This window comes from Mesorhizobium sp. SARCC-RB16n (genome assembly GCF_008520305.1).
Classification (GTDB): domain Bacteria; phylum Pseudomonadota; class Alphaproteobacteria; order Rhizobiales; family Rhizobiaceae; genus Mesorhizobium.
In genome coordinates, this window is sequence record NZ_ML703270.1 from 102291 (window position 1) to 159961 (window position 57671).

The 57671-nt window shown below is 63.5% G+C and carries 46 protein-coding genes and 1 tRNA gene (1 of these 47 only partly in view); 23 read left to right on the forward strand and 24 right to left on the reverse strand.

Annotated elements, in window-relative coordinates; translation table 11 throughout:
* Window positions 1–553 precede the first annotated feature (553 nt).
* Complete coding sequence (locus C7I87_RS36490) at window positions 554–7408, forward strand: hypothetical protein (RefSeq protein WP_149905613.1); 6855 nt, start codon at window positions 554–556, stop codon at window positions 7406–7408.
* A 123-nt stretch (window positions 7409–7531) separates the two neighbouring features.
* Here the strand turns inward: C7I87_RS36490 and C7I87_RS18830 are convergent, their stop codons facing one another.
* On the reverse strand, window positions 7532–8305 hold the full coding sequence (locus C7I87_RS18830; RefSeq protein ID WP_140810947.1) for a gamma-glutamyl-gamma-aminobutyrate hydrolase family protein: 774 nt from the start codon (window positions 8303–8305) through the stop codon (window positions 7532–7534).
* 262 nt (window positions 8306–8567) lie between these two features.
* Here C7I87_RS18830 and C7I87_RS18835 point away from each other — a divergent pair, with 262 nt between their 5' ends.
* Window positions 8568–9677, forward strand: coding sequence for a TRAP transporter substrate-binding protein (locus C7I87_RS18835; RefSeq protein ID WP_149905614.1), 1110 nt, complete (start codon window positions 8568–8570; stop codon window positions 9675–9677).
* A gap of 101 nt (window positions 9678–9778) precedes the next feature.
* Here the strand turns inward: C7I87_RS18835 and C7I87_RS18840 are convergent, their stop codons facing one another.
* The 4 genes from C7I87_RS18840 to C7I87_RS18855 form a co-directional block, all read right to left on the reverse strand.
* A complete protein-coding gene (locus C7I87_RS18840) occupies window positions 9779–10807 on the reverse strand; it encodes a zinc-dependent alcohol dehydrogenase family protein (protein ID WP_149905615.1) in 1029 nt (342 codons plus the stop codon).
* A gap of 18 nt (window positions 10808–10825) precedes the next feature.
* Window positions 10826–12613, reverse strand: coding sequence for a TRAP transporter large permease (locus C7I87_RS18845; protein ID WP_149905770.1), 1788 nt, complete (start codon window positions 12611–12613; stop codon window positions 10826–10828).
* On the reverse strand, window positions 12613–13197 hold the full coding sequence (locus C7I87_RS18850; RefSeq protein ID WP_149905616.1) for a TRAP transporter small permease subunit: 585 nt from the start codon (window positions 13195–13197) through the stop codon (window positions 12613–12615). Before C7I87_RS18850 ends, C7I87_RS18845 begins: the two co-directional genes overlap by 1 nt.
* 181 nt (window positions 13198–13378) lie before the next feature.
* Window positions 13379–14284 (reverse strand): branched-chain amino acid ABC transporter permease, encoded by a 906-nt coding sequence (locus tag C7I87_RS18855; protein ID WP_149905617.1) that lies wholly within the window; start codon window positions 14282–14284, stop codon window positions 13379–13381.
* Between the two features lie 127 nt (window positions 14285–14411).
* Between C7I87_RS18855 and C7I87_RS18860 the strand changes: the two genes are divergently transcribed.
* The 10 genes from C7I87_RS18860 (at window position 14412) to C7I87_RS18905 (ending at window position 26458) form a co-directional block, all read left to right on the forward strand.
* The gene (locus C7I87_RS18860) at window positions 14412–15020 is read left to right on the forward strand and encodes a CGNR zinc finger domain-containing protein (protein WP_149905618.1); all 609 of its coding nucleotides are present in this window, start codon (window positions 14412–14414) and stop codon (window positions 15018–15020) included.
* Window positions 15001–15543 (forward strand): hypothetical protein, encoded by a 543-nt coding sequence (locus C7I87_RS18865; RefSeq protein WP_149905619.1) that lies wholly within the window; start codon window positions 15001–15003, stop codon window positions 15541–15543. The genes C7I87_RS18860 and C7I87_RS18865 overlap by 20 nt, the downstream gene beginning before the upstream one ends.
* A gap of 217 nt (window positions 15544–15760) precedes the next feature.
* Complete coding sequence (locus C7I87_RS18870) at window positions 15761–19255, forward strand: indolepyruvate ferredoxin oxidoreductase family protein (protein ID WP_149905620.1); 3495 nt, start codon at window positions 15761–15763, stop codon at window positions 19253–19255.
* Window positions 19256–19346: 91 nt separating this feature from the next.
* On the forward strand, window positions 19347–21662 hold the full coding sequence (locus C7I87_RS18875) for a putative bifunctional diguanylate cyclase/phosphodiesterase (protein WP_149905621.1): 2316 nt from the start codon (window positions 19347–19349) through the stop codon (window positions 21660–21662).
* A gap of 242 nt (window positions 21663–21904) precedes the next feature.
* Window positions 21905–22591, forward strand: a complete 687-nt coding sequence (locus tag C7I87_RS18880) for an N-acyl amino acid synthase FeeM domain-containing protein (RefSeq protein ID WP_246696309.1) — start codon at window positions 21905–21907, stop codon at window positions 22589–22591.
* A 140-nt stretch (window positions 22592–22731) separates the two neighbouring features.
* Complete coding sequence (locus C7I87_RS18885; protein WP_149905623.1) at window positions 22732–22881, forward strand: DUF3096 domain-containing protein; 150 nt, start codon at window positions 22732–22734, stop codon at window positions 22879–22881.
* Between the two features lie 165 nt (window positions 22882–23046).
* Window positions 23047–23271, forward strand: coding sequence for an aa3-type cytochrome c oxidase subunit IV (locus C7I87_RS18890; protein WP_149905624.1), 225 nt, complete (start codon window positions 23047–23049; stop codon window positions 23269–23271).
* An 88-nt stretch (window positions 23272–23359) separates the two neighbouring features.
* Window positions 23360–24634, forward strand: coding sequence for a Re/Si-specific NAD(P)(+) transhydrogenase subunit alpha (locus C7I87_RS18895; RefSeq protein WP_149905625.1), 1275 nt, complete (start codon window positions 23360–23362; stop codon window positions 24632–24634).
* Window positions 24634–25059, forward strand: coding sequence for an NAD(P) transhydrogenase subunit alpha part 2 (locus C7I87_RS18900; protein WP_140757081.1), 426 nt, complete (start codon window positions 24634–24636; stop codon window positions 25057–25059). Before C7I87_RS18895 ends, C7I87_RS18900 begins: the two co-directional genes overlap by 1 nt.
* 1 nt (window position 25060) lies before the next feature.
* Window positions 25061–26458 carry an NAD(P)(+) transhydrogenase (Re/Si-specific) subunit beta gene (locus C7I87_RS18905; RefSeq protein WP_149905626.1) on the forward strand — a complete coding sequence of 466 codons (1398 nt, stop codon included), beginning with the start codon at window positions 25061–25063 and terminating at the stop codon, window positions 26456–26458.
* A gap of 76 nt (window positions 26459–26534) precedes the next feature.
* Here C7I87_RS18905 and C7I87_RS18910 read toward each other — a convergent pair whose 3' ends face one another.
* The 3 genes from C7I87_RS18910 to C7I87_RS18920 all read right to left on the reverse strand — a co-directional run bounded on the left by C7I87_RS18910 (window position 26535) and on the right by C7I87_RS18920 (window position 31036).
* The gene (locus C7I87_RS18910; RefSeq protein ID WP_149905627.1) at window positions 26535–27452 is read right to left on the reverse strand and encodes a hypothetical protein; all 918 of its coding nucleotides are present in this window, start codon (window positions 27450–27452) and stop codon (window positions 26535–26537) included.
* A 228-nt stretch (window positions 27453–27680) separates the two neighbouring features.
* Window positions 27681–30152, reverse strand: coding sequence for a DNA topoisomerase (ATP-hydrolyzing) subunit B (gyrB, locus tag C7I87_RS18915; RefSeq protein ID WP_149905628.1), 2472 nt, complete (start codon window positions 30150–30152; stop codon window positions 27681–27683).
* A gap of 314 nt (window positions 30153–30466) precedes the next feature.
* Window positions 30467–31036 (reverse strand): NADPH-dependent FMN reductase, encoded by a 570-nt coding sequence (locus C7I87_RS18920; protein WP_149905771.1) that lies wholly within the window; start codon window positions 31034–31036, stop codon window positions 30467–30469.
* A gap of 211 nt (window positions 31037–31247) precedes the next feature.
* On the opposite strand from C7I87_RS18920, the gene C7I87_RS18925 reads away from it, so the two are divergent.
* Window positions 31248–32621 carry a cytochrome P450 gene (locus C7I87_RS18925; RefSeq protein WP_149905629.1) on the forward strand — a complete coding sequence of 458 codons (1374 nt, stop codon included), beginning with the start codon at window positions 31248–31250 and terminating at the stop codon, window positions 32619–32621.
* 19 nt (window positions 32622–32640) lie between these two features.
* Here C7I87_RS18925 and C7I87_RS18930 read toward each other — a convergent pair whose 3' ends face one another.
* The 6 genes from C7I87_RS18930 to C7I87_RS18955 all read right to left on the reverse strand — a co-directional run bounded on the left by C7I87_RS18930 (window position 32641) and on the right by C7I87_RS18955 (window position 38464).
* Window positions 32641–33618, reverse strand: a complete 978-nt coding sequence (locus tag C7I87_RS18930; protein ID WP_149905630.1) for a complex I NDUFA9 subunit family protein — start codon at window positions 33616–33618, stop codon at window positions 32641–32643.
* A 406-nt stretch (window positions 33619–34024) separates the two neighbouring features.
* Window positions 34025–35026 carry an Ldh family oxidoreductase gene (locus C7I87_RS18935; RefSeq protein WP_188393896.1) on the reverse strand — a complete coding sequence of 334 codons (1002 nt, stop codon included), beginning with the start codon at window positions 35024–35026 and terminating at the stop codon, window positions 34025–34027.
* Between the two features lie 88 nt (window positions 35027–35114).
* A complete protein-coding gene (locus C7I87_RS18940) occupies window positions 35115–35924 on the reverse strand; it encodes an ABC transporter permease (RefSeq protein WP_149905632.1) in 810 nt (269 codons plus the stop codon).
* Entirely contained in the window at window positions 35924–36589 is a 666-nt protein-coding gene (locus tag C7I87_RS18945; RefSeq protein ID WP_149905633.1) for an ABC transporter permease, read from the reverse strand. The genes C7I87_RS18940 and C7I87_RS18945 overlap by 1 nt, the downstream gene beginning before the upstream one ends.
* Before the next feature lie 205 nt (window positions 36590–36794).
* Window positions 36795–37592, reverse strand: a complete 798-nt coding sequence (locus C7I87_RS18950; RefSeq protein ID WP_149905634.1) for a transporter substrate-binding domain-containing protein — start codon at window positions 37590–37592, stop codon at window positions 36795–36797.
* 56 nt (window positions 37593–37648) lie between these two features.
* On the reverse strand, window positions 37649–38464 hold the full coding sequence (locus tag C7I87_RS18955; RefSeq protein WP_149905635.1) for an ABC transporter ATP-binding protein: 816 nt from the start codon (window positions 38462–38464) through the stop codon (window positions 37649–37651).
* A 212-nt stretch (window positions 38465–38676) separates the two neighbouring features.
* Between C7I87_RS18955 and C7I87_RS18960 the strand changes: the two genes are divergently transcribed.
* The 4 genes from C7I87_RS18960 to C7I87_RS18975 all read left to right on the forward strand — a co-directional run bounded on the left by C7I87_RS18960 (window position 38677) and on the right by C7I87_RS18975 (window position 42803).
* Window positions 38677–39549, forward strand: a complete 873-nt coding sequence (locus tag C7I87_RS18960) for a dimethylarginine dimethylaminohydrolase family protein (RefSeq protein ID WP_149905636.1) — start codon at window positions 38677–38679, stop codon at window positions 39547–39549.
* Complete coding sequence (locus tag C7I87_RS18965) at window positions 39519–40190, forward strand: TetR family transcriptional regulator C-terminal domain-containing protein (protein ID WP_149905637.1); 672 nt, start codon at window positions 39519–39521, stop codon at window positions 40188–40190. The genes C7I87_RS18960 and C7I87_RS18965 overlap by 31 nt, the downstream gene beginning before the upstream one ends.
* An 82-nt stretch (window positions 40191–40272) precedes the next feature.
* On the forward strand, window positions 40273–41853 hold the full coding sequence (locus C7I87_RS18970; RefSeq protein WP_149905638.1) for a 5-guanidino-2-oxopentanoate decarboxylase: 1581 nt from the start codon (window positions 40273–40275) through the stop codon (window positions 41851–41853).
* A gap of 242 nt (window positions 41854–42095) precedes the next feature.
* Window positions 42096–42803 (forward strand): SDR family NAD(P)-dependent oxidoreductase, encoded by a 708-nt coding sequence (locus C7I87_RS18975; protein WP_149905639.1) that lies wholly within the window; start codon window positions 42096–42098, stop codon window positions 42801–42803.
* Between the two features lie 78 nt (window positions 42804–42881).
* Here the strand turns inward: C7I87_RS18975 and rpsA are convergent, their stop codons facing one another.
* The 3 genes from rpsA to aroA all read right to left on the reverse strand — a co-directional run bounded on the left by rpsA (window position 42882) and on the right by aroA (window position 47043).
* Window positions 42882–44579, reverse strand: coding sequence for a 30S ribosomal protein S1 (gene rpsA, locus C7I87_RS18980; RefSeq protein WP_127275816.1), 1698 nt, complete (start codon window positions 44577–44579; stop codon window positions 42882–42884).
* Window positions 44580–44785: 206 nt separating this feature from the next.
* Complete coding sequence (cmk, locus tag C7I87_RS18985) at window positions 44786–45436, reverse strand: (d)CMP kinase (protein WP_149905640.1); 651 nt, start codon at window positions 45434–45436, stop codon at window positions 44786–44788.
* A gap of 248 nt (window positions 45437–45684) precedes the next feature.
* Window positions 45685–47043: a 3-phosphoshikimate 1-carboxyvinyltransferase gene (gene aroA / locus C7I87_RS18990; protein WP_149905641.1), complete on the reverse strand. Its 1359-nt coding sequence runs from the start codon at window positions 47041–47043 to the stop codon at window positions 45685–45687.
* A gap of 206 nt (window positions 47044–47249) precedes the next feature.
* On the opposite strand from aroA, the gene C7I87_RS18995 reads away from it, so the two are divergent.
* Window positions 47250–47642, forward strand: coding sequence for a TIGR02300 family protein (locus C7I87_RS18995; RefSeq protein WP_149905642.1), 393 nt, complete (start codon window positions 47250–47252; stop codon window positions 47640–47642).
* A gap of 172 nt (window positions 47643–47814) precedes the next feature.
* Window positions 47815–47890 (forward strand) — tRNA-Ala (locus C7I87_RS19000).
* A gap of 795 nt (window positions 47891–48685) precedes the next feature.
* On the opposite strand, the gene C7I87_RS19005 is transcribed toward C7I87_RS19000, so the two are convergent.
* Window positions 48686–49426 carry an AAA family ATPase gene (locus C7I87_RS19005; protein WP_149905643.1) on the reverse strand — a complete coding sequence of 247 codons (741 nt, stop codon included), beginning with the start codon at window positions 49424–49426 and terminating at the stop codon, window positions 48686–48688.
* Between the two features lie 265 nt (window positions 49427–49691).
* Window positions 49692–49892: a hypothetical protein gene (locus C7I87_RS35290; protein ID WP_188393897.1), complete on the reverse strand. Its 201-nt coding sequence runs from the start codon at window positions 49890–49892 to the stop codon at window positions 49692–49694.
* A gap of 455 nt (window positions 49893–50347) precedes the next feature.
* Here C7I87_RS35290 and C7I87_RS36765 point away from each other — a divergent pair, with 455 nt between their 5' ends.
* Window positions 50348–50527, forward strand: coding sequence for a hypothetical protein (locus C7I87_RS36765; protein WP_149905772.1), 180 nt, complete (start codon window positions 50348–50350; stop codon window positions 50525–50527).
* A gap of 403 nt (window positions 50528–50930) precedes the next feature.
* Here the strand turns inward: C7I87_RS36765 and C7I87_RS19030 are convergent, their stop codons facing one another.
* The 5 genes from C7I87_RS19030 to C7I87_RS19050 all read right to left on the reverse strand — a co-directional run bounded on the left by C7I87_RS19030 (window position 50931) and on the right by C7I87_RS19050 (window position 54825).
* Window positions 50931–51224, reverse strand: coding sequence for a hypothetical protein (locus C7I87_RS19030; RefSeq protein ID WP_246696310.1), 294 nt, complete (start codon window positions 51222–51224; stop codon window positions 50931–50933).
* Between the two features lie 36 nt (window positions 51225–51260).
* Window positions 51261–52052, reverse strand: a complete 792-nt coding sequence (locus C7I87_RS19035; RefSeq protein WP_246696311.1) for a Crp/Fnr family transcriptional regulator — start codon at window positions 52050–52052, stop codon at window positions 51261–51263.
* 256 nt (window positions 52053–52308) lie between these two features.
* A complete protein-coding gene (locus tag C7I87_RS19040) occupies window positions 52309–52563 on the reverse strand; it encodes a DUF6894 family protein (RefSeq protein ID WP_149905645.1) in 255 nt (84 codons plus the stop codon).
* A gap of 415 nt (window positions 52564–52978) precedes the next feature.
* Complete coding sequence (gene dgoD / locus C7I87_RS19045) at window positions 52979–54127, reverse strand: galactonate dehydratase (RefSeq protein WP_149905646.1); 1149 nt, start codon at window positions 54125–54127, stop codon at window positions 52979–52981.
* Between the two features lie 8 nt (window positions 54128–54135).
* On the reverse strand, window positions 54136–54825 hold the full coding sequence (locus C7I87_RS19050; protein ID WP_246696319.1) for a FadR/GntR family transcriptional regulator: 690 nt from the start codon (window positions 54823–54825) through the stop codon (window positions 54136–54138).
* Window positions 54826–55083: 258 nt separating this feature from the next.
* Here C7I87_RS19050 and C7I87_RS19055 point away from each other — a divergent pair, with 258 nt between their 5' ends.
* From C7I87_RS19055 to araH, 3 genes are all read left to right on the forward strand, one after another.
* Window positions 55084–56073, forward strand: a complete 990-nt coding sequence (locus tag C7I87_RS19055) for an arabinose ABC transporter substrate-binding protein (protein ID WP_149905648.1) — start codon at window positions 55084–55086, stop codon at window positions 56071–56073.
* 68 nt (window positions 56074–56141) lie between these two features.
* Window positions 56142–57653, forward strand: a complete 1512-nt coding sequence (araG, locus tag C7I87_RS19060; protein WP_149905649.1) for an L-arabinose ABC transporter ATP-binding protein AraG — start codon at window positions 56142–56144, stop codon at window positions 57651–57653.
* A gap of 9 nt (window positions 57654–57662) precedes the next feature.
* Window positions 57663–57671 carry the 5' end (the start) of an L-arabinose ABC transporter permease AraH gene (araH, locus tag C7I87_RS19065; RefSeq protein WP_149905650.1) on the forward strand. The gene runs 942 nt beyond the window's last position, so the window shows 9 of its 951 coding nt (coding positions 1–9); its start codon is at window positions 57663–57665; the stop codon falls past the right edge of the window.

Below are 57671 nucleotides of genomic sequence, written 5' to 3' on the forward strand. Positions count from 1 at the left end.
CATGCATAAAATCAGAAGCTTACAGCAGGTCGGGCGAATCCTATTCGCCGCGACATGCTGTAGGAAGCGGGAAGCACCCAGAAAAAGTCAGGAGGAAAGTCGTCGGGTAAGGGTGCCTGGCCGGCGCACGCGGAATGCTGGATAAGACCCGCGTTTTGCTTCGCATGTGCCGGTAGATATCCGCAAAATGCGGCATTCTCGGCAGATCCAGTCGGATACGAGCTTCGATGGAAGGCGCGGGTTCATGAAGTGAACGCCACACAACAGAAGTCGTGAAAGTGCCTGCTTATTTAGATTGATCTCAACTGCGTCAAATATAACACAGTCAACCCGCATGCAAATCAAGTACGCATAGGGCGGGAAGAGTTCCGCCACGCGTGAAACCGCTCGATGCCTGCCATGGTGGGCCTCGCTTCTGGAATCTGCCGGACCGGAGCTCACCTGCGGTAGGGGGTTGACTGCGGCAATGAAGAACATTGGTGTGCCCGCCATCGGGCTGAAGGCTATGCGCCGGTCTGCCCGGTCAAGCGTGTTCGGAATCCTTACTGGCTCAATGCTGCTTCTGACCATGGGCAGCGCCTTAGCGTTGGCGGTCGGCGATCAGGTCTACAATCCCGGCACCGGCAATCTAGAGACGATAGTCCAGATCCCGTCGCCGCCCAATGGCTGGGTGGTGACCGCGGTTTCATCGGGCGGCGGCACTACGTTCAACGCCGTCATCGTCACGCCGCCTGCCGTCGGCACGACTTACGTCTCCGGCGGAAAGACCTACAAGGTGTTGTCCTACACCAAGACGACCGTGGGCACAGTCGACTATGTCACCGGCATCGTGGTTGAGAACGAGACCGATTCCGGCAACCCGCAATCCACGCTCAACGCCTATCAGCTCAATGTACCGATCGATGGCGGCGGGGCGGGAGGCTCCGGCAGCGGCGGCACGGTGACCCAGGGCAACAACGTGCGCTTCGTGGACCGCCAGACCGGTTCCAACGGTTCGGGCGGCTCCAATGCCTATGGCATCAAGATCGACTTCGGCATTCTCGGCAGCCTGACCATCGGCGTGAGCGGCTCCGACGGCCAGCCAGGCGGCAACGGGCCGACGATCAACGACACGCTGCACGCTGCCGACAGCTACAGTTCAAGCCAAGCCGGCAAGGCCGCGGTCGAGATCGTCAGCGTCGGCGGCGATGGCGGCAAGGGTGGCGATTCCTATGGCAACCAGGACGCGCGCCAGGGTGGCGCCGCCGGCCTGGGCGGCGACATCACGCTGAACTCGGCGGCGACGATCACCACCGATGCTGTCGGCGCCGACGGCATCTTCGTGATGAGCAAGGGCGGCCAGGGCGGCGCCGGCGGCAGTGGCTACATCTTCAGCCAGGGTGGCTCCGGCGGACCACCGACAACCGGCGGCACGGTCATCGTCAACAACAGTGGTCGGATCACCACCAACCAGGACAAGTCGACCGGCATCTTTGCCCAGTCGATCGGCGGCGGCGGCGGCGCGGGCGGAGACAGCTTCGGCATTGTCGGCCAGCCCGGCTCGGCTTCGGCCGGCGGCAATGGCGGCACCGTCACCGTGACCAATACCGGCGTCGTCGAGACCAAGGGCGCGCGATCCTACGGCATATGGGCGCAGTCACTCGGCGGCAGCGGCGGCAATGCCGGTGATTCAGGCGGCATCGTCGCGCTGGGCAACAAGCTCGGCTCCGGCGGCGGCACCGGCAACACGGTGACCGTCAACAACAATGCCGGCGGCAACATCACCACCTATGGCGTCGGCGCCTTCGGCATCCTGGCGCAGTCGATCGGCGGCGGTGGCGGCGATGCGGGCGGCGCCGGCGGCCTCGTCGCCATCGGCGGCGACGCCGGCTCCGGCGGCGACGGCAAGGCCGTCATCGTCACCAATGCCGCGGGCAACGTCATCAGGACCTTCGGGGGCTCGGACACCAGCGTCACCGATCTCGGTCCCACCATCCAGGATGTCGGCGCCGACGCGATCGTGGCGCAATCGATCGGCGGCGGCGGCGGCAATGGTTCGGGCAGTGGCGGCTTGGTCGCCATCGGCGGCGAAGGCAGCGCCGGCGGCATCGGCGGGACGGTCTCGGTCACCAATGACGGCACGCTCATCACGATCGGCCCCAAGGCGCGCGGCATCTTCGCCCAGTCGATCGGCGGCGGCGGCGGCAATGGCGGTGACAGCGGCGGCCTGGTCGCCATCGGCGGCAAGGGCTCCTCCACCAGCAATGGCGGCACGGTCACGGTCACCAATACGGGCACCATCACGACCGCGGGCACCGCCATCCAGGCGGAATCGATCGGCGGCGGCGGCGGCGATGGCGGCTCCGCTGGCGGCCTGTTCTCCATCGGCGGCTCGGGCGGCGGCGGCGGCGACGGACTCAAGGTCACCGTCAATTCCTCCGGCCACCTGACCACCAGCGGCGATGATGCCGTCGGCATCCTCGCCCAGTCGCTGGGCGGCGGCGGTGGCAACGGGGGCGGTTCGTATACGGTCGGCGAAGCCGTGGCGATCGCCATCGGCGGCTCTGGCGCAAAGGGCGGCAAGGGCGGATCGGTCGAGGTCAACCACGTGGCCACGCCGGGCAATCTCAGCGGCCTCGTCGCCTCCTCCATCAGTACCGGCACGCGCACCACCGACGGTCTGGGCCAAACCGTCGTCACCGGCGCCAAGGCCTACGGCGTTTTCGCACAGTCGGTCGGCGGCGGCGGCGGCCGGGGAGGTCTTGCGGTTGCCGTCTCGAGCGGAACCTCCGGCGCCGGCGCCAGCTTCGCGATCGGCGGCAAGGGCGGCCCTGGTGGCGACGGCAAGGACGTGACTGTCAATTACCTGGGCGACATCACCACGCAAGGCGACAGCGCCTACGGCATCTTCGCGCAGAGCGTCGGCGGCGGCGGCGGCGATGGCGGCGGCGCCGTTGCGGTCAGCGGCGGTGGCGCGTTCAGTTTCGGCCTGGCCATGGGGGGCGCGGCCGGCGTCGGAGGCATAGGCGACATCGTCAACGTCAACACCGCGGGCGGCACGATCGAGACCTACGGCCAGCAGGCCTACGGCATCTTCGCGCAGTCGGTCGGCGGTGGCGGCGGCAATGGCGGCTTTGCTGGCGGCGGCACGATCGGCGCCGTTGCGCTGACTGTCACCCTTGGCGGCAAAGGGGCCGCGGGCGGCCTCGCCAAGGCCGTCACCGTCAACAATGCCTCGACCATCATCACCCACGCGGACGGGTCGATCGGCATCAACGCGCAGAGTATTGGCGGCGGCGGCGGCAATGGCGGCTTCTCCATCGCCGGCGCGCTCGCGGTCGGCGCGATATCGGCCGCCGTCGGCGGCGATGCCGGCGACGGCAGCAGCGGCGGCACCGTCACGGTCAACAACCAGGGCGACATCAACACCACGGGCATCAAGGCTTACGGCATCTTCGCGCAGTCGGTCGGCGGTGGCGGTGGCAACGGCGGCGGAGCGATCGCCTTCTCGCTCGCGGTTTCGCCCGATCCGGAAGAGATTCCGGCGGTCGCCGTTTCGGTCGCGGTCGGCGGCAGTGGCGGTGTAGGCAGTATCGGCGACACGGTGCATGTCACCAATGGGGGCGACATCGCCACCCATGGCACAGCGGCTCACGGCATCTGGGCGCAATCCGTCGGCGGCGGCGGTGGCACCGGCGGCTACGCCGGAGCGGGCTCCGGCTCAATGGGGCCGGGTGCCAACATATCGGTCGCCGTCGGCGGCACGGGCGGGACGGGCGGGAACGGCGGCGCCGTCATCGTCGATGCGGGCAAGGACGCGCTCGGCGCGATCGTCGCCGGCTCGACCATCACCACCTGGGGCCTTGGCGCCGATGGCGTCCGGGCGCAGTCGATCGGCGGCGGCGGCGGCGATGGCGGCTTCGCGATCGGAGTCAACCTCGGCATCAACAACAGCGACCTGCCGCTGGCGTCGATCGGCGTCACCGTTGGCGGCCAGGGCGCGCTTGGCGGCGACGGTTCGAGCGCGACGGTCAACAACTGGTCGGTCATCCGAACCTATGGCGACAATTCGGCCGGCATCTTCGCGCAGAGCGCGGGCGGTGGCGGCGGCGATGGCGGCAACGCGATCACGGCGGTCGGAAGCTGGGCAAACGCAACCAGTTCGAGCGCGCAAAACACCAATATCTCGGTGGCGATCGGCGGCAATGGCGCGCTCGCCGGCGACGGCAAGGACGTCAACGTCAACAACCACGGCAACATCGAGACCGGCCTCGTCACCACCGACAAGGACATCGCCGGCGATACGGTGATCACCGGCAACAGCGGCTATGGCATCTTCGCCCAGTCGGTCGGTGGTGGCGGCGGCATAGGCGGCCGCGCCAACTCCATCAACGTCCTTGTCGGCAAGGGCGAGGCGCCCGAGGATGCTCTCATCAACGTCGCCATGTCGGTCGCGGTCGGCGGCAAGGGCGGCGCGGCCGGTGATGGCGGGCATGTGACCGTCACCAATGACGGCAGCATCACGACCAATGGTTCCCTTGCCGACGGCATCTTCGCGGAGAGCGTGGGCGGCGGCGGTGGCGCGGGCGGCAACGGCATCCTTGGCACCGACGAATTGATCCCGGTTCCGGCGGCGCTGATCGCCAACGTCCTTTTCGGCAAGACCAAGATCTACAGCGCGCTTGGCGCCGCCGTGGGCGGCGATGGCGGCGGGTCGGGCATTGGCGGCCTTGTCGAGGTCACCAACACCGGCAACATCACCACGAAGGGCAGCAATTCCAATGGCATCTTCGCGCAGTCGGTGGGCGGTGGCGGCGGCGTTGGCGGCAAGGCCAATATCGGCGCCACCGGCACGATCGGTGTCGGCGGCAAGGGCACCAGCGGCGGTGACGGCGGCATCGTCCACGTCATTAACAACGGCAACGGCAAGATCGAGACGTTCGGAGCGGCATCCAACGGCATCTTCGCGCAGTCGATCGGCGGCGGCGGGGGGGTCGCCGGCAATGTCGATCGCGTGCTGGCGAACGGGCTGGGTCCGGTACCGGCGCTCAATCTCGGCATCGGCCTTGCTTTCGGCCAAGGCGGCGGCAATGGCGGCTCGGGCAAGGACGTCACCGTGGAGGGCGATGGCGCGATCGTCACCCATGGCTCGTCCTCGGCCGGCATCTTCGCCCAGTCGGTGGGCGGCGGCGGCGGCATCCTCGGCACGCTCGGCAACGAGCTGATCCCGGGTATCCACACCGTTACGAACTGGGCCGTCGGCAGCAATGGGGATGCTGGCGACTCCGGCATCGTGCATGTCGATTATGCCGGTACGATCGACACCTATGGCGACGGCTCCATCGGCATCTTCGCCCAGAGCAACGGCGGCAAGAAGGATGCGACACAGAACTATCTCGGCACGGCCGGCGACGTCACCGTGGATTTGACCGGCTCGGTCGTCACTCATGCCGCCGGCACCGGCGCCATCGTCGCGCAGAGCAAGGCGGTCGACGGCAACGGCAACATCACCATCAACCTCGCCGATTCGAAAGGCCTGGTTGAGGGTGGCGCTACGGTTATGGTGCCGACCGCGACCCCCGATGTCGCCACCCCTCTTGTCGGCGTTGGTGTCTGGTTGCTCGACGGCAAGAACAACACGATCAGCAACAAGGGCACGATCACGACCGCGAGCGGCACGGCCGGCGGCTGGGCGATCCTATCTGGCGATGCCAAGGAGGCGGTCACCAATTACGGCACCGTCACCGGCTCCTTCGATCTCGGCGCCGGCGTCAACAGCTTCACCAACATGGCCGGTGCTACCTTCAACGCCGGCCTCGACGCTAAGCTGGGCACCGGCAATCTCTTCTCCGACAGCGGCTATTTCTCGCCCGGCGGCGACGGCAATGTGATGACGACCAATCTCGTCGGCAATTGGAACCAGGCCTCGACCGGCGCCTACAAGCTCGACGTCGACCTCGATCCAGGGGCCGACCTCATCAATGTCGCCGGTACCGCGGATCTCGGTGGCGCGATAGATCTCAACATCATGGATCCGGCCGCGGCGAAACCAGGGAGCCAAACGTTCCACATCCTGCATGCCGATGGCGGTGTCTCGCACACCGGATTGGAGCTCAGTTCGATTGCAAGCGCGGTCGCGCAATATCAGTTGCAATATCAAGGCTCTGACGATGTCTATCTCGGTGTCGACATCACATTCGCGCCCACCGGCCTGACCGGGAACCAGATTCCGGTCGCGAACGCGGTCAACGCCATTCAGAGCGGCCCGACCTCGCCGGATTTCCAGAAGATCGCCGAGGCGTTGTTCTATATTCCGACCGTCAGCCAGCTTGGCGCGGTCTACGATTCGATCTCGGGCGAGGGGGTTGCCGTTGTCGAGCAACCGCAGTTCGGTGCCTATGAAAGCTTCTTTGCCTCGATGGGCCGCCAGGCCGATTTCTGGCGCACCGGCCTTGGCACCGATCCGACTGATCAGACCGTTGCGCCACAAGCCTATGACGAGCCGACAAAGGCCAAGAAGGATCCGTTCAAGGCCATGCAGCCCGACCCGCGGCGCTGGAGCTATTGGGCCAGCGCCGGCGGCAATGGCGGTGAGATCAGCGGCGATGCGGCCTTAGGCAGTGCCGGCACCACCTACAGGGGCGGCAATCTCGCGGCGGGCATGGAGTCCGCTGGCGATCCCAACATGCTGGTGGGCTTTGCGCTGGGTGGCTCCGCGGGTTCATTTGCCGTTGACGACCGCCAGACTTCGGGCAACATCGTCGGCGCCCAGGCCGGCGCCTATGTCGCGCGCAAATGGGATCAGTTCTATATCGACGGCGCGCTCGCCTTCGGCCTCTACAACAACAACGTCCACCGCGCCGCGACCGTGCCGGGCTCAAGCACGCCGCTCGATCCGGTGGCCGGTGTCTCGACCGAGAACTGGCGCAGCAATTTCCTCAGCGCCGGCTTCGGCACCAACATCGAAGCCGGCTGGCGTCAGCAGATGGGCGATGGCGCAATCACGCCTTTCGCCGGGTTGCAGTTCGCCGTCCTGTCGATGGATGCTTTCGACGAGACTTCGCCCGACGGTGGCGCACTGGGCCTGAGCTTCGATCACCGCGTCATCACCTCGCTGCCTACCTCGCTCGGCCTGCAACTCGACACCACGATCGGGGTCGGCAATGGCCAGTCGCTGCAGGTCTGGGGCCGTGCGGCCTGGGTCCATGAGTTCGAGCCGGACCGCTCGGTGAAGCCAAGCTTCCAGGCGGCGCCCGGCACCTCCTTCGTCATCCAGGGCGCCTCGGCAGCCGAGGACGCGGTCGCCGTGAATGCCGGCTTGAAGATGAACTGGAGCTCAAGCACCTCGATGTTCGCCGCCTTCGACGGCAAATTCGGCGACGGCGTGCAGGCCTATGGCGGCAATGTCGGGTTCAGGGTGAACTGGTAGCTCGCACCGACCGGATCGGCTCCGATCGAATTTGGCGGTTCCGCTAAATCCGAAGGCGTCTGGCGCGTGCCTGTCAGGAAAGACGGGTTTTCCCGTCTCGAACATCCGGCACCGCCGAAGATCCTACTCCGCCGCGGCCCGTGCGCCGGCTTTCGCGGCGGCGTGCAAACGCACGGCATCGCCGAAGGCGCGAAAAATCTTGGCGGAATTGCTGTCCGACTTGACCCAGTATTCGGGATGCCACTGGACGCCGACGGCAAAGGCGCGAGCGCCCTTGACCGAAACCGCTTCGACCGTGCCGTCAGTGGCGACAGCCTCGATCTCGAGCTTCGACCCCAGCCGGTCGATCGCCTGGCGGTGCAAGGAATTGACCTTGATGTCGCCCGCGCCGAACACGCCGGCGAGGCAACTGCCTGGCTTGATCGAAATGGTCTGGTGAATGGCGAAGCGCTCATCCTGTTTGTCGCTCACCGCCGCACGGTGGTCCAGCGACCCCTCGCGCTCCTGGATCTCGGTGCCCAGTGTACCGCCAAGCGCCACGTTCAGCTCCTGGATGCCGCGGCAGATGGCAAGCAGCGGCACGCCGCGCTCGATCGCCTTGCGGATAAGCGGCAGCGTCGTGGAGTCGCGCGCGGTGTCATAAGGGCCATTGGCTTCGCTCGCATCGCCGCCATAGAGCGAGGGATCGACGTTGGATTTCGAGCCGGTGAGCATGACGCCGTCGACCGACGACAGGAGTTCGTCGAAGTCCAGCCGGTCGCCGAACGAAGGCACGAGCAGGGGGAAAACGCCGGCACCTACGATTGCTGCTTCCAGATATTGTTGGGGGGCGGCATGCCAGGTGTAATTGTCGAATTGACGGACGTCGGTCGATATGGCGACGAGCGGCTGCTGCATTTTGGGTCTGTTTTCCATCTGGCAAGGGATGTCCTGCCTCTAAAATAAGCGATCCCCGGGCATTTTTCCAGCCAAGTTTCAGCGTGTCGCATGGGCCACGAAATCCCACGTTAGACTATAGTTGCAGGTCGCATGGCTTCGCCACCAAATCCCGCAGCCGTGCTGGACTCGACTCCTTGCCCGTGTATTGTTTCGAGCGACCCGACGCGGGAGCGAGGACTCCCCGAAAGTCGGTCTGTTGATCCAGAAAGGGAGGAACTGCATGGATCGTCGTTCATTCATTCGCAAGGCCGGCGTGACCGGCGTCGGTGCCGCAGCGGCGGCGGCCACGCTCGCCGCACCGGCAATAGCCCAGTCCAACCCCAAGGTGACATGGCGGCTGGCATCATCCTTTCCGAAGTCGCTCGACACCATCTATGGCGGCGCCGAAGTGTTCTCCAAGATGCTGTCTGAAGCCACCGACGGCAATTTCCAGATCCAGGTCTTTCCCGCCGGCGAGCTCGTCCCCGGCCTGCAGGCCGCCGACGCCACAACGGCCGGCACGGTCGAGGCCTGCCACACGGTGGCATATTATTACTGGGGCAAGGACCCGACATGGGCGCTGGGTGCGGCGGTTCCCTTTTCGCTCAACGCGCGCGGCATGAACGCCTGGCATTACCATGGCGGCGGTATCGACCTGTTCAACGAGTTCCTTGCCACGCAAGGTCTGTTCGGCCTGCCGGGTGGCAATACCGGCGTGCAGATGGGTGGCTGGTTCCGCAAGGAGATCAACACCGTCGCCGACCTCTCCGGCCTCAAGATGCGCATCGGCGGCTTTGCCGGCAAAGTGATGCAGAAGCTCGGCGTCGTGCCGCAGCAGATCGCCGGCGGCGACATCTACCCGGCGCTGGAAAAAGGCACCATCGACGCCGCCGAATGGGTCGGCCCCTATGACGACGAGAAGCTCGGCTTCTACAAGGTCGCGCCCTATTATTACTATCCCGGCTGGTGGGAAGGCGGCCCGACGGTCCATCTGATGTTCAACAAGGCCAAATATGAAGAGCTTTCACCGACCTACAAGTCGCTGCTTCGCACGTGCGCCCAAGCTGCCGACGCCGACATGCTGCAGAAATATGACTATGTGAACCCTCCGGCGGTGAAGCGACTGGTGGCCGGCGGCGCGAAACTGCGCCCCTTCACCCAGGACATCATGGCCGCCTGTTTCGAGAAAGCCAATGAGGTCTATGCCGAGATGGAGGCCACCAACGCGCCCTTCAAGAAAATCTGGGAATCGATCAAGGGCTTCCGCAAGGAGCACTACCTCTGGGCGCAGGTTGCCGAATACAACTACGATACTTTCATGATGGTCCAGCAGCGCAACGGCAAGCTGTAAGCGATCGGACTTTGCTTGTTCGAAAGCCCCGGGGCCCTCCGTCCCGGGGCTTTTCTCTGCTCAATGACGACGGCAATTGCCAACGCCCGAAGCTCGAAGCCTCAGCCCAAACCTGGCACCACCAGCACCTTGACCTCGCCCGGCGCCGGCGGATTGGCGATCAAGCCAGACGCCTCTTCAAGCGACACCTGCCTGGAGATCAGCCGGTCGATCTCGATCGCGCCTGACGCGATAAGCTCGGCGGCGCGGCGGTGAGTGTAGGGATTGAGAAACGAGCCCAGCACCTTCAGTTCCCGGAACAGCAGGTCGAAGGGCTCGAATTCAGCTTTCGTGCCTTGCGGCGTCACGCCGACGATGACGACGGTGCCGCCGGCCCTTGCCAGCCGCACCGACTGCTCGACGGTGTCGCGCACACCAGCGCATTCGAACACCACGTCGACGCCTCCGGGCGACAGACCCGCCGGCCCGGCGATCACATCGATCACATCGGCGGCGGAGGGATCGACCGTCACTGTCGCGCCGAGTTCCCTGGCAAGCGCGCGCCGCGACGCTTGCCTTGTCGACAGGATGATGGTGGTGGCCCCGGCAAGCCGCGCCAGTTGAACGGTGAGCAGGCCGATGACGCCGCCGCCGAGCACGACAACCGAACCGCCCGGCTTGATCTCGGCAAGGTCGACACCATGCAGGCAGCAGCCAAGCGGCTCGCAGAACGCGCCATGCGTCGGTGGCAAGTCGGCGGGCAGGATGAAAGCCTGCTTCTGCGGCAACGCGACATACTCGGCAAAACCGCCGTCGCGATGGATGCCGATGGCATTGAGATTGCGGCACAGATTGACGCGGCCGGCATGGCAGTGGGCGCAGCGTCCGCAGGCGATGTTGGGATCGCCCGTGACCCGGTCGCCGACCACAAAGCCGGAGACGGCGGTGCCGATTGCCTCGACGATGCCGGAGAATTCGTGCCCGGGCGTTACCGGCGGCCTGCAAGGGAACTCGCCATGGAAAAGATGCCGGTCGGTGCCGCAGACGCCACAGGCCTCGATCCGTACCAGGAGGTCGTCCGGACCGGGGGCCGGCTTGGCGACCTCGCGTATGGCGATGCTGCCCACTGCTTCCAGCCGCACGGCTTTCATGGCGTCTTCCCTCCGACCTCAATTGAAATTCGGCGGCTGCGACAGGTCCGGCGCCGGTGCCGCCGGTTTGGCCGGCGGCGCATCGCCAAAGCTCGGCGGTTGCGACAGGTCCGGCGTGCCGGGCGAGGCCGGTGCACCGCCGCCATTGGCGGGCGCGCCACCGCCTTGCGGTGCACCGAGCGGCGACATGCCGGGTACGCCCGGCACCGTATAGTCGATCGTGCCGGAATCGACCGCCGCGCCCCTGTAGCGCATCACCATTTGCGGGAAGGCGATGGTCAGGGCGATCATGATCACCTGGATGCAGACGAACGGCACCGCGCCCCAATAGATCTGGCCTGTCGTCACCGGCGCGATCTGCTTGCCGGTCAGGCGATCGAGATAGGGCACGCGGGCGGCGACCGAGCGCAGGTAGAACAGAGCGAAGCCGAACGGCGGATGCATGAAGCTGGTCTGCATGTTGACGCCCAGAAGCACGCCGAACCAGATCAGGTCGATGCCGAGCTTATCGGCGGCCGGCGCCAGCAGCGGCACGATGATGAAGGCCAGTTCGAAGAAATCAAGGAAAAAGGCGAGGAAGAAGACGAGGATGTTGACGCCGATCAGGAAGCCGACTTCGCCGCCCGGCAGCGAAGTCAAGAGATGCTCGACCCAGATCTGGCCGTTGACGCCGTAGAAGGTCAGCGAGAACACCCGCGCGCCTATCAGGATGAACAGCACGAAGGACGACAGCCGCGTCGTCGAGGCCAGCGCCTGTCTGATCACGTCCATCGACAACCGGCCCTTCATCGCCGCCATGGCCAGCGCGCCGACCGCGCCCATGGCGCCGCCCTCGGTTGGGGTGGCGATGCCGAGGAAGATGGTGCCGAGCACCAGGAAGATCAGGGCCAGCGGCGGGATCAGCACGATCACGACCTGCTGCGCCAGCCGCGACATCATGTTGATCTTTAGGCCGCGGTCGAGGATCGCGACGATGTAGATGAAGATGACGCCGACCGTCGCGCCGAGGATGTCGGCATTGTCGCCATGAGCGGGCACCAGGTAATGGTAGGCCGCATAGGCGATGGCCACGGCTGCGATCAACGCGACCAGCAGGGACACCACACCATGGCCGAGCGTCCGCGCCTCGAGCGGAAGGGCCGGCATCGACTTTGGCCGGACGATCGACATGATCACGATGTAGAGCGTGTATAGACCCGTCAGCACCAGGCCGGGGATCAGGGCGCCGGCATACATGTCGCCCACCGAGCGGCCGAGTTGGTCGGCGAGAACGATCAGCACCAGCGAAGGCGGAATGATCTGGGCAAGCGTGCCCGACGCAGCGATGACGCCGGATGCCACCCGGCGGTCATAGCCATAGCGCAGCATGATCGGCAGCGAGATCAGCCCCATGGCGATGACGGATGCCGCCACCACGCCGGTGGTCGCCGCCAGCAGCGCGCCGACGAAGATCACGGCATAGGCGAGGCCGCCGCGGATCGGTCCGAATAACTGACCGATCGTGTCGAGCAGGTCCTCGGCCATGCCGGATCGCTCGAGCACGATGCCCATGAAGGTGAAGAACGGGATGGCCAGCAGCGTGTCGTTCGACATTACCCGGCTGCCGTAGAAATTGTCCGGCAGCGCATAGAGCAGTGGCCAGGCGAGATTGATCGCGCCACCCGAATAGGGCGTCAAAAGCACGCCGATGAAGAAGAACATCAGGCCGTTGGCGGCGAGCGAAAAGGCGACGGGATAGCCGATCAGCATGAACAGGATCAGCGAGGCGAACATGATCGGCGCCATGTTCTGGGCGATGAACTCCATCACGAACGCACCTCTTCGGCGAGCGCCTTGGCTTCCAGTTCAGCCTGTTCGTGCACGGAAATGAACGGGTTGGGATCCTCCATGACGCCGCGCATGATGGCGATCTTCTTGACGATCTCGGAAATGCCCTGCAGCGCAAGCAGGAAAAAGCCGACCAGCAGGATGGCCTTGGCCGGCCACACGATCAGGCCGCCGGCGTTGGTCGACATCTCGCCGCTATGGAAGGACAGCGACACATAGGGCACGAAATAGAACACCATCAGTGTCACGAACGGCATCAGGAAGAAGACGTGGCCGAAGAGGTCGATCCAGTGCTGCACGCGGCGTGAAAACAGGCCGTAGACGATGTCGATGCGGATATGCTCGTTCTGCTTCAGTGTGTAGGCGGCGGCCAGCATGAAGGCGGCGCCGAACAGATACCATTGCAGCTCCAGCCACGCGTTCGACGAGGTGTCGAACACCTTGCGGATGACCGCGTTGGCCGCACTCACCAGGATCGCCAGCAGGATCAGCCAGGATACCGATTTGCCGATGAACTCGTTCATACGATCGATCGTTCTGGATAGAGCGAGAAGCCCTGCCATGCATTCCTCCCTGATGCGGAGACGCGCGATCCCCCTTTTTCGTCGCGCCGCCTGGCCCAACCGTATGCAGTGCGTGGTCCGGTTGGTCAACACGAGGAGGAAGGATGCATGCCATCGGCCCTCGTGGCACGGTGGAAAACCGCAGCCTGACGAAAGGTCATGCAACCAAAGTCTGATGGGTTCAGACGACCTTGCTGGTGTCGCGGCCGGCGCCGATCAGGATCAGCATGGCCACCAGGAACAGATACATCCACGCATCGCGCCATTCGACCGGGAAATAGCCGGCCCACAGTGATTCGGCCATGCCGAAAGCGGCCGCGCCCAGCGCCGCCCTTGGCGGCGAGAGATAGCCGCCGACGGCCGTCACGAACAGGATTTTCAGGCCGTAGACAAGGCCGGAACCGAAGCTGACATTGCCGTAATAGAGGCTGGCCATGACCCCGGCCAGGGCGGCGCAGAAGCCGCCGAACAGCACGGCACGCCGGAACACGCCGCGCACGTCGACGCCGCACAGGGCAGCGGCCCTGGGATCGTCGGAGACGGCGCGCCAGCACCGGCCGAAGTTCGAGCGGGCAAACGCCCACGTAGCGAGTGCTACCGCCGCCACGACCACGGCGCAGTCGAGCACCTGGATCAGCGTCAGCGTCGCCTTGAAACCGGAGCTTTCGGCGAAAACGATGGGCTCGGCCAGCATCGGCGGCAGCCACAGATCATGCGTGTCGGCGGCGATGCGGCTTGCTTCCGACAGGACGATCAGGATGCCGAGCGTCGTCACCACGATGGCATTGGGCGAGCGGTCGGCCAACGGTTCAAAGACGCTGCGCGACAGGACATGGCTGATAAGCGCGGCATAGAAGAACGCCGCGACGACGCCGAACAGCACCGAAGCCAGCAGCGTCAGCCACAGCACTTGGTAGCCGAAGGCGACGCTCAGGATCATTGCCTGGCCGCAGAAGGCAAACAGCGCCCCATAGGCGAGGTTGGTGCGGTGCAGGATGCCGTTGGTCAGCACGTAGCCGAAGGCGAGCAGGGCATAGAGCGCACCCGAATGCAGCCCGTTCAGCACCTGCTGGAAGAAGTAAAGCATGCTCGACAACACCAGAAGCATCTCGCCAAAGCACGCAGCGGACAAAGGCGACGATACCGTGCGCGTCAAAGGTTTGCATCGCCGAATCTAACTTGTCAAATGCGATTTATTGGTTAGATTTTGAGGGATGACGGTTGCCTGGACACCACACCGCTTCGCCGGCGGCCTGCTCGCGCTCGACACGGCGAACACCGTCGTGCTGCGCGGCGATCCCGCGCGCACGTTCGACCGCTTCGGCGATCCGGCCGAAATCGCCCGCTTTGCCGACGCGGCCAGCGGCTTTCGCGCCGTCGAGCTTGGCGACAGGCGGCTGGCGGTGTCCTCGCCGGCGGCAATCGCGCCCGTCGTGCTGTCGATCCGCGAGACGACCGACCGGCTGTTTCGAGGCGCGGTGTCGAAAGGCGCGGTCGCGACGGCTGATCTGCCCGAATTCCTGCGGGCCTGCGCCGACGGCCTGGCCGCCGGCCGGACCGAGATCGGGGCGCCGGGACGGCCGTTCGGAGATCCGGCGACGCCGATAGCCTTCGAGGCGGCGCTGGCGGTCTCAGCCCTTTCGCTGCTGCGCGACGACACGGTCGCGAGGCTCAGGATCTGCCCCAACTGCACCTGGCTGTTTGTCGACAGAAGCCGCAATTCCAGCCGCCTTTGGTGCGACATGGCGGTGTGCGGCAACCGGCAGAAGGCGAGCCGTCACTACCGCCGCCGCAGGGCGGCTAATGAGGTCAGGAATGCCTAAAAGATTTTCCCGATTGATGGCCGCCGCCATGCTGATTGCCGCCGCGGCACTCGGCGCCTGTCGCGATACCGGCGGCGAGGGCAAGCTGTTCGAGGTTTCCGGCAAGATATTCGTCTTCAACTACCGTCTCGCCCGGGCGACCTATGTCGTGACGTTGCGGCCCTTGCAGCCGATGGGCGAGGGCCAGGTGGCGGTCGCCAGCTTCCAGAACCCCGCCGGTGGTGATCCCTTGGTGGTCGAGCAGAAGGTCTGGCCAAAACTCGACAAGGTGAGTCTGGAGAGCCCGGCGCTGACCTGCGTCGTCAAGAACAAGCCCTATGCCATCGCCATCAGCATCAAGGGCCCCGACGGTACGGTCCTGCAGACGATCGACACGACGCTGATGTCCACGGAAGACCAGTCCATCCTGCCCGACCGGCCGCTGGTCATCGACCAGCTCTACACGGCCAATCCCGACCTCGCCGGCCATCCCGATGGCAAGCTGCCCGGCGAGCCGAAGCCGGACTGCTCGAAAGCCGGCTGATACCTTACGACGGCATCGATTTCGACTGGAATTTTCGTGCGCCACCGCGCCATTGGCGCACGCTTTCATGCGCGGTCGAGCGCCGGCCGAACTGTTTGTTGCGCGTTGGCTGGTCCTTTCGATTTTGTTTGACCTGCCTTGCAAGGGACGAAAGGATGCGTCATCCGATCCCGACGTTGGCTGCTGCCCCGCGCGGCCTTCGCAGAGGAAATGCCTGATGACGCTGCATGATGTCGCGCTCGACGACAAGTTCGATCTTGGGAAGGAGCGCATCTTCCTGTCCGGCGCGCAGGCGGTCATCCGCATGCTTCTGATGCAGCGCGAGCGCGACCGCCGCGCTGGCCTGAACACGGCAGGCTTCGTGTCCGGCTATCGCGGCTCGCCGCTCGGCGGCCTCGACATGCAGCTGTGGAAGGCGAAAAAGCAGCTCGCCGGGGCCGACATCGTCTTCCAGCCCGGCCTCAACGAAGAGCTTGCCGCCACCGCCTGCTGGGGCTCGCAGCAGACGGAACTGCTTGGCGAGGGCACCCACGACGGTGTCTTCTCCGTCTGGTACGGCAAGGGCCCGGGTGTCGATCGTTCAGGCGATGTGTTCCGCCACGCCAATCTCGCCGGTTCGTCCAAACATGGCGGCGTCCTTGCGCTGATGGGCGATGACCACATGGCCGAATCCTCGACCAATGCGCACGCCACCGAATTCCTGTTCGTCGACACCATGGTGCCGATCCTCAATCCGGCCGGCGTCCAGGAGATCATCGATTACGGTCTATATGGCTTTGCCATGTCGCGTTTCGCCGGTACCTGGGCGGCGATCAAATGCGTCAAGGACAACATCGAATCGACCGCCTCGGTCGATGCTTCGCTCGAGCGGTTGAACATCGTCGTCCCGGATTTCGAGATGCCGCCGGGCGGCCTCAACATCCGCCACGAGATCGACATGCTCGGCCAGGAAGAGCGGCTGCATGAGCACAAGCGTGCCGCGGCCTCCGCCTTCATCCATGCCAATGGGCTGAACAGGATCGTCTATTCGGGCGGCCGCAATCCGAAGCTCGGCATCATCACGTTGGGCAAGAGCTATCTCGACGTCCGCCAGGCGCTGGAGGACATCGGCATCGACGAAGCGGGAGCCAACCGCATCGGCGTGCGGCTGTTCAAGGTCGGCTGCCCCTGGCCCCTCGACCTGCAGCACATCGCCGAGTTCGCGCGCGGCCTCGATACCATCGTCGTCGTCGAGGAGAAACGCTCGCTGATCGAGGTGCAACTGCGCGAGAGCCTATACGGCACCGCCTCGCAGCCGGTCATCGTCGGCAAGAAGGACGAGCGCGGCGACTGGCTGTTTCCGGCCAAGGGGGCGCTGGACCCCAACGAGATCGCCATTGCACTCGGCGAAAGGATCGTGAAGACCATCGGCCCGTCCGAAGAGATTTCGGCAAGGGTGGCGAAGCTGCGCCAGTTCCAGGCGATGCTGGCGGATGCCACCGACATCGGCTCGCGCACGCCCTTCTTCTGCTCGGGTTGTCCGCACAATTCCTCGACCAAGGTGCCGGACGGCTCGATCGCCGCCGCCGGCATCGGCTGCCACTTCATGGCGCTGTGGATGGACCGCAACACGCTCGGCTTTACCGCCATGGGCGGCGAGGGCGCACAGTGGGTCGGCCAGGCGCCGTTTTCCAAGCGCGACCACATCTTCCAGAATCTCGGCGACGGCACCTACAACCATTCCGGCACGCTGGCGATCCGCTTCGCCCTGTCGAGCGAAGCCAACATCACCTACAAGATCCTCTACAACGACGCCGTCGCCATGACCGGCGGCCAGCCGCATGAGGGCGGGCTGACCGTGGACATGATCGCCAGGCAGGTGCGGGCCGAAGGTGTCGACCGCATCGCCATCGTCACCGACGAACCCGACAAATATGCAGGGAAGGTTGAGTTTCCGGCCGGCGCCACCATTCATCACCGCGACGACCTCGATCTCGTCCAGCGCGAACTGCGCGACGTCAAGGGTGTGTCGATCCTGCTCTACGATCAGACCTGCGCCGCCGAAAAACGCCGCCGCCGCAAGCGCGGCACCTTTCCCGATCCCGACAAGCGCGTCTTCATCAACGAACTGGTCTGCGAAGGTTGCGGCGATTGCGGTGTGCAGTCGAACTGCGTCTCGATCCAGCCGGTCGAGACCGAATTCGGCCGCAAGCGCAAGATCGACCAGTCGAGCTGCAACAAGGATTTCTCCTGCGTCAACGGCTTCTGCCCGTCCTTCGTCACCGTGCACGGCGCCAAGATCCGCAAGGCCGAAGGGCTGGCCGGCAAGACCGATCCGCTCGAAGGCGTGCCGACACCGGCCGCATTCCCGCTCGGCGTCGAGGGCTGGGCGGCGATCATCGATGGCGTCGGCGGCACCGGCGTCGTCACCGTCGGCGCCGTGCTCGGCATGGCGGCGCATCTGGAGGACAAGGGCTGCGGCATGATCGACATGGCCGGCCTCGCGCAGAAGGGCGGCTCGGTGTTCACCCATGTCCGCATCGCCCGCACACCCGAAGACATCAATGCCATCCGTGTCTCGGCGGGGAAGGCCGACCTCGTGCTCGGCTGCGATCTCGTCGTGTCGGGCGCCAAGAAGGTGCTGACCGCGGTGCGCGAGGGTCACACGATCTTCCTCGCCAACACCGCTGAGATCATGCCGGGCGAGTTCGCCCGATCGGCCGATTTCTCGCTGCCGGTCGAGCGCCTGAAGAAGGCGATCCGGTCCGCCGCCGGCGACGACAAGGCGCATTTCTTCGACGCCACCCGCACCGCCACCGCTCTGTTCGGAAATTCGCTCGGCGCCAACATGTTCATGCTCGGCTTTGCCTTTCAGCACGGCGGTCTGCCGCTCTCGGCCGAAGCCGTTGAAAAGGCTATCGAATTGAACGGCGAAGCGGTGGCGATGAACATCGCCGCTTTCCGCTGGGGCCGTCGCGCCGCGCATCAGCCGGATTTCGTGCGCGGCCTCGTCGCCCAGCCGGGCCCAACCTTTGCCGACAAGGCCGGGCAGGCCGCTCCGGTCGCTGGGACGGTCGACGACATCATCGCCCGCCGAGTCGCTTTCCTCGCCGCCTATCAGAACGCTGCTTACGGCAAGCGCTACGCCGACAGGATTTCCACGCTGCGAGCGGCGGAAGCGAAGGCCACGCCAGGTTCGACGGCCGTGACAGAAGCCGCCACCAAAAGCCTGTTCAAGCTGATGGCGATCAAGGACGAATACGAGGTGGCGCGGCTCTACACCGACGGCTCCTTCGCCGCCGAGCTTGGCAAGCAGTTCCAGAGCTACGAGAAACTCGAATTCCATCTCGCGCCGCCGATCATGGGACGCCGCGGCAATGACGGCAAGCCGAGGAAATCGAGCTTCGGCCCCTGGATGATGAAGGGTTTTCGCCTGCTGGCGGCGATGAAGGGCCTGCGCGGCACTGCTTTCGACCTATTCGGCTACACCGCCGAGCGGCGCATGGAGCGGCAATTGCTGGCGCAGTACGAAGCCGATCTACAGCTCGTGGCCAGCTCGCTGGCGCCCGGCAAGATCGAGGCCGCGGTAGCCCTGGTCTCGGTCCCGGCGCTGATCCGCGGCTACGGTCATGTCCGGCAGGCAAGCGCCGAAAAGGCGGCGGGCGAGCGCCGCAGGCTGCTCGACCGTTTTGCGGCGGCACCGGCAAGGCCTGAACTTCAGGCCGCCGAGTGAGCCAAAAGCGCCCGAAAATCAAGCGTTTCAGCCCAAGCTAAAGGTTTTTTAATGGGACTATGCCAAGGCTGGGGCTCATTGGGCGCCAGTAATGGGCAGAACAAAAACCGATAACATCCCTGTGGATGTTTATATCCAGTTTGTGCGCTCGTTGTTCGACAACGCGCATATGCTGGTCATCGGCGCGCTTTGCCATGCCGTCATCAGCCTCATGGTCTATTGGCGCAACGGCCAGCCTATCTTCCTGGTTCTGGCCGGTGCGCTGCTCGCCGTCGGCGTCTGGCGCTACTTCAGCCTGCGGCGGTTCCACCGCTCGGGTGGCGAGATGCGTGACGCCGCGGATGCGACAAAGTGGGAGCGCGAATACATCCTGAAGGGAAGCCTTCAGGGATTGTTGCTGGGGTTCTTTTGCTTCATTTCCATCTATGTCTACTCGGATTCCTATGCCGAGATCGGCGCGCTGTCGGTAACGCTGTCCTCGCTGGTGACTGTCGTGGGCCGAAATTACGGCTCGCCGCGCATGGTCATGATCTTCGCGGTCACCTTCGTTGGGCCGATCGCCGCCGCCCTCATTCTCAGGTTCGACATCCCCTACGTCGTGCTTGGCCTGCTGATCATCCCGTTCATGTTCATCATCAAGGGCAGCGCCGACCATGTTCGCAACGTGCTGTTTTCGGCCGTTGTCGGACACAAGCAGGCAAGGCAGATCGCGCAGCGCTTCAACCGCGCGCTCAACACCATGTCGCATGGCCTGGTCATGCTCGGCCCCGATGGCAAGGTTGTCGTCGGCAACGCCGAAGCCGCTCGTCTGATGTCGCTCAAATCGGCCGACCAGTTGCTCGGACGGTCGATCCACTCGCTGCTCTTGCGCGGCGTTGCCGGCGGCATGCTGGCACCGAAGGACTGCCGCTATGTCGAGGCGCAGCTGACGCGTGCGTTGCGCGAGGGGCGCGACCGCAAGGTGCTGGTTTCCTTTTCCAACGGGCAGCACTTCGAATTCTCGGCGCGCGAGGGCAATCAGGAATTGGGCGTCATCACCTTCGAGGATGTTACGGCGCGTGTCGAAGCGGAGGAAAAGATCCGGTTCATGGCGCGCTACGACAACCTTACGGGCCTTCCGAACCGCGCCTATTTCCACGAACTGGTCGGCGAGTTGATTGCCACGGGCGATCGCGATCGCCTGTGCGGTCTGGCCGTGGTCGACCTCGACGATTTCAAGAGCGTCAACGACACGCTCGGCCATCCTATCGGCGACGGCCTGATCTATGCCGTCGCCGAGCGGCTGGCGGCCATTGCCGGGCAAGGCCTTACCGTCAGTCGCTTCGGCGGCGACGAGTTCATGCTGTTCTTCGATCGCATCGATGATGAGAGCCACCTGGCGAGCCTGCTCGATGAGATTTTCGCCGAGCTGCAGGGAGAGGTCGACGTCGCGGGCCACGGGCTGCGGATCCAGGCCAGCGCCGGCGCGGTGCTGTCCAAGGTCGGCGAAACCGATGTCGACGCCATGATCGTCAAGGCGGACCTGGCACTCTACAAGGCCAAGGAGCTGGGCAAGAACGGGTGGCGGCTGTTCGAGGCGGCGATGGACGCCGCGTTCCGCAACCGCCAACTGATGAAGGCGGATCTGCGCAGCGCCGTGGAAAGCAGGGACCTGCGGGTCGTCTATCAGCCGATCGTGGCGATGAACACCATGCGCATCGCCAGCTGCGAGGCGCTTTGCCGCTGGGACCATCCCGATCTCGGGCCGATTTCGCCCGGCATCTTCATTCCGCTGGCCGAGGAGATGGGCATCATTTCCGAGATCAGCACCTTCGTGCTTCATGCGGCTTGCACTGAATGCGCCAAATGGCCTGACCAGACCAGCGTCTCGGTCAACCTCTCGGCCAGGGATTTCCGCAACCGCGATGTGATCCAGAAGGTCCGCGATGCGTTGGCCAACTCCGGCCTCGCCGCCGACCGCCTCGAGATCGAAGTCACCGAAACCGCGCTGCTCGACGACAAATCCTTGACGCGCCAATATATCGAGGAGCTGAAGCAGCTTGGCGTTCGCATCGCCCTCGACGATTTCGGCACCGGCTATTCAAGCCTGAGCTATCTTCACAAGCTGCCTCTCGACAAGATCAAGATCGACCGGTCGTTCGTGATGGACGTCACCCAGAATCCGCGTTCGCTCGAGCTGTTGAAGGGTGTCGTCGATTTGACCCGCGTGCTCGGGCTGACCGTCACCATCGAAGGGGTGGAAACATTCGAGCAGCTGAAAGTCCTGATGCATTCGGTGAAGCCGGACCTCGTCCAGGGTTTTCTTTTTGGCGCCGCGCTCAGCGCTTCTGGCATAGAGACCATGTCCAACGTGACCTGGCCTTTCGCCGCGCAATTGCAGCCGGTCAAGAAGCGCGCCACCACCTGACATCGGTCTGAAGTCATTCATCGAGGGCACGATCCTCCGTGTTCTCGCGATTAACCATTTGTTAACGTTAATTTAGGGTAAACACGAAAGCTCGCAATTTTGCTTCTTGTTCGTCCAGCGCTTCGCTATTGTCGTTTGCGCGGCGGTACGAGGGTCAAATGGACAACAAGTTGGTGAGTAGGCCCCTGGCGGCGGCTACGGGCAGGGACAAGAATCGCCCATCGGTGTTCTCAGATCACATCATGGATGTTCTGGAGCACGTGGAGTATCGCCTTTGCGATGGCGCCGAGGATTTGGAAGCGATCTACAAGCTTCGCTACAATTCCTATCTTCACGCCGGCATGGTCAAATCAGATGCTTCCCACATGGTGAAGGACAGGTTCGACGATCTGCCCAATTCTTACCGCTTTGGCGTCTTCTTCGACGGCACGCTCGTCAGCACCATCAGAATCCACTACGCCAGCGCGAGGTATCCTGTTTCACCCAGCACCGATGTTTTCGGCGACGTGCTGTCACGGCGTCTGGCCTCGGGCGAGACGTTCGTCGACCCGAGCCGGTTCGCCGCCGATCTGGAGTGGTCGAGCAGTCTGCGGGTGCTGCCCTACATCACGCTGAGGCTGGCAGTGGTCGCCTGCAGCCATTTCAAGCCGACTTATTGCCTGACGGCGATCAAGGAAGAGCATTCCGCCTTCTATCATCGCATCTTCCGCTCCGAGCAGGCGGTGCCGCCGCGGAATTATCCCGGACTTACCGTTCCTGTGCATCTGTTCCAGTCGAAATGCTCCGAGAACATGCAGGCAACGCTGGATCGTTTCCCGTTCTTCAATTCCACGGCGTTCGAGCAGCGCATGCTTTTCCAACGCCCCAAGAGGGGCGAGTTGGCGCCGCTGACCATTCTGCCCACGGCCAAATATTTCGAAGCGGCCTGATCCCGCGCCGTGTCCGGGCTGTACGGCCTCCATGCAAGTAGTCCCGGACCCGCTTCCGATGGAGCTTTCCAGGCCTGGCCGCGTTGTCAGGGGCGGCATCGACGCGAGTTGATGCCCGTCTTTCTGGAAAGGACAATGACATGCATCTATCCCAGGTCGCCCTCACGCCGCTCATCTCGCTGATTGCCGGCGTGCTGATCCTCATCATGCCACGGCTGCTGAACTACATCGTCGCGCTCTATCTGATTGTCGTTGGACTGCTGGGCTTGTTCCCGCATCTGGCCGCCTGAGACAGTCGGGGCAAGCGTGCCGCAAAACCGCCGATTGCCCGGCATCGGCGGCCAGTTTCAATTTTCCCTTGAGGCAGTTGTCGGCTGCGATGCGGCAATAGCGCCATTGCTCTGCGCCCAGCTTTTCGGTATGTGCCTGAAAGATGTCTTCGAAGGGGTATTCCTATGGCTGAGCACACGCCGAGCGGTCCTGTAGAACTGGGCGCGAAGATGGACTATGCAGAGCATGACCGCACCTATGCGGGCTTTCTCATGCTGGCCAAATACGGATCGCTTTTCTGCCTTGGCCTTCTCATCGCGATGGCTTTCGGCTTCTTCGCTGGCGGCTTCTTCTCTGCGCTGATCCTGTTCGTGCTTATTCTGGCCGTCGGCGCCTTCATTCTGCGATAAACCTTCCAAAAACCCTCTTGCGGTTGACGTAGCCGGATATCCCGGTCGACACTTCGCGCAGACAGGTTCCAGCCGAAAGGATCATGCGGTGGGACAGACGGTTTTCATCCCTCGTGAGCTTGACGCGAACGAGCCGCGTGTCGCGGCATCGCCCGACACGGTGAAGCGGCTGGCGGGCCTGGGTTTCGACGTGATCGTCGAAGCTGGTGCCGGCACCCGCTCGCGTATCCCCGACGAAGAATTTGCCAAGACAGGTGCTGTCATCGGCAAGGCCTCGGATGCCGCCAAGGCCGATGTCGTGCTGAAGGTTCGCCGACCAACGGATGCCGAACTGAAGAATTACAAAGCCGGCGCAGCGGTGATAGCCATCATGGATCCCTACGGCAACGATGCCGCCGTCGCGGCTCTTGCCAAAGCCGGTGTCACCGCGTTCTCGATGGAGTTCATGCCGCGCATCACCCGCGCGCAATCGATGGACGTCCTGTCCAGCCAGGCCAATCTTGCCGGTTACCAGGCGGTGATCGACGGCGCCTCGGAATATGATCGCGCATTGCCGATGATGATGACGGCGGCGGGCACGGTTCCTGCGGCGAAGGTCTTCATCATGGGCGTCGGCGTCGCCGGCCTGCAGGCGATCGCCACGGCGCGCCGTCTCGGCGCGGTGGTCACCGCCACCGACGTTCGTCCCGCCGCCAAGGAACAGGTTGCCTCGCTCGGCGCAAAATTCCTGGCCGTCGAGGACGAGGAGTTCAAGGCGGCGGAGACCGCCGGCGGCTATGCCAAGGAAATGTCCAAGGAATACCAGGCCAAGCAGGCGGCACTCACCGCCGAACACATCGCCAAACAGGACATCGTCATCACCACGGCGCTGATCCCCGGACGGCCGGCGCCGAAGCTTGTCTCGGCGGCTATGGTCGCCTCGATGAAGCCAGGCTCGGTGCTTGTCGATCTCGCCGTCGAGCGTGGCGGCAATGTCGAGGGCGCCGAGGCCGGCAAGATCGTCACCACCGCCAACAACGTAAAGATCGTCGGCTATCTCAACGTGCCAGGTCGCATCGCGGCATCCGCCTCGCTGCTCTATGCCAGGAACCTGTTCGCCTTCCTCGAGACGCTGGTCGACAAGACCGCCAAGACGCTGGCCATCAACCGTGATGACGACTTGGTCAAAGCGACGATGCTGACCGACGGCGGCAAGGTCGTTCATCCGGCCTTCGTCAAGGCCGACCAGCAGCCTTATGTCGAGCCGGCGGCCATCCCTGCCACGACCATGGTCGCCGATGCTTCGGCCGCGCCCAAGAAGTCCGCGCCCAGGAAGAGCGCCGCATCCAAGTCACCCTCGCCGAAGCCGAAAGGGACCGCGTGATGGATCAGACCTTGCAGAAAGCCCTGGATCAGCTCGACCAGGCGAGTGCCGCGGTCAGGCTCGCGGTGCAGAACCTGGCCAATGCGCCGGGCGGCACTGAGGCCGCCGGTAACGCCGCGCACGCGCTGTCGGGCGGCGCCATCGACCCCTTCGTCTTCCGTTTCGCCATCTTCATCCTGGCGATTTTCGTCGGCTACTATGTCGTCTGGTCGGTGACCCCCGCCTTGCACACGCCGCTGATGGCCGTCACCAATGCCATTTCCTCCGTCATCGTCGTCGGCGCGTTGCTCGCCGTCGGCATCGCGGCTTCCGGCGTCGCTGCCGGCTTCGGCTTCGTCGCGCTGATGCTGGTCTCGGTCAACATCTTCGGCGGCTTCCTCGTCACCCAACGCATGCTGGCCATGTACAAGAAGAAGGACAAGTGACGTGACCGTCAATCTAGCCTCCTTCCTCTATCTGGTGTCCGGCGTCCTGTTCATCATGGCGCTGCGCGGCCTGTCGCACCCGACAACCAGCCGCCAGGGCAATCTCTACGGCATGATCGGCATGGGCATCGCCATCGCCACCACGCTGGCGCTGGCAACCCCGTCCGCTAGCCGCTTCGGCCTGATCGTGCTTGGCCTCGCCATTGGCGGCGGCGTCGGCGCCGTCACCGCGCGCCGCATTGCCATGACCTCGATGCCGCAGCTGGTCGCAGCCTTCCACTCGCTGGTCGGCCTCGCCGCCGTCATGGTGGCTGCCGCCGCCATCTACGCGCCCGAAAGCTTCGGCATCGGCACGGCGGGCGACATCCATGCCCAGGCCCTGATTGAGATGAGCCTGGGCGTCGCCATCGGCGCCATTACCTTCACCGGCTCGGTCATTGCCTTCCTCAAGCTCGATGGCCGCATGTCGGGCAAGCCGATCATGATCGGCGGCCGTCACTTCATCAATGCAGCGCTGGGCATCGCCCTGGTCGTGCTGATCGTGCTGCTGGTCGCCACGGAATCGAAGCTGGTGTTCTGGCTGATCGTCGCCGCCTCGCTGGTGCTCGGCATCCTCTTGATCATCCCGATCGGCGGCGCCGACATGCCGGTTGTCGTCTCGATGCTCAATTCCTATTCTGGCTGGGCGGCGGCCGCACTCGGCTTCACCCTCGGCAATCTGGCGCTGATCATCACCGGCGCGCTGGTCGGCTCGTCGGGCGCGATCCTGTCCTACATCATGTGCAAGGGCATGAACCGAAGCTTCATCTCCGTCATCCTCGGCGGCTTCGGCGGCGAGACTTCCGCCGCTGCCGACGATGGCATCGAGCGCACCGTCAAGCAGGGCTCGGCCGACGACGCCGCCTACCTGATGATGAACGCGCAGAAGGTCATCATCGTGCCGGGCTACGGCATGGCGGTCGCCCAGGCGCAGCACGCGCTGCGCGAAATGGCCGACAAGCTCAAGGCCAACGGCGTCGACGTCAAATACGCCATCCACCCGGTCGCCGGCCGCATGCCCGGCCACATGAACGTGCTGCTCGCCGAAGCCAACGTGCCTTACGATGAAGTGTTCGAACTGGAGGACATCAACTCGGAATTCGCGCAGGCCGACGTCGCCTATGTCATCGGCGCCAACGACGTCACCAACCCGTCCGCGCGCGACGACAAGTCCTCGCCGATCTACGGCATGCCGATCCTCGACGTCGACAAGGCGCGCACCTGCCTTTTCGTCAAGCGCTCGCTCGGTTCCGGCTATGCCGGTATCGACAACACGCTGTTCTACAAGGACGGCACCATGATGCTGCTCGGCGACGCTAAGAAGATGACCGAGGAAATCGTCAAGGCGATGGATCACTGAGCCGGCCAATCTTGACCGTCGAATAGAACAGAGCCCGGTCGATGCCGGGCTCTATGATTTTGGCGTGATGCTGCCTTCAACCGTTGGTCAGGAAGACCGCTTCCTCTTCATCGCGCTGCCTGCCGCCGAGCGCCGCGGCCGCACTGGCGATAAAGGCGCCGATGACCAGCGACAGGGCACCGAGAAGCGCGAAGGTGGCGCTTGCCTTCCTTGCCGTGTCGGCCGCCTGCTTGGCCTTGACCTTCGCGTCCTGCGCCTTCGCCAGCACGGTGTCGACACGTGCCTTGGCATCAGCCTCGGAAAGCCCGGTGCGCGCGGCGACCAATTGCGCAAGATAGGTCTTGTCTTCCGCAGAGACCTCGCCGGCGACGGCACCGGCGATCAGGATGCGCGAGGCCTGCCCGGCGGCAGCGGCTTCGTCGGCCGGATTGGCAGTCGCGAGCTTGGCCGGATCGGCCGGCCTGAACAGCGAATCCACCAGATAGGAGGTGGCGGTATCGGTCGATGCGCTGTTGGCATTGGCCGAGGCACCGGCCGACGCACCCATGGCGGCTCCCGAGGCCACGGTGGAAACGGCCTGTACACCTGAACCAATCGCGGCGGAGAGCGCTGAGCCAAGTACGCCGGCGACCAGCAAGGTAGCCAGTGCCCAGGCGAGGAAGCCGTGGGCAGTGTCGCGAAAATAGACCTCGTCGGTGTGGATGCCGACCCATTTGGTGCGCAGGCGTCCTGCCAGATAGCCGCCGACACCGGAGGACAGCCACTGCACGATGATCAGCCAGATGGCGGTCGACACCGCGAAGGTGGTGATCGACGCGCCCGAGCCCGACCATGGCGAAACCATGGTGAGCCCAAGGCCCGAGCCGAGCAGCATGAGGATGAATGTGAGTGTCGAGGCCGCGAAGGCCCCGGCAATGATCGGTCCCCAGCTGACGGCGGTGGAGGACGATTCAGTGGAAGCAGATACGTCGACAGCCGATATGGTGGACTGCATTGACGCCCCCTATCGTGCGAACAGCATGATGAGGATGATGATCGGAATCGGAATGCCGAGCAACCAAAGCAAAATGCCGCGTCCCATGGAGGTCTCCTTGTGAGAAATTGTGATCGATGCTGCCACAATGTCTCGCAGGGACTTCCGTTCCGGCGGACTATGAAATGATTTTGTTTGCCGACAATGGAACAAATTGGCGCGCCGCGACACGCCAATTTTGGCAGTCGGTCAAATATCCAGATTGGCGACCGACAGCGCGTTGTCCTGGATGAATTCGCGCCGAGGCTCCACCTCGTCGCCCATCAGCCGCGAGAACAGGCTGTCGGCATCGGTCGCGTCGTTGACCTTGACCTGGAGCAGCGAGCGCACATTCGGGTCGAGCGTGGTCTCCCAGAGCTGCTCGGCATTCATCTCGCCGAGACCCTTGTAGCGCTGCATGGTCAGCCCTTTGCGGCCGGTGGCGAAGACCGCGTTGAGCAGCGCCAGCGGCCCAGAGACGGTTTCGGACACCTCCTTGCGGCGCAGCACCGGCGGCGTTCCGTAGACCTCGCTGAGGCGCTGCGCGTAGCGGTCGAGCTGGCGTGCGTCGGCGGAATTGATCAGCGCCATGTCGAGATGGGCGTATTCCTTGACGCTGCGCACGGTGCGTTCAAAGACATAGCCGCCGATGCCCTCGTTCGAGGTCGACATGCGGCCGGTCCAGCCGCGCTCGGTGTCCTCGGCGATGATGTCGAGGCGCTGCGCGATCCGCTCTGCCATCGCGTTGGCGCGGCCAAGATCGGTGAAGACATCGGGATTGAGCCCGCCGGCGATCGCCGCCTGCTCGACGACGTTGCGGTTGTAGCGCGTGTGCAAGCCGTTGATGAGCTGGCGCACAGCCAGCGCATCGGCCACGGCGCCGTGCAGATCTTGTCCGGTCCGCACTTCGCCTGAGCCAAGCGTAAGCGACGCTTCCTCCAACCCTGAATCGATCAAGAACTCTTCGAAGGCGCTCTCATTCTTGATGTATTGCGAGCTCTTGCCGCGCGTCACCTTGTAGAGCGGCGGCTGGGCGATGTAGAGATGGCCGCGCTCGATCAGCTCCGGCATCTGCCGGAAGAAGAAGGTGAGCAGCAAGGTCCTGATATGGGCTCCGTCGACGTCGGCGTCGGTCATCAGGATGATCTTGTGGTAACGCAGCTTGTCGGCGTTGAATTCGTCCTTGCCGATCGAGGTGCCGAGCGCGGTGATCAGTGTGCCGATCATATCGGACGAGAGCATGCGGTCGAAGCGGGCCCGCTCGACATTGAGGATCTTGCCGCGCAGGGGAAGGATCGCCTGGTTCTGGCGCGAACGGCCGCCCTTGGCGGAGCCACCGGCCGAGTCACCCTCGACGATGAAGATTTCGGACTTCGCCGGGTCGCGTTCCTGGCAGTCGGCCAGCTTGCCGGGCAGCGAGGTGACGCCGAGCGAGGTCTTGCGGGTGATGTCGCGTGCCTTGCGCGCGGCTTCGCGCGCCGCCGCGGCCTGGATCACCTTGTCGACGACCACCTTGCCCTCGGTCGGATGCTCTTCGAGCCAGGTGCCGAGCGCTTCGTTGACCAGCCCCTCGACCACGGGGCGGACTTCCGACGAGACCAGCTTGTCCTTGGTCTGCGACGAGAATTTCGGATCGGGAACCTTGACCGACAGCACCGCCGTCAGGCCCTCGCGACAATCGTCGCCGATCAGCGAGACCTTTTCCTTCTTGGTCAGGCCCGAGGATTCGCCATAGCCGGTGATCTGGCGGGTCAGCGCGCCGCGAAAACCGGCCAGATGTGTGCCGCCGTCGCGCTGCGGAATGTTGTTGGTGAAGGCCAGCACGTTCTCGTGGTAGCTGTCGTTCCACCACATCGCCACTTCGACGGTGATGCCGTCGCGCTCGGCCCTGATGGCGATCGGCTTCTCGATCAGCGGTTTCTTGACGCGGTCGAGATATTTGACGAACTCCTCCAGGCCTCCGTCATAGTGCAGTTCATGCCTCACGACGTCGGCATGACGGGCGTCTGTCAGCACGATGCGCACGCCGGAATTCAGGAAGGCGAGCTCGCGCAGCCGGTGCTCCAGCGTGCCGAAATCGAACTCGACCATGGTGAAGGTCTCGGCGGACGGAAAGAAGGTGATCTCGCTGCCGCTGCGGCCTTCATTGGTGCCTGGGCGCTTGTCCTGTTCGTAGCTGCCGGTCGCCTTCAGCGGCGCGTCGGCATCGCCATGGGTGAAGCTCATTTCGAAGATCTGGCCGTTGCGGCGGATCTTGAGCTTCAGCCAGGCCGACAGCGCGTTGACGACCGAGACGCCGACACCATGCAGGCCGCCAGAAACCTTGTAGGAATTCTGGTCGAACTTTCCGCCGGCATGCAGCTGCGTCATGATCACTTCGGCCGCCGAAATGCCCTCGCTGGGGTGAATGTCGGTCGGAATGCCACGGCCATTGTCGATGACCGTCACCGAGCCATCGGGATTGAGCGTCACCGAAACCAGGTCGGCATGGCCGGCCAGCGCCTCGTCGATGGCGTTGTCGACCACCTCGTAGACCATGTGATGCAGGCCCGAGCCGTCATCGGTGTCACCAATATACATGCCCGGCCGCTTGCGGACAGCATCCAACCCTTTCAAAACCTTGATGGAATCGGCGCCGTATTCGGCTTCAGCGCCGTTGGCGTTCTCGGTCTGGTCGCTCATGAAAACCTGTTGTCTAGATGCCGTTTTTACAGCGCGAAAAATCGGCCCCGAATCGCGCTTCTGATATCGACTAGATATAGGCGCTAAAGGCGGTTTTTCCAAGGTTTGCAGGCATTTCCTGGGAGATTGAGCCGGCTGTCCACATAGGGCTCTCGCCGCGCTCTATTCACCTTGGCCAGGCGGTCCCTGAGAGACTTGATCACCGACTTTTAGCGCGGCGGCAGCCCGCCCGCTCCGGCCAAGCTCCAGCGTCATGTCGAGCGCTTGGGAAAGCGCCGCCGGGGCCGGGCAAGCCGGGCCGAAAACCGGCTCGCTCAGGCAGCGCGCAGCGGTTTCAACGCCTCGCTCCAGCGCAACAACTCGTCCAGCATCGTCTTGGTCCCGCCCCGCACCTGCTCGCTGGCATCGAAGGCGCCGTTTTCGTCGAGCAGTTTCTGGTACAGCGGCAGCGCGACGCCTTCCGGGATAGGCATAATCCCGACCGAGGTCAGCAGCGGTTTCAGCGCCTGCGCCGCGCGCAGCCCGCCGGAGACACCGCCATAGCTGAAGATGGCGGCGGGCTTGTATTTCCATTCGCGGGCGAGATAGTCGATCGCGTTGACGATCGCGGGCGCCGCGAAATAATTGTATTCCGGCGCCACGAAGACAAAGGCGTCCGCGGCGTCGATCGCCTTCGACCAGGCCTTGGTGTGGTCGTTCTGATAGTTGCCGAGCCTTGGATGATGCGGCTCGTCCAGCACCGGCAGACTGTACGCGGCGATGTCGGTCAGCACTGGCTCGAATTTTCCGTGTTCGCGCGCGAACGTCTCCAACCACTCGGCAAAAACCGGGCCGGCGCGGCCGGGCCGCGTGCTGCCGATGATGATGTTCAACTGGTGCTTCAAGACTGGCTCCTTTGTCGGGCGGTATCTGTTGGTGACTGTCACTACGGCAGAGCGTTCCGGCGGACAAGGTTGAACCCCTGACGGAAGGGTCACGATCGGATGAACAGACTGTCCGCCCTGGCGTTCCGGCTGGGATGGTTCGGTCTGCCGTTCGGTCACATAGACGCCCGGTCTGCCAGCCACTACATTGATGGGAGCAGCGGAGCACTTCATGGACACTCAGCCCGCCCCCTTCGTTCCCCCCGCCCCGAAGCCGCGCACGTCGCCGCCTTCGACGCTGGAGATGATCCGCATCGTCTATCGCAATCCGCTCGAACTCTGGGGCGAGCCGACCTACAACGAACCCTGGATTTCGGCCAAGGGCGCTGGTGGGCCGCTGGTCATCGCCAATGATCCCGCCCTGATCCGCCATGTGCTGGTCGACAACGCCAAAAACTACAAGATGGCGACGGTGCGCCAGAAGATTCTGCGACCGATCCTGCGCGATGGCCTACTGACCGCCGAGGGCGAGGTCTGGAAGCGGTCGCGCAAGGCGATGGCGCCGGTGTTCACGCCGCGCCACATCTTCGGTTTTGCCCAGCCGATGCTGAGGCGCACGCTGGAGTTTGTCACCCGTTACGAGGCGGGCGGCACTTCGGACATCGCCCATGACATGACGCTGCTCACCTACGACATCCTGGCCGAGACGCTGTTTTCCGGCGAGATTGCAGGCGAGCCGGGCAGTTTCGCCAACGAGATCGACCGTCTGTTCGAGACCATGGGCCGCGTCGATCCGCTCGATCTGTTGCGCGCGCCCGATTGGCTGCCGCGGCTGACCCGTATCCGCGGCCGCAAAACCATGGCCTATTTCCGCAAGATCGTGACCGACACGGTCAAGATGCGCGAAGAGAAATTCAGGCGCGACCCCGATGCCGTGCCGCAGGATTTCCTGACGCTTCTGCTCAAGGCCGAAGGTCCCGACGGCCTGACGCGCCCGGAAGTCGAAGACAACATCATCACCTTCATAGGCGCCGGCCACGAGACCACGGCGCGCGCGCTCGGCTGGACGCTTTATTGCCTGGCTGAATCGCCTTGGGAGCGCGACCACGTCGAACAGGAGATCGACCAGGTGCTGGCGCGCGAGGCCGATCCGACGAAGTGGCTCGACGCCATGCCGCTCACTCGCGCCGCCTTCGACGAGGCGCTTAGGCTCTATCCGCCGGCGCCGTCGATCAATCGCGAGCCGATCGAGCCCGAAATGTGGAAGGATCTCTATATTCCCAAACACGCCGCCGTGCTGGTGATGCCGTGGGTTGTCCACCGCCACAGGAAGCTATGGGATCGGCCCGACGCCTTCCTGCCCGAACGCTTCCATCCGGGAAACCGTGAAAAGATCGACCGCTTCCAGTATCTGCCCTTCGGCGCAGGCCCGCGCGTCTGTATCGGCGCCAGCTTCGCCATGCAGGAGGCGATCATCGCGCTCGCCATCCTTTTGTCACGCTTCCGCTTCGACACGACCGCTGAAACAAAACCCTGGCCGGTGCAGAAATTGACCACGCAGCCGCAAGGCGGGCTGCCGATGCGGATCACGCCTCGCCGTCATTGAGGACCGACACCTCTGGAAATTATACCGCGGGCTTGCGCTGCTGGAACTGGCCGGCGGCGCGGAAACGCCAGAGATAGCTGGGCAGGATCGTCGCGATCGATTGCGGCTGGATGCCGAGCCCCGCCAGGGTCCGGTTGGCCTTGGCGGCTTCGCCCGAAACGATGTTGTGCTCGCGCAACTGCATCACCTGGTCCTTGGTCAGCAGCGGATTGGGCAACAGGCCGAGGATCGAGGCCTGGATGTTTGCCACCCACCACGGCACCGGGACCAGCAGGCGCTTGCGCTCGATCACGGTGAGCATCTCCTGCATGCACTCCTTGAAGGTCAGCACGTTGGGGCCGCCAAGCTCGTAGACCTGGCCGCCCTCGACCTTGCCGTCGACCGAGCGCGCAACAGCTTCGGCGACGTCGCCGACATAGACCGGCTGGAACTTGGTCTGGCCGCCGCCGATGAGCGGCAGCACCGGCGAATAACGCGCCATATTGGCGAAGCGGTTGAAGAAGCTGTCTTCCGGCCCGAAATTGATCGACGGCCGGAAGATCACGGCATCGGCGATCGTCTCCAGCGCAGCCTTCTCGCCCAGCGCCTTGGTGCGCGCATAATCCGATTCGGAGGCCAGATCGGCGCCGAGCGCCGAAATATGGGTGAGGCCGGCGCCGACGGAGCGCGCGGCCTCGGCGATGGCGCGAGCACCGAATTCGTGCACGGCGGAGAACTTCTGCCGGCCGCTCTCATGCAGGATGGCGACGAGATTGACGACATGGTCGGCGCCTTGCACGGCGCGGTCGACCGACCAGCGCACGCGCACATTGGCCTGCACCGGCTGGATCTGACCGACATTGCCGAGCGGCTGCAAATGGCCGGCAAGATCGGGCCGCCGGCAGGCGACCCTGATGCGATAGCCGCGCTTGGCGAGCGCCCGCACGACATGACGGCCGACAAAGCCTGACCCGCCAAAGACGACGACGAGCTTCGGGGTCTGCAGGATTTCGGTCATGACGGGCTCCGGCGCGCGTTCCAGATGGCTTGGTTGAGCCGTTTCATAGTCCGTTTTGCACCAAAGGCAAAGGGTGGCGCGTCGTCGCGTCACCCTTCTTTCGGGTGTGTCAGCACGCTTTGCAGATGCCGGCGTCGACCCAATGCCGGTTGCTGCCGCGAATGACGAAGAACGCAGGAAACCCCGCCGAAGCGGGGTTTCCCGGGTGAAGCTCATGTCGAAACCAAGGTCCAGCGAGGCGGCCTGACCTGAGACGGTATCAGCGTGGCGTGAAGCAAGTACGCCCGCCTCCGGCCCTGGACGCATCCGACAGAAGACACCGACCGGGCAAACCCGACCCGGACAGCCATTGGTCGTCGGGACGCGCGGGAAGGTTCACCGCGCGCGGAAAATTTCGTTCAGCTCTTCAGGCCGAATAGCGCTCGGCGAATTCGGAGATGCGCTGGATCACCGCCTTGGGCGCGGTGATGCCGCGCGCTTGCGCCTTCTCGACCGCTTCGGCCCGGGCGCGGCCGGGCACATGCACGCCATAACGCCGGCGCAGCCGGTCGAGTTGGTCTTTCATGCGCTGTTCGAAATCCGGATCGAGCAGCTTGGGCTCGACCGCAAGCACGAACAGGCCGGTTCCCGGACTGTCCGGGCCGCCGCTGAACCATGGCGCGTCGAGCGACCAGTTGGCGCCTGACAGGCCGGCCGCCAGCACCTCGACCATCAGCGCGATGTTGGCGCCGCGCTGGCCGCCAAAGGCAAGCATCGCGCCCTTCATGGCGGCGGCCGGGTCGGTCGTCGAATTGCCGCTGGCGTCCAGCGCCCAGCCTTCGGGGATCTTCTTGCCGTCTTCCGCCGCCTTGCGGATATTGACGAAGGCGGTGGCGCTCGACGACTGGTCGATGACCAGCGGCGCGCCGTCGGCGGCGGGCGCGGCGAACGACATCGGATTGGTGCAATAGACCGGCTTCACCGAGCCCGAGCCGGCCAGGACGGCCGGTCCGTTGGTGGCGGCGAAGGACACCAGTCCCTGCGCGGCCAGCCGGCCGGTGAAATAACCCAGCGCCCCGCAGGTATAGGCGTTTTTCTGCGAGAAGATGGCGACGCCGAACAGTCTTGCCGCCTTGGCGAGGTCGTCGATGGTGCGGTCGAAGCCAGTATGCGCCAGCCCACCGCGTGCGTCCGAGAGATAGATGGCCAGCGCCGGCCGGGTGATCACCGGATCGGCATTCCCGTCGATACGCCCGGCCTCGAGCGCTTCGAGGTAGTCGATGAAATGCGACAGCCCGACGGCTGCAAGTCCCTCCGCCTCGGCGGCGATGATAGAGGCGGTGAGCGACTGCGCCGCTTCCTCATTGGCGCCGGCGCCAAGTGCCGCCATCCGGCACAGTCCTCTTGCCTGGTCGAGACTGAGTTGCATCAGGGCTGCTCCTGAGTGAGTAGGAAGTAGGGAGTAGTCAGTAGGGTAAAATCGGCAAGCAGCCCACTACTTCCTATTCACTAGTCGCTTACCCGATCTTGACCGGAATCCGCGCCTCGATCCGGCTGAAGGCGAAGACCAGAATCCCGGTGATCGCCATATAGATCAACGCCAGGAGCAGCAAGGGCTCGTAGGTGAGGTAGGTGTCCTGCCGCACCTTGGAAGAGACGGCGAAGATGTCGATCACGCTGATGGTCGCCACCAGCGGCGTCGATTTCAGTTGCAGCACGGTCTCGCCGGTCAGCGTCGGCAGCGCCCGGTAGAAGGCCTGGGGCAGCCAGATGCGCCGGAAGATCTTCCAGCGGCTCATGCCGAAGGCGCGGGCGGCTTCCAACTGCCCCTTGGGCACGCCGGCAAAGGCGCCGCGCATCACTTCGCCCTCGTAGCCGGCGAAGGACAAGGTCAGCGCCAGCACGCCGTACGGCCAAGCCTGCCTGAGATAGGGCCACATCCACGATTCGCGGATCCATGGATATTGCGGGAACAGCGAACCCAGCCCGTAATAGAGCAGCCATAGCTGCAGAAGCAGCGGCGTGCCGCGGATGATGGTGCAGAAGACTTTCGCCGGTGCCGCGACCCAGATCGAGCCGGCCGCCTGCGCCAGCCCGACCGGCACGGCGATCATGAAGCCGAGCGTGCAGGTGACGGCCAGGATCCACAGGGCACGCCAGATGCCCACCAGGCCCATTTTCCAATATTGCGGCAGCCAGTCCCAGCGCATGAAGTAGGCCGCCGACGCCACCAACCCGAACGCGATGAGGATCAGCACGATGCGATGCGGCTGCAGCCAGAGCGAAGCCCGCGCCGCCGTGTTGATGATGGCTGCTTCATTGGCCATCAGCGTGCCTCCTTGATCGAAGGCATGCCGCGCCGCGCCCATTTCTCGGCGCGGCCAAGCAGGAAGTTCGAAATCAGCGTCACGCAGAGATAGAGCACGCCGGCGGCGAGGAAGAAAACCAGATAGGCCTTGGTGACGCCCGCCGCTTGCCGTGTCGCCAGCGTCAGTTCGAAGAAGCCGACGACGGCCAGCAGCGCGGTGTCCTTGGTGGCGATCAGCCACAGATTGGCGAGGCCTGGAATGGCGAAGGGCAGCATCGCCGGCAGCGTGATGCGCCGCAACAGAAGGCCGGGAGACATGCCGAAGGCACGGGCGGCTTCGATCTGGCCCTGCGGAATGGCTAGGATCGCGCCGCGGATGACTTCCGTCGAATAGGCCCCCTGGACGAAGCCGAGCACGGCAATGCCGGCCACCAGCCCGCTAATATCGACACGCTGGTAACCCATCGCGGCCAGCACCTGGTTTATCAGATCGGTGCCGGCATAGTAGAGCAGCAGGATCAGCACCAGTTCCGGCACGGCGCGCACCACGGTGGTGTAGACCGCGAACAGGTCGCGCACCACGGGTCCGCCGTAAAGCTTGCTATAGGCACCCCAGGTTCCAATCAGCAGGCCGAGGATCGTGGCGCCGACGGCAATCTCGAGCGAATGCAGGAGTCCAAGCAAAAGCGTCCCACCCCAGCCGACGGGCGCCGGCGAGAGAAGTTCGATAATGCCGGCCGCCGAGGCCGGAAGTAAGGTGTCGATCAGCTTCGGCCCCGATGTGCTGGCTCTATCCGCCGGCGTCAGCGGCCGGCGGCAAGCATGCGTGGGAAGGGTAAGCTGAAGGACAGAGCGTCAGCGCCCTGTCCTTCAGCCCATGCGAGGGTCGTCAGTTCGACTGCGGGGCGCCGCCGTAAATGTCGAAATCGAAGTATTTCTTCGAGATCTCGTCATATTTGCCGTTGGCGCGGATCGCCTTGATTCCGGCGTTGATCTTCTCTTTCAGAGCGGTGTCTTCCTTGCGCACGCCAGCGCCGACGCCCGGTCCAAGCACTTCGTCGTCAGGGGCCACCATGCCCTTGAGATCGCAGCAGGCCTTGCCCTGGTCCGTCTTGAGGAACTCCTTGAGCGCGATGGAATCGGCCTGAACCGCGTCGAGGCGGCCGGCGGCGAGGTCGTTGTTGGCTTCGTCCTGCGTCTGGTATTCCTTGATCTCGGATGCCGTGGGCCCGAAGTGCTTCTTGGCGTAGACGGCATGCACGGTCGACACCTGGACGCCGACGACCTTGCCCTTGAGGTCCTCCGGCGTGGCGCCGAACTTCTGGTCCTTCGGTCCGATGATCGCGGTCGGCGTGTTGTAGTACTTGTCAGAGAAGTCGATGGTCTTCTTGCGTTCGTCGGTGATCGACATCGACGAGACGATGAGGTCGATCTTCTTGGTGGTCAGCGCCGGGATGATGCCATCCCAGGCGACAGGGGTGATGACGCAGTCGAGCTTTTCCTCGGCGCACACGGCGTCGATGAAGTCGATCTCCCAGCCGACCCATTTGCCCGAAGCGTCGGGCGAGGTGAAGGGTGCGTAGGGTTCGGCGGCAACGCCGATCTTGACCGGATCGGCCTTGGCCACGCCCATGGCGGCGACACCGAGCAGCAGCGCAGCGGCGAATGTCTTCAGAACAGTCTTCATTTTCAGAACTCCCAGTTTGTTGTTGGTTCCCGGTTTTCGTCCGTCCCGGCCTGTCCCTAGCCGATGTTGCGGATGAACTGCTTGAGCCTTTCAGATTTGGGCGCGCCGAAGATTTGCTCCGGTGGGCCCTCCTCCTCGACCAGCCCGTTGCAGAGGTAGACGACGTGGGTCGCGACCTCGCGGGCGAATTTCATTTCGTGGGTCACCAGCACCATGGTGCGGCCTTCGCGTGCCAGATCGCCGATCACTTTCAGCACTTCGCCGACCAGTTCGGGATCGAGGGCCGAGGTCGGTTCGTCGAACAGCATGACGCGCGGATTGATGGCGAGCGCGCGAGCGATCGCGGCGCGCTGCTGCTGCCCACCGGAGAGATAGGCCGGATAGACATCGCGCTTCTCGGCGAGCCCGACGCGCGCCAGCAGCTTTTCGGCCTGGGCGACAGCCTCGTCGCGCTTGACGCCCAGCACGTGCACGGGAACCTCGATGACGTTTTCGATCAGCGTCATATGGCTCCACAGGTTGAAGTTCTGGAACACCATGCCGAGCTTGGAGCGGATGCGTTCGATCTGCCTGCGATCGGCCGGAATGGTGTGGCCGTGGCTGTCCGCCTTGAGCTTGATCTCCTCGCCATTGACCCGGATGATGCCGCTGGTCGGGTTTTCCAGGCAGTTGATGCAGCGCAGCAGCGTTGATTTGCCCGAGCCCGAGCCGCCGATGATGGCGATGACCTCGCCGTCGCGCGCCGACAGCGATACGCCCTTCAGCACATGCAGTTGACCGAATTTCTTGTGCAGGTTCTCGACATGGATGGCTTCTGCGGCGCCGTCCTGCGCCTCGCCGGATGGGACTTTGGCAGCTACCACAGCGCTCACCAAATGACCTCCATAGGACCGACGGCAGTTCGTCGAACGTCTATCCGGCTAATCAACATACGGTGCACTGCCCCGCTCCAGACTTCAAGCATGGACCCAACAGAGCGAGCCCGTCAATCCCGCTCATTACGGCACTTGCGGCCTTGTTGTGCAAGTGTATAAATAGCCTCTCATGAAATTTTCTCGATTTTTTTCAGCTTAAAAGGGCATTGATGAGCGCTTTCGGATCACAGTCCATGGCGGCGCCGCTGCGGCGCGTGCTGATGCGGTCGGCGGCCAACGCCATGCGCGACGCCGACAGGCTTGCCTGGCACTATGGCCCGGGATTCGACCCGGCGAAAGCTGCCTTGCAGCACGCGGCCCTTGCCGAACTGGTGGCGGCTTCCGGCGCTGAGATCGAATGGATCGAGGACAAGGCCGACGGACTTTCGGATTCGGTGTTCACCCACGACCCCTCGCTGATGACCGATCGCGGCGCGCTGATCCTATCCATGGGTAAGCCGTTGCGCGCCGGGGAGCCTTCGCTGCATGAGGAAACCTACAGAAGGCTGGGCATTCCGATCCTTGGCCGCGTAGAGGCTCCTGGCCAGGTCGAAGGTGGTGACTGTGTGTGGGTGGATGCCCGCACGCTGGCGATCGGGCGCGGTGTCCGCTCCAACCAGGAAGGCATCCAGCAGGTTTCAAACCTGCTGACGCCGCTCGGCATTTCCGTCTACGGCTTTGATCTGCCTCTGTGGCAAGGTGAAGAGGCGTGCCTGCATCTGATGTCGGTGATCAGCCCGCTGGCCGACGACGTGGCGCTGGTCTATTCGCCGCTTTTACCGGCGCCGTTCTATCAGACGCTGAAGGCGCGCGGCATCCGGCTGGTCGAAGGCGACGCCGAAGAGTTCGCCGCTTCCAACGGCCTCAGCCTGAACGTGCTGCCGACCAGCCCGCTCAAGGTCATTGCCGTCGCGGGCTTTCCCAGGACCAAGGCCGCGATGGAAGCCGCCGGCTGCACGGTTGAAATCTTCGAGGCGGATGCGCTCTGCATCGCCTGCGAAGGCGGGCCGACATGCCTGACGCGACCGATCCTGCGCCAATGAATGCGCGCCGCAAGTTCCGTCGCGAGGGCGAGGGGCGGCGGCGGCAGGACCTGATCGAGGCGACGCTGGACAGCGTCGCGGAACATGGCCTGCAAGGCGCTAGTCTGCGCACCATCGCATTGCGTGCCGGCGTCACCGCCGGGCTCATCCGGCATTATTTCCCGGGCAAGGAAGAATTGCTGCAGGAAGCCTATACGGCGCTGGTCGGCCGCATGACCGAGCAGGCGAAAGCGGCATTGGTCATGGATGACGCCTCGCCGCGCCAGCGCCTTGCGGCTTTCGTCACCGCCAATCTCAACGCGCCGATCATCGACGCGCGGGTGTTTTCGCTCTGGGCAACCTTCATCGGCCGCGCCAGTGCGGATCCTGCCCTGGCCCGTGCCCACCGCGAAGGCTACCTTGGCTTTCGCAACGAGGTGGAAGCGGTTGTGGCCGAAGTGCTCGCCGCCGAACAGCACAAGCCCGACGCAGGCGCGCTGCGCCACCATGCCATCGCGATCAATGCGATCATCGACGGGCTCTGGGTCGAAGGCTGCCTGGCCGGCGAGATGTTCTCGTCCGGCGAATTGGCGGCGATTGGCATCAAGGCTGTCGAGGCCGAGCTCGGCCTCGCGCCGCTAGAGCAATTCCAGGAAAAGTGAGAAGCGGTTTTCCCGGGAAAAGCGCGTAGCGCTTTCCCTTGGGAATTGCGTAAGAAACAAAGAGATAGAGGGGAGAAAACCAATGACCACCATCGGCGAAGCGTTGATTTCGCTACTCGAGGCCCACGGCGTCGACACCGTCTTCGGCATACCCGGCGTCCACACGGTCGAGCTCTATCGCGGCCTGGCGAGGTCGAAGATCCGCCATGTCACGCCGCGCCACGAACAGGGCGCAGGGTTCATGGCCGACGGCTATGCCCGCGCCAGCGGCAGGCCGGGCGTCGCCTTCGTCATCACCGGGCCGGGGCTGACCAACACCATCACCGCCATGGGCCAGGCGCGCGCCGATTCAGTGCCGATGCTGGTGATTTCTGGCGTCAACGCCACCGACACGCTCGGCAAGGGGCTCGGCTTCCTGCATGAGTTACCCGATCAGCGCGGCATGATGGAGAAAGTGGCGCTGTTGTCCTTGCGGGTGACCGGAGCCAGCGAATTGCCCGGTGCGCTGGCGCAGGCTTTCGCCCTGTTTTCCTCTTCGCGGCCCGGCCCGGTGCATATCGAGATCCCGACCGATGTCATGGTCAAGCCGGCGGACGGTATCGCCGCCCTGCTCAGCAATGCGGGGCCTCCGGTGCCGGATGGTGCCGCAATTGCGAGCGCGGCCAAGCTCATCGCCGCCGCGCGCCGTCCGTTGATCCTTGCCGGTGGCGGCGCCAGGAAGGCCGAAGCCCCGCTGCGGCGCCTCGCCGAAAGGCTCGGCGCGCCGGTCGTCGAGACGACCAATGCACGCGGCCTGCTGCATCGCCATCCGCTTTGCGTACCGGCAAGCCCGAGCCTGAAGGCGGTTCGCGCGCTGATGGCCGAGGCTGATCTGGTGATCGCCGCCGGCACCGAATTCGGCCCGACCGACTATGACGGCTATGGCGATGGCGGCTTTGTGCTGCCTTCGAACCTGATCCGTATCGACATCGGCGCCGACCAGCTTGCACGGCGCCCGGTGACGGTCGCCATCCAGGCCGATTGCGCCGAGGCGATCGAAGCCCTGCTTGCGGCGATCGATCCTGTCCACAGCGCCGGTGAAGACGGCCCCGGCCGCGCCGCAGCAGGGCGAAAGGCCGCCTTTGCCGAGTTGAGCCCCGCCTATACGTCACAGGTGCATGCGGTGGAAATGATCCGCGATGCTTTGCCCGGAGCCATCATCGTCGGTGACTCGACCCAGCCGATCTACGCCGCCAACCTCTATTACGACCACGACCGGCCTGGCGGCTGGTTCAACGCAGCGACCGGCTTCGGCGCGCTGGGCTACGGCCCTCCGGCGGCGATCGGCGCGGCACTCGCCATGCCCGATGCGCCGGTTATCTGCCTGACCGGCGACGGCGGCTTCCAGTTCACCTTGCCGGAGATAGCTGTAGCGCTGGATTCGGACGCGCCTGTCATCTTCGTCGTCTGGAACAACAGGGGCTATCGCGAGATCGAGACCTCGATGCTCGATGTCGGCGTGGAACCTGTCGGCGTGTCGCCGGCGCCGCCGGATTTCTGCAAGCTGGCCGAAGCCTATGGCATTGGCGCCGAAAGGTTGCCTGACATCGACGCCTTGCCGCAGGCGCTGAAGCGCGCCCGGGCAACGGGACTGCCGCGCGTCATCGAAATCACCGTCGTTTGAACCATCCAGGCCTGCCTTGGTTTCCAAATCGGAAGTGGATCATTCCGTTCGCCGGCTTGATTCTTGCAAGGCATGAGCCGCTTCCGGGCGGCTTCGCCATTCGACGGTGTCCTGACGCATGCAAAGACGTGACGGCTGCCATGTCGAGATATCGGTTGAGTGAACGACTGAAAGGCGCGACGCTTCGCGTCGGCGCGGCAAACAAACGACAAAAGTCATAAAAATGACAGGAGCGGTCCAGGATGACGGAAGCACTTGAAGGCAGGCATATCGTTGTGACCGGTGGAACCGGCGCGCTCGGTGGGGCGGTGGTCGGCAGACTGCTGGAGCAGGGCGCGATCTGCCATGTGCCGAACGCGCACGCCGCGACACCTCAGCACTTTCCCTTCACCACGCACGACAATGTCAAGCTGGCGCACAATGTCGACCTGTCGGACTCGGCCAAGGTCGAAGCCTTCTATTCCCAGGTTCCTGCCTTGTGGGGATCGATCCATCTGGCGGGCGGCTTTGCCATGGCACCGGTTGAAAAGATCGAATCGGCATCCTTTGCCGAGATGATGGACACCAACGCCCGCACCACCTTCCTGTGCAGCCGTGCGGCTATCCGCTCGATGCTGACGACAGGCACCGCCGGCCGTATCGTCAATGTCACCGCGCGCGCCGGGCTCGACCCCAGGCGCGGCGCCGGCATGGTCGCCTACACCGCCAGCAAGGCGGCGGTCGCGGCCATGACGGTGGCAATGGCGGAAGAGCTCAAGGCCAATGGAATCCTGGTCAACGCCGTGGCCCCCTCGACGCTCGACACGCCGGCAAACCGCGCCGACATGCCGGATGCCGACTTCACCAAATGGGTCAGCCTTGAAGCCGCGGCCGAAGCAATTGCTTATCTGGCCTCGCCCGCCAACCAGGCGATGAGCGGAACCCTGGTGCCGCTTTACGGCCGGGCCTGAACTTTCAAGAGCATTCGCCAAACGAAAAACCCCGCCGGAGCGATCCGGCGGGGTTTTGTTTTGAGCTGTCCGAGGGGCTTAGTTGCCCTGCTTCTTCAGCGCGGCACCCAGGATGTCGCCCAGCGAAGCGCCGGAGTCGGTCGAGCCGTACTGGGCGACCGCTTCCTTCTCCTCGGCGATTTCCAGCGCCTTGATCGAGACCTGCAGCTTGCGGGTCTTCTTGTCGAAGGCGATGACGCGGGCGTCGACCTTCTGGCCGACGGTGAAGCGCTCGGGGCGCTGCTCGTCGCGATCACGGCTGAGGTCGGAACGCTTGATGAAGGTCTCGATACCGCTGTCGACCAGCCGCACTTCCAGACCGCCATCCTTGACGCCGATGACTTCGCAGGTGACGACCGCGTTCTTGCGCAGTTCGCCCGAAGTCGCGGCTTCGCCGACCGTGTCCTTGGCCAGCTGCTTGATGCCGAGCGAGATGCGCTCCTTGTCGATGTCGACGTCGAGCACCTGCGCCTTGACCATGTCGCCGCGATTGTACTCTTCGATGACTTGCTCGCCCGGACGGGTCCAGTCGAGGTCGGACAGGTGGACCATGCCGTCCACGTCGCCTTCGAGGCCGATGAACAGGCCGAACTCGGTCTTGTTCTTGACCTCGCCCTCGACCTGGCTGCCGACCGGATGGCTCGAGGCGAAAGCCTGCCACGGATTCTCGAGCGTCTGCTTGAGGCCGAGCGAGATGCGGCGCTTGGCCGGATCGACCTCGAGCACCACCACGTCGACTTCCTGCGTCGTCGACAGGATCTTGCCGGGGTGCACGTTCTTCTTCGTCCACGACATTTCCGAAACGTGAATGAGACCCTCGATGCCCGGCTCCAGCTCGACGAACGCGCCGTAGTCGGTAATGTTGGTGACGGTGCCCTTGATCTTCTTGCCGATCGGGAACTTGGTGCCGATCTCGGACCACGGATCGCTCTCGAGCTGCTTCATGCCGAGCGAGATGCGGTGGGTTTCCTGGTTGATGCGGATGATCTGCACCTTGACCGTCTGACCGATGTTGAGGATTTCGGTCGGATGGTTGACGCGGCGCCATGCCATGTCGGTGACATGCAGCAGGCCGTCGATGCCGCCGAGGTCGACGAACGCACCATAATCGGTGATGTTCTTGACGACGCCCTCGACCACCTGGCCTTCTTCGAGGTTCTGCACGATTTCCGAACGCTGTTCGGCGCGGCTCTCTTCGAGCACGGTGCGGCGCGACACCACGATGTTGCCGCGGCGGCGATCCATCTTGAGGATCTCGAAGGGCTGCGGGTTGTGCATCAGCGGGGAAACGTCGCGGATCGGGCGGATATCGACCTGGCTGCGCGGCAGGAAGGCCACGGCGCCGTCGAGGTCGACGGTGAAGCCGCCCTTGACCTGGTTGAAGATGACGCCTTCGACGCGCTCACCCTTGGTGAACTTCTCTTCGAGACGGACCCAGCTCTCTTCGCGGCGGGCCTTCTCACGGGAAAGCATCGCTTCGCCAAGCGCGTTCTCGATGCGCTCGACATAGACTTCGACGGTGTCACCGACTTTGAGGGTGGTGTCCTTGCCCTTGACGCCGAATTCCTTCAGCGGCACGCGGCCTTCGACCTTGAGGCCGACGTCGATGATGGCCATGTCCTTTTCGATGGCGGTGATCGTGCCCTTGACGACCTGACCTTCGCCGGAGTGGCCGGTGGTGAATGATTCTTCGAGCAGGCTCGCGAAATCATCGCGAGTGGGATTTGCAGCTGACATTGTTTCTCCTGGAGTGCCCCGCATTTCGAGCGGGACGGGCGCCGTGGGTTAGCGTTGCGTTGGCCTGCCGGCGTTCCGGGCTAAAAAGCCCTGGGCCGCTTTTTGGGCGGCAATTCCGGCGCATGAAGAATGCTGGCAGGCTGGTTCGTGCCCGATATGGGTATTTTCTTCGCCTCCGGCAATCGGAAGCAGCATGAAAACCCGGATCAGGCCTTGTTTTTCTTGGCCAGCACGTCGTCGATAACAGACATGGCCGCGAGAAACGCGGCTTCTATAGCCATTTCGCTGGTATCAAGCAAGTGCGCGTCGGCGGCCGGCTTCAGCGGCGAGTCGGCCCGGCCCATGTCGCGCTCGTCCCGGCGTTGGATATCGGCAAGGATTTCGGCGAAATTGGCGGTGCCGCCGATGCTTTCGATCTCGGCCAGCCGGCGCTTCGCGCGCACCTCGGCGCTCGCGGTCACATAGAGTTTTATGTCGGCGTCGGGGCAGACGACGGTGCCGATGTCGCGCCCGTCAAGCACCGCGCCCGGCGGCGTCCTGGCGAAATCGCGCTGCTTTTCGACCAATATGCGCCGCACGGTCGGGAAAACCGCGACCTTGGAGGCCGCTTCCCCAACCGCATGCGCCGACAGCACCGCGCGGTCGAGCTTTGCCAGGTCAACCTGGCGCGCCGCGGTTTCGGCCGCCGAGACGTTGTCGAGCGGCAAGCCAAGCCGCAGCAATGCATGCGCCACTGCGCGATAGGTGAGGCCGGTGTCGAGCAGGTTCAGCCGGTAGTGATCGGCGAGCCGGCGGGCGAGGGTGCCCTTGCCGGCACCGGCGGGTCCGTCGATGGCGATGGTGAAGACGTGCGTCATTGGGGGGCCGCCAAGTGCAATGATCCAGACAGGCGTAGCGATCTGTCGCGCCCCCCTCTGTCCTGCCGGACATCTCCCCCACAAGGGGGGAGATTGGCAGTCTCGGCGCTGGCGCCTCTTCTTTGACGTTTAAGATTGGCGAAAGCCGTCGTGACATCCGATCTCCCCCCTCGTGGGGGAGATGCCCGGCAGGGCAGAGGGGGGCGCTGTCCCGCCAGCATCTCAGTTTGGCTCCAACCCATCGGTTGCTACTCGATCTCCGCGCCCAGCCCTTTCATCAGGCCCATGAACTCCGGAAAGCTCGTCGCGATCATCGCCTGGTCATCGATGGTGACCGGCTTCTCCGTCGCCAGCCCCATCACCAGAAAACTCATGGCGATGCGATGGTCGAGATGGGTCGGCACGGTCGTATCCAGGCCGTTGGGATGGCCCCCCAGCCCCTTGCCGCCCGGCTTGCCGCGCACGGCAAGCGAAGCTTCGCCCTCTGTGCAATCGACGCCGTTGAGCTTCAGCCCGTTGGCGACCGCCGACAGCCGGTCGGATTCCTTCACCCGCAGTTCTTCCAGCCCTTGCATCAGCGTCTCGCCCTCGGCGAAGCTCGCGGCAACGGCCAGCACCGGGTATTCGTCGATCATCGACGGTGCCCGCTCCGGCGGCACGGTGACGCCTTTCAGCTCGGAGTAGCGCACGCGCAGGTCCGCGACGTCCTCGCCACCGGCATTGCGCGGGTTCAAGATGTCGATCTGGCCGCCCATTTCCTGCAACGTCAGCAGCAGGCCGGTACGGGTCGGGTTCATCAGCACGTTCTCGATAACAATGTCGGAACCCGGCACGATCAGCGCCGCCACCAGCGGAAAACCGGCCGAGGAAGGGTCCCCCGGCACCGCGATGGTCTGGCCGGTCAGCTTGCCCTGGCCTTCGATGAAGATGTGGCGCACGCCGCGTTCGTCGGTTTCGACCGACAGATTGGCGCCAAATCCTTTCAGCATCTTTTCAGTGTGGTCGCGCGTCATGACAGGCTCGATCACCGTGGTGATGCCTGGCGTGTTGAGGCCGGCCAGCAGCACGGCCGACTTCACTTGCGCCGAGGCCATCGGCACACGGTAGGTGATCGGGGCGGCGTGTTTTGGGCCATGCAGCGTGATCGGCATGCGGTCGCCGGGCGTGGCCTTCAGCACCTGCACGCCCATCTGGCGCAAGGGCTCCAGCACGCGGCCCATCGGCCGGCCGGACAGCGAAGCATCGCCGATGAAGGTCGTTTCCATGTCATAGGTGCCGACCAGCCCCATGGTCAGCCGCGAGCCGGTGCCGGCATTGCCGAAGTCGAGCGGGCCTTCCGGCTGCAGCAGCGCGCCGTTGCCGGTGCCGCGGATCACCCATTCGGCGCCATGCTTCTCTATATGCGCGCCCATCGCCTTCATGGCCGCGCCCGTGCGCATCACGTCCTCGCCCTCGAGCAGACCGGTGATGCGGGTTTCGCCGGAAGCGAGCCCCCCGAACATGAAGGAGCGGTGCGAGATCGACTTGTCGCCCGGCACGCGGGCCGTGCCGGAAAGGGCGGATGATTTGCGGGCGGTGGCCGGCTTGGCAGCGGCGGCGTGAGACATGGAATTTCCCTGGACGGAATGCCGGCTGAGCGGCGCTTTTCATTTGTTGCGGCGGTCTCGTATCACGGCGAGGCGAAATGGTCATCCCCATGGTCGTCACTTGGCGCGAGGCCTTTCAATGCTTGGTTTTGTGACGCCGGCTTTTCGCTTTGACAGCGCTGCAAACTGTGGTTAAGGGGACCACTCTTTTATTGACGAGGCTTGCCGTGGCAAAAACCGAACTTGGCACAAAACGCATCGACCCTGAAACGGGCCGGAAATTCTACGACCTGAACAAGGACCCGATCGTCTCGCCCTATACCGGCAAGAGCTATCCGCGTTCCTATTTCGATGAAGGCAAGATCGCCGCCGTCGAGGAGGAAGAGGAAGTGGCCGAGAAGGAAGTGGACGCCGAGGACGAAGAGGGCGCCGAGGTCGTTTCGCTCGAAGAGGCCGATGACGAGGTCAAGGGCGGCGACGATCTTCCCGATCTCGGTGATGACGAGGATGATGTCGATCTTGGTGACGACGAGGACGACACGTTCCTCGCCGACGAAGAGGAAGAAGACGACGACGTTTCCGATATGATCGGCGTTGGCGACGACGACGACGAGGTCTGACAAGGTCTCGAACGCAAGCGTTTGCCGGCTTTCGCGGCCTGTGAAGAAAAAGCCGTCGATGAAGGCTTGATATCTGGGAAAGGCGGGGTTAGAAGCCGCCTGCACTAACGGCGCGGTCTTCCAACCCGCGCCGATCTATCGCCGGAAACGGCGCCGGCTGACTGCCGGGAGTGGGGCCATAGCTCAGTTGGGAGAGCGCTTGAATGGCATTCAAGAGGTCGTCGGTTCGATTCCGATTGGCTCCACCAAACCGGACTTTTCTTCCGGAATTGCAGCTAAAGCCTTGAAAGGCAAGCTGGTTTCAGCGGTTTGAAACTCCTGATTTCGACGATAAGCCAGCTTGCCCGCAAATGCCAGGCGAAGCACCCAACCTCTTGTCGTCCAAATCTTCAGAAACCCAAAGATTGCAAGGGCTTGCGAAGAACGACATCGCGGTTCGAATTGTTTCGTCAAAGCTGGCCATCGGCTACCGGGATGCGGCTACCTGTGCGCTAATCTCAGTTTCATACGCGAGGGTAAGCGCAATGCTGTCCGAAACGGCCATTCGCGCCATTAGCTGTCCGATCTTGCGCTCGATGAGGCCAACTTGAGTCTCACCCTCGGCGGTCGCATGGCAAGCCAACGCTCTTTTTCTGAGATACATGTCGGACGCTTAAGCAGAATTCTTTCGCCGGGCGATAGTGTAGGCGAATTCTTGCCCGCCAACCTCGTCGGTCACCCGGATCCAATCCTTCGCCCAGCTTTTAAAGACAGTCTTGCAGGCATTCATTTCCGATGCGGCCGAAGCAGGACTATTCGCTTGGACTACCTTAGACCGAATGACGCGATCATAGTGCATTTCCGCAACAACATAGACAGGCATGCGACCCACCCAACAATGCTATATTTCCCCAAGATGTAGTATTGCGCAGCGCATGGTCGACCGCAAGTGGTAGGCCGCGTTGGAGCCATATCGCGGAATGTGTTATGGTTCTCTTCGTGGGCAAAAGGTCGGCTTCCACTCGCGGTTGCGCGCCTTCTGCTGCCAAGTGTAACGTAACGACTCAGCGCGACATCCCTGAGCACATCTCACAGATCTCAGTTTCAACGCGAAATACAGCTTCCCGGAGACTGGGTACATCAGACATTTCGACGGTCAGTACAGATCGCCCTTTGCTGAGAAGGAGGCTTTTGACCAGGTTGATGATCGGCGTCGATTGCAGGTTCGTATTGGAATCAGCCTCGAACATGCGCTCCATATAGCTTTGACGAGAGAGCCGCTCCCTTAGACGCTCGGACAATAAGGGTTCAGCGGCATCCACATTTATCGCAATATCCGAACGGGGTATCAGAGCCAGAGCGGCTTCCAACGAAGAAGTGTCCGCAGTTCGGCAGAACAAGCCAAGGGAGCAAACAGCCTGAATGAAACCCTGGTCGAAGATAACGATTTGCCCGGTGCCGAGCGATCGACGCCATGCCACTGATAGATGCAGGATATACTGGCTGAACCTCATCAACCAAATCGGATTTCTCGGAGTTAATGTCCGGATCAGCCTGGCTGTTAGCCTGAATCCACTAGCGTTGTTCATGGGGCGATGGGCAAAGGCGGCCGTTCGTATCGTCGCCATGCCGATCCGCTGGAGCGCGTACCAAAACCCTCCAGGATCTAACGGTGAGGGGTCAACGCCGGGTTCATAAGAAAGTACCACCTTCGCAGCATAGCCCCTAGCTTGCAGATGATGAGCAAGCGCATGTGCGAAAGTTGTTTTACCCGAGCCGGCAGGGCCAAATAGCTCGATAATCACTTAACTAGCTCCGATGACCGTTCCAGACCAAGCCACCTTGCCCCACCCCTCTCCAACGGGGTCGGCATCAACGGCGCGACGAACTTTGATCGTATGCATGGACGCGTGAGACCGCGATTCAATTAGCGTACGCTAAAATGGTTCCGGAAAATATTGAACGAATTGAAGCTATCCGACCTTGAGAGCGGAACGATCAGCTCGATCGTCTACGCAACCAAATGCTTCTAGCTGAGTTTGGGGGTGAAGGATAAGGCCAATGCCCCTATCAGACGACATGCGGGATGTAGATCTCAAATTCGAGTGCCCCAATTGCTCTCATCCAATCGTTCGGAAGGGCTCTTGGTTCATAGTTATCGCCAGCTACATATGCGTCAAATGTCGCGCGAACGTGCGGATCGGCTATCCAGAGAAGCTTGTCGTTTTTGAACGGCACAGGAAGCTTCGCAGTCAATGACACGTCCTTCATTTGCATGCTTCGGGCGTATTAGCGTGCGAGCATATAATCGCCAGCCGGCGGCCGCCCCGCGAAGCCCCGCCGGTTAGGCCCGGCCCCACTGCCCCCAACCGGTGTGCCGGGCCGCCTAATGCATGTCGCCCGGAAGTGTCCTCGGTTCCGGGATAACGACATGCATAAAATCAGAAGTTTACAGCAGGTCAGGCGAATCCTATTCGCCTGACCTGCTGTAAGTGCTCCGGCCTCACTCAGGTCCCCGGGGGACGGTTTCTGACTGAGCAACCGATGTGCACATTTTCGGCGATGAATGGTCCGATCCTTTAGGACAGGTATGCGGAGATGCGAGCGTCGTTCAACTGGTGGATCATCGAGGGTGGCGGTCATCGTGTCATTCCTCCCGAAAATCCTGCAAGTGCTTCACACGGCCGACAATGCCCGGCTTAACCCATTGTGTCGCCGGCCGCTTCATGCCCTTCGGCGCCGGCCCGGCATGCTCCTGGACGCGCGCCCGGTCTGGCGGTCAGCCTGAGCCGATCGAGGAGCCCGAGCCCGACAGGCTGCCGGACGAAACTCCGCTGCCCAATCCTGACGAGAATGACGAGCCTCCAATCCACGCCACGGAACTGACATCTGGCCGCAAACGGTGATGGCAAGTTGCAGCAATCGGACAATTGACGACAACCGCATCGCACGCAGCGCCAAGCATCAGCCCGAAAGCATGACGTCTCCGGCTCGCGGTGACGTCGATCGGCTTCGGTTGCGCGTCCGGGATGCAACCCTCAATCAACAGATGGAGGACGCCCGAGTTCCTACGATCACGGAACGTGCGCGTCGAATTCTATAGCAAATCCCGCATCGATCGCGCTTCGCGCTATGTGGTCGCCAAGTTCCCAATCCGTGAGTTCGCAAAGCGGAAACATTCTTCTCACGGCGCGGATAACCTCGGACAGCGAAACGCTGGGGCTGTCGACATTGTCGATCAGGTAGCGGACAATCGCCTGGCGAACGTCCGTGGGGGCAGTCCTCTGCGCAAGCGCTGGCATCTCCGGCCTATGAATGGAGCCGCGATGCAGAGCCATCCGGCCTTGCCGCGTCGAAGGCGACGGGCACCATGTGAGCAATGCAGGCCGCCGCCAGCATCTCCTCCAATTCGTGGTCGGTGGCGTTGCATGCCGGCATAAGTGTTCGGATGGCGCGGATTGCTTGTGCAATGGAGAGAAAGCGGGCCTTGCCCCTGGAAAGGACATAGGCTTCAGCCGCTCCTTCCACCGTGATGGTGTGAAACGTATTGGTCATCAAGAATGCCTCCCTGAAAGCCAAGCCAATACGACTTTCGACCAACATGCGGCGGTCTTCAAGGCTATGTCCGATTCCGGACATTCAGCCGGAGGCGATGCCGAAGTGACGCTGCTCCTCCTCGCCATATGCGCCGTGCGTGAGTTTTATCATTCCGGTGCGGTCGACAATGGTGATCTCGCCGCGCCTGGCGTGGACCAGCCCCCGGTATTCAAGCATTTGGAGAGCCGTGGTAACGCCGGGACGTCGGGAACCGAGCATGGTCGCCAGAAATTCATGCGTCAGATAGATCATGTTTCCACCAGCGCGGTCGTTGACCATCAGCAACCAGCGGGCCAGCCGTTCCTCGATTTTCGAATGGCCATTGACCAGCGCCGTCCGCGACGACTGGATCAGGAATGCGTGAGCGTAGCGAAGCAGTGACTCGTGAAGGGTCTGGCTCCCGGCAATCGCAATGCGAAGACGGTCAACCGGCAGGCACCAGCCGTTGCTGGCGACCTGGATATAGGTTTCGTTAGGAGATCTGTCCTGGCCGAGAACGACCGCAACGCCCGTCATGCCGTCATAGCCGATCAGGCCGACTTCGCTTTGCCGTCCTCCGGTCATGGCGGCGACCACTGACGCGATACCCGTCTCGGGAAAATAGACGTGCTCGATCGGCTGATATGCGATCTCCAGCTGGGCCTTGATGGCCAGTTCGACATGATGCATTGATGGCCGTAAACGCGCGAAATCCTCGGGCGTGAGGGTTTTCAAAACGTGGTTGCGAAGGGTGGATTGAGGCATGGCTCTTCTCCCTATCGGGCAAGAGCACGTACCTCTCACTGTCGGCTGCATCCGGATAAACGGCGGCCGATGGCTGAGTTTACGCCCCATAGGCGGGCTTGGCAAACGATTGCGCCCGCGGATAATGCATGTCGCCCGGAAGTGTCCTCGGTTCCGGGACAACGACATGCTTAAAATCAAAAGCTTACAGCAGGTTGGGCGAATCCTATTCGCTGCGACATGCTGTAGTGTCTCAGTTTGAAATTTTGCGAGGCGAATTACTTCCGCGTGATCCAGGCCAGCAAGGCGGGGTGTTCATCCGATGGGACGGGGACAGGGCCTAGTGAAGTAGGTCTATGCGTGCCTGTCAGTGTGGCGGAGCCGACAAACGCCCCGTTTCAACCTCAAAAAGAATACTGGCTCGAAAAACCAAATCTCCGCCGCCATCTCTGACCACGATCACCAGCTTGTGGTCATCGCCATCCGGAAGCGCGTTTCTCGTCATCTCTGCAAGGAAACTGATTGCTTCATACCTGACAGCGGCAACGTCTTGGCACTCTGTGCCACCATCGTCAGGAAATCTCGTTCCGTTGTTGTCGAGGTGGAAATAATAGAGCGCCATCGCGGAACTCCCGGAGAATAGTCCGGCCCGCTCATCGAGTGACACAGGAGTTCGCAGGCCGGACCATGTGCCGGCTTTTGAGGGACTGGCCGGTGACTGTTAGAACGTGCGCCTTGGCGGGCCTGTGCGCAATGGCATGTCCGAATGCGTACATCGGCGTGCGGAGAGCCCGTCGGGCGCATTAAGAAACAGACAGGGAAGTCCACTTGGGCGGGCTCTTGTAAGTCCCCCGCTTTCCAGGCCTGGGGCCACAGCGTCCATCTTTCCCCACGCTTTCCGCTGGCCCGCGACGACGGCTTTTTGCGCCGTCAAATTTCAAACTGAGACACTACCCACTACCCGCCGGCGTCGGGCGACGCCACTCGAAGGCAATTCTTCTTTCGACGGACGGACGAACGGCTTTTGGCCCGTCCCATCACCACTCGGCGAAGGAGCCGTCCTTGTGGCGCCAGATCGGGTTGCGCCAGCGGTGACCTTCCTTGGCCCGCTCCTTGACATAGTCCTCGTCGATCTCGACGCCGAGCCCCGGGCCGTCGGGGATGGTGACATAGCCGTCCTCGTAGCGGAAGACATCCTTGTTGGCGGCGTAGTCGAGCAGGTCGTTGCCGGCGTTGTAGTGAATGCCGAGGCTCTGCTCTTGGATGAAGCAATTGTAGCTGACCGCGTCGAGCTGCAGGCAGGCAGCAAGTGCGATGGGCCCGAGCGGGCAGTGCGGCGCCACCGCCACGTCATAGGCTTCCGCCATCGCCGCGATCTTGCGGCACTCGGTGATGCCGCCGGCATGCGACAGGTCGGGCTGGATGATGTCGACGACGCCTTCCTCGAACACGGACTTGAAGTCCCAGCGGCTGTAGAGCCGCTCGCCCAGCGCGATCGGTGTCGAGCCTAGGGCGGCGATCTCCTTCAGCGCTTCGCGGTTTTCACTAAGCACCGGCTCCTCGATGAACATCAGCCGGTAGGGTTCCAGCTCCTTGACCAGGATGCGCGCCATTGGCCGGTGCACGCGGCCATGGAAATCGACGGCGATGCCGATATTGGGCCCGACGGCCTCGCGCACCATCGCGACGCGCTCGACGGCTGCATCTATTCTGTCGTGGCTGTCGACGATCTGCAGTTCCTCGGTGCCGTTCATCTTAAGTGCCAGGAAGCCGCGCGCCACCACTTCCCTGGCGCCCGCCGCCACCTCCGCCGGCCGGTCGCCGCCGATCCAGGAATAGACCTTGATGGTGTCGCGCAGTCTGCCGCCGAGCAGTTCATGCACTGGTACGCCGAGCGCCTTGCCCTTGATGTCCCACAGCGCCTGGTCGATGCCGGCAATGGCGCTCATCAGGATCGGCCCGCCGCGGTAGAAGCCGCCGCGATGCATCACCGTCCAGTGATCCTCGATCAGACGAGGATCCTTGCCGATGAGATAATCGCCAAGCTCCTTGACCGCCGCTTCGACCGTCAGCGCGCGGCCTTCGACCACGGGCTCTCCCCAGCCGGTGACGCCGGCATCGGTCTCGATCTTCAGGAACAGCCAGCGCGGCGGAACGATGTAGGTGGTGAGCGAGATGATTTTCATGCGCGGTCTCAGTTGTTCTTGAGTTTCTTGGCGCTGACGAGGTCGCGCGCCGCAAGGTCGAGGATCCGGTTGGCCGCCCCACGCGCCGCCTCCGCGTCGCGCATGCGCAGTGCCTCCACCACCTCGCGGTGTGCCGACACCGCCTCCATGCGCCTTTCAAGCGAGATTGTCGCCGAGGCTTCCAGCGAGAACTTCAGCCCCGTGTCGATCAGATTGCCGATCTGGCGAAAGATCGGATTGTGGCTCGCGGCATAGACGATCTGGTGGAAGGCGATATCGCTGCGCGAGAAGGCGGCGAGATCCTCGCCGGCACCGGCCATGCCGCGCCATGCGACTTCCAGATCGGCGATCTCCTGCAGTGTCGCACGCGTGGCGGCAAGCTCGGCGACCAGCGGCTCGATGGCGCGGCGTGTCTCCAGGATGGCGTCGAACAGCTTGTCGTCCAGCGCATGCGGCGCGTGCCAGGCCAGCACCTGCGGGTCGATGATGTTCCAGTCGTCCTCGTTGCAGACGACCGTGCCGACGCGGGGCCGCGACAGCACCAGCCCTTTGGCGGCAAGAACCTTCAAGGCTTCGCGGATCACGGTGCGGCTGACGCCATACTCGACGCCGAGTTCGTTTTCGGTGGGCAGCGAAGAGCCGGCCGGATAGCGTCCTGAAAAGATGTCGGAGGCAATGGCCCTCGTCACATCGGGCATGACGCGCGGGCGGCGCGTGGCCGTGTCGGCTGAAGCCTTCTTAGACGTTTCGGTCACCTCAGCCCTCCTCCAAGGCGGCGAACCCGCTGATTTCGCACAACCGGCCCGGCCTTACCGGATGCGGATGATTTGCGCCAGCGATCCTTGGTCAGAGCATGTATCTTAATTATCATACCAGATCAATTGACGAGTATGATAAAAGCGAATACAGACTCCAGCACCCGGGCCGAGCGCCCGGCCTATCGCTGGGAGGTAATCATGCGACTTTTGAAGACCGCGCTCGTCGCGGGCGCGCTTGCCGTGCTGTCCGTCACGACCATCGCTGCATATGCTCAGGACACCAAGATCGGCTTCATCGTCAAACAGCCCGAGGAGCCGTGGTTCCAGGACGAATGGAAGTTCGCCGACCAGGCCGCCAAGGAAAAGGGTTTTACCCTCGTCAAGATCGGCGCCGAGGACGGTGAGAAGCTGATGTCGGCGATCGACAATCTCGGCGCGCAGGGCGCGCAGGGCTTCATCGTCTGCACACCCGACGTGAAGCTTGGCCCCGGCATCGTCGCCAAGGCCGCTGCCAACAATCTCAAGCTGATGACCGTCGACGACCGCCTGGTCGGCGCCGACGGCAAGGCGCTCGAAGACGTGCCGCATATGGGCATCTCGGCCACCAAGATCGGCGAGGCCGTCGGCCAGGCGATCGTCGACGAAATGAAGGCACGGGGCTGGAAGGCCGACGAGGTCGGCGCGATCCGCGTTTCCTATGACCAGTTGCCGACCGCCGTCGACCGCGTCGAAGGCGCCATCTCGGTGCTGAAGGCGAACGGCTTCAAGGCCGGGAACATCTTTGACGCTCCCCAGGCCAAGACCGATACCGAAGCAGCGCTCAATGCGGCGACGGTGGTGCTCAACGCCCATGCCGACATCAAGAAGTGGGTCTCCTTCGGCCTCAACGACGAGGCCGTGCTCGGAGCCGTGCGCGCTTCCGAAAGCGTCGGCATCCCGGCCGATGGCATGATCGGCGTCGGCATCGGCGGCGCGGATTCGGCGATCAACGAGTTCAAGAAGCCGACCGCCACCGGCTTTGTCGGCACGGTGATCATCTCGCCGAAGCGGCACGGCTACGAGACGGCGCTCAACATGTATGACTGGGTCGCCAACAACAAGGAACCGGAGAAGCTGATCCTGACCTCCGGCGCGCTCGCCAAGCGCGACGACTACCAGAAGGTCCGCCAGGGCCTCGGCATCGAATAATTCCCCCTGTACAAACAGGCGGCGGGCTCGTCCCGCCGCCTGTTTGCTGTGGTACAAAAGGAACGCCCGTGTCCTTTCTCGACTTCTCGCACATCACCAAGACCTATCCGGGTGTCAAGGCGCTGTCGGATGTGTCGTTCGGCGTCGACAAGGGCGCCGTGCATGGCCTGATGGGCGAAAACGGCGCCGGCAAATCCACCCTGATCAAGATCCTTTCCGGCGACCAGCATGCCGATATTGGCGAGATACGCATCGACGGCAAGGTCCAGGCCTATGCCTCGACAGGGGATGCCTTCGACAATGGCGTCATCGTCATCCACCAGGAACTGCAACTCGTCCCGGAACTCACCGTCGCCGAAAATCTCAGCCTCGGCCGCTTTCCCGCCAATGCCGGCGTCATCGCGCGTGGCAAGATGCTGGAGGACGTCGGCGCCAAGCTGAAATCGGCCGGCATCGACATCGATATCAGCCGCAAGGTCAAGACCCTGTCCATCGGCGAGCGGCAGATGGTCGAGATCGCCAAGGCGATCATGCTCGACGCGCGCGTCATCGCGCTGGACGAGCCGACCTCGTCGCTGTCGTCACGCGAAAGCGAAATCCTGTTTGCCCTGATCGACCGCCTGCGCGGCGAGGGCAAGGTCATCATCTATGTCTCGCATCGGCTCGACGAGGTGTTCCGGCTTTGCGACAGCCTGACCGTGCTGCGCGATGGCAAGCTCGCGGCGCACCATACATCGCTGAAGGACGTCACCCGCGACCAGGTCGTCGCCGAAATGGTCGGCCGTGAAATCTCCGACATTTGGGGTTTTCGCCCACGCAAGGCAGGCGATGTCAGACTCAAGGTCGAGGCCCTTTCCGGAACAAAACTGAAGACGCCGGCCAGCTTCGAGGCACGCGCCGGCGAAATCGTCGGCTTCTTCGGCCTGATCGGCGCAGGGCGCTCGGAACTGATGCGGCTGGTCTTTGGCGCCGACCCACGGTCGAGCGGCGTCATCAGCGTCGACGGCAAGGTTGTTCATGCCACCGATCCCCATGACGCGATCCGCGCCGGCATCGTGCTGTGCTCGGAGGACCGCAAGCATGACGGTATCATTCAGGGCCGTTCGATCGAGGAGAACATCAACATCTCGTCGCGGCGCCATCACGCGCGCTTCGGCATCTTGAACCGCGCCAGCGAGATCGCCGCCGCCGAGACCTTCATCAAGAAGCTCAAGGTGCGCACACCCTCGCGCAAGCAGGACATCATCAACCTCTCCGGCGGCAACCAGCAGAAGGTCATCCTTGGCCGTTGGCTGTCGGAGCAGGGTGTACGGGTCCTCATCGTCGACGAGCCGACGCGCGGCATCGATGTCGGCGCCAAATCCGAAATCTACGAACTGCTCTACCAGCTTGCCGGGGACGGCATGGCCATCGTCGTCGTCTCGTCCGAGCTGCCGGAGGTGATGGGCATTTGCGACCGCATCCTGGTGATGTGCGGCGGGCGCATCAGCGCCGAGCTCACGCGGGAAAAATTCGCCGAGAAGGCGATCCTGGCCGCGGCACTTCCTGACACCAAAACCCCCGACGCGATCGCATCCTGAGGACCTGACATGACCTAT

Coding starts and splice junctions, on each gene's coding strand:
- C7I87_RS36490 (WP_149905613.1), top strand. CDS start 554: ATGCTGCTTCTGACCATGGGCAGCGCCTTAGCGTTGGCGGTCGGCGAT.
- C7I87_RS18830 (WP_140810947.1), bottom strand. CDS start 8,305: ATGCAGCAGCCGCTCGTCGCCATATCGACCGACGTCCGTCAATTCGAC.
- C7I87_RS18835 (WP_149905614.1), top strand. CDS start 8,568: ATGGATCGTCGTTCATTCATTCGCAAGGCCGGCGTGACCGGCGTCGGT.
- C7I87_RS18840 (WP_149905615.1), bottom strand. CDS start 10,807: ATGAAAGCCGTGCGGCTGGAAGCAGTGGGCAGCATCGCCATACGCGAG.
- C7I87_RS18845 (WP_149905770.1), bottom strand. CDS start 12,613: ATGGAGTTCATCGCCCAGAACATGGCGCCGATCATGTTCGCCTCGCTG.
- C7I87_RS18850 (WP_149905616.1), bottom strand. CDS start 13,197: ATGGCAGGGCTTCTCGCTCTATCCAGAACGATCGATCGTATGAACGAG.
- C7I87_RS18855 (WP_149905617.1), bottom strand. CDS start 14,284: ATGCTTTACTTCTTCCAGCAGGTGCTGAACGGGCTGCATTCGGGTGCG.
- C7I87_RS18860 (WP_149905618.1), top strand. CDS start 14,412: ATGACGGTTGCCTGGACACCACACCGCTTCGCCGGCGGCCTGCTCGCG.
- C7I87_RS18865 (WP_149905619.1), top strand. CDS start 15,001: ATGAGGTCAGGAATGCCTAAAAGATTTTCCCGATTGATGGCCGCCGCC.
- C7I87_RS18870 (WP_149905620.1), top strand. CDS start 15,761: ATGACGCTGCATGATGTCGCGCTCGACGACAAGTTCGATCTTGGGAAG.
- C7I87_RS18875 (WP_149905621.1), top strand. CDS start 19,347: ATGGGCAGAACAAAAACCGATAACATCCCTGTGGATGTTTATATCCAG.
- C7I87_RS18880 (WP_246696309.1), top strand. CDS start 21,905: ATGGATGTTCTGGAGCACGTGGAGTATCGCCTTTGCGATGGCGCCGAG.
- C7I87_RS18885 (WP_149905623.1), top strand. CDS start 22,732: ATGCATCTATCCCAGGTCGCCCTCACGCCGCTCATCTCGCTGATTGCC.
- C7I87_RS18890 (WP_149905624.1), top strand. CDS start 23,047: ATGGCTGAGCACACGCCGAGCGGTCCTGTAGAACTGGGCGCGAAGATG.
- C7I87_RS18900 (WP_140757081.1), top strand. CDS start 24,634: ATGGATCAGACCTTGCAGAAAGCCCTGGATCAGCTCGACCAGGCGAGT.
- C7I87_RS18910 (WP_149905627.1), bottom strand. CDS start 27,452: ATGCAGTCCACCATATCGGCTGTCGACGTATCTGCTTCCACTGAATCG.
- gyrB (WP_149905628.1), bottom strand. CDS start 30,152: ATGAGCGACCAGACCGAGAACGCCAACGGCGCTGAAGCCGAATACGGC.
- C7I87_RS18925 (WP_149905629.1), top strand. CDS start 31,248: ATGGACACTCAGCCCGCCCCCTTCGTTCCCCCCGCCCCGAAGCCGCGC.
- C7I87_RS18930 (WP_149905630.1), bottom strand. CDS start 33,618: ATGACCGAAATCCTGCAGACCCCGAAGCTCGTCGTCGTCTTTGGCGGG.
- C7I87_RS18935 (WP_188393896.1), bottom strand. CDS start 35,026: ATGCAACTCAGTCTCGACCAGGCAAGAGGACTGTGCCGGATGGCGGCA.
- C7I87_RS18940 (WP_149905632.1), bottom strand. CDS start 35,924: ATGGCCAATGAAGCAGCCATCATCAACACGGCGGCGCGGGCTTCGCTC.
- C7I87_RS18950 (WP_149905634.1), bottom strand. CDS start 37,592: ATGAAGACTGTTCTGAAGACATTCGCCGCTGCGCTGCTGCTCGGTGTC.
- C7I87_RS18960 (WP_149905636.1), top strand. CDS start 38,677: ATGAGCGCTTTCGGATCACAGTCCATGGCGGCGCCGCTGCGGCGCGTG.
- C7I87_RS18965 (WP_149905637.1), top strand. CDS start 39,519: ATGCCTGACGCGACCGATCCTGCGCCAATGAATGCGCGCCGCAAGTTC.
- C7I87_RS18970 (WP_149905638.1), top strand. CDS start 40,273: ATGACCACCATCGGCGAAGCGTTGATTTCGCTACTCGAGGCCCACGGC.
- C7I87_RS18975 (WP_149905639.1), top strand. CDS start 42,096: ATGACGGAAGCACTTGAAGGCAGGCATATCGTTGTGACCGGTGGAACC.
- rpsA (WP_127275816.1), bottom strand. CDS start 44,579: ATGTCAGCTGCAAATCCCACTCGCGATGATTTCGCGAGCCTGCTCGAA.
- cmk (WP_149905640.1), bottom strand. CDS start 45,436: ATGACGCACGTCTTCACCATCGCCATCGACGGACCCGCCGGTGCCGGC.
- aroA (WP_149905641.1), bottom strand. CDS start 47,043: ATGTCTCACGCCGCCGCTGCCAAGCCGGCCACCGCCCGCAAATCATCC.
- C7I87_RS35290 (WP_188393897.1), bottom strand. CDS start 49,892: ATGAAGGACGTGTCATTGACTGCGAAGCTTCCTGTGCCGTTCAAAAAC.
- C7I87_RS36765 (WP_149905772.1), top strand. CDS start 50,348: ATGCCCTTCGGCGCCGGCCCGGCATGCTCCTGGACGCGCGCCCGGTCT.
- C7I87_RS19030 (WP_246696310.1), bottom strand. CDS start 51,224: ATGTTGGTCGAAAGTCGTATTGGCTTGGCTTTCAGGGAGGCATTCTTG.
- C7I87_RS19035 (WP_246696311.1), bottom strand. CDS start 52,052: ATGGGGCGTAAACTCAGCCATCGGCCGCCGTTTATCCGGATGCAGCCG.
- C7I87_RS19040 (WP_149905645.1), bottom strand. CDS start 52,563: ATGGCGCTCTATTATTTCCACCTCGACAACAACGGAACGAGATTTCCT.
- dgoD (WP_149905646.1), bottom strand. CDS start 54,127: ATGAAAATCATCTCGCTCACCACCTACATCGTTCCGCCGCGCTGGCTG.
- C7I87_RS19050 (WP_246696319.1), bottom strand. CDS start 54,825: ATGCCCGATGTGACGAGGGCCATTGCCTCCGACATCTTTTCAGGACGC.
- C7I87_RS19055 (WP_149905648.1), top strand. CDS start 55,084: ATGCGACTTTTGAAGACCGCGCTCGTCGCGGGCGCGCTTGCCGTGCTG.